47 protein-coding genes, 1 tRNA gene and 2 pseudogenes (2 of these 50 cut by a window edge) are annotated in these 57,671 nt (G+C 54.8%); 38 read left to right on the top strand and 12 right to left on the bottom strand.

Going from position 1 to position 57,671, the window contains the following annotated elements; translation table 11 throughout:
* Positions 1-1,013, top strand: partial view of a LiaF transmembrane domain-containing protein gene (locus NSS64_RS21800; RefSeq protein ID WP_341141498.1) — the 3' portion only. It extends 79 nt beyond the left edge of the window; only the last 1,013 of its 1,092 coding nucleotides appear in the window; its start codon lies beyond the left edge, outside the window; it ends in the stop codon at positions 1,011-1,013.
* A 117-nt stretch (positions 1,014-1,130) separates the two neighbouring features.
* Here the strand turns inward: NSS64_RS21800 and NSS64_RS21795 are convergent, their stop codons facing one another.
* The gene (locus tag NSS64_RS21795) at positions 1,131-2,111 is read right to left on the bottom strand and encodes an aldo/keto reductase (RefSeq protein ID WP_036696143.1); all 981 of its coding nucleotides are present in this window, start codon (positions 2,109-2,111) and stop codon (positions 1,131-1,133) included.
* A 227-nt stretch (positions 2,112-2,338) separates the two neighbouring features.
* Here NSS64_RS21795 and leuB point away from each other — a divergent pair, with 227 nt between their 5' ends.
* From leuB to NSS64_RS21770, 5 genes are all read left to right on the top strand, one after another.
* Entirely contained in the window at positions 2,339-3,421 is a 1,083-nt protein-coding gene (leuB, locus tag NSS64_RS21790) for a 3-isopropylmalate dehydrogenase (RefSeq protein WP_340943260.1), read from the top strand.
* 335 nt (positions 3,422-3,756) lie between these two features.
* On the top strand, positions 3,757-4,296 hold the full coding sequence (locus tag NSS64_RS21785) for a peroxiredoxin (RefSeq protein ID WP_036727686.1): 540 nt from the start codon (positions 3,757-3,759) through the stop codon (positions 4,294-4,296).
* Between the two features lie 285 nt (positions 4,297-4,581).
* Positions 4,582-4,989, top strand: a complete 408-nt coding sequence (locus NSS64_RS21780) for a hypothetical protein (protein WP_036727687.1) — start codon at positions 4,582-4,584, stop codon at positions 4,987-4,989.
* Between the two features lie 332 nt (positions 4,990-5,321).
* Complete coding sequence (locus NSS64_RS21775; protein WP_340943255.1) at positions 5,322-6,425, top strand: ATP-binding protein; 1,104 nt, start codon at positions 5,322-5,324, stop codon at positions 6,423-6,425.
* A 164-nt stretch (positions 6,426-6,589) separates the two neighbouring features.
* Entirely contained in the window at positions 6,590-8,122 is a 1,533-nt protein-coding gene (locus NSS64_RS21770; protein WP_341141497.1) for a leucyl aminopeptidase, read from the top strand.
* A 106-nt stretch (positions 8,123-8,228) separates the two neighbouring features.
* Here NSS64_RS21770 and NSS64_RS21765 read toward each other — a convergent pair whose 3' ends face one another.
* From NSS64_RS21765 to NSS64_RS21750, 4 genes are all read right to left on the bottom strand, one after another.
* Positions 8,229-8,360, bottom strand: a complete 132-nt coding sequence (locus NSS64_RS21765) for a hypothetical protein (protein WP_256707444.1) — start codon at positions 8,358-8,360, stop codon at positions 8,229-8,231.
* A 112-nt stretch (positions 8,361-8,472) separates the two neighbouring features.
* Positions 8,473-8,664 (bottom strand): FeoB-associated Cys-rich membrane protein, encoded by a 192-nt coding sequence (locus NSS64_RS21760; RefSeq protein ID WP_340991473.1) that lies wholly within the window; start codon positions 8,662-8,664, stop codon positions 8,473-8,475.
* 36 nt (positions 8,665-8,700) lie between these two features.
* The gene (feoB, locus tag NSS64_RS21755; protein WP_341141496.1) at positions 8,701-10,713 is read right to left on the bottom strand and encodes a ferrous iron transport protein B; all 2,013 of its coding nucleotides are present in this window, start codon (positions 10,711-10,713) and stop codon (positions 8,701-8,703) included.
* Complete coding sequence (locus NSS64_RS21750) at positions 10,710-10,952, bottom strand: FeoA family protein (protein ID WP_339222940.1); 243 nt, start codon at positions 10,950-10,952, stop codon at positions 10,710-10,712. The genes feoB and NSS64_RS21750 overlap by 4 nt, the downstream gene beginning before the upstream one ends.
* A gap of 218 nt (positions 10,953-11,170) precedes the next feature.
* Here NSS64_RS21750 and NSS64_RS21745 point away from each other — a divergent pair, with 218 nt between their 5' ends.
* The 3 genes from NSS64_RS21745 (at position 11,171) to NSS64_RS21735 (ending at position 14,598) form a co-directional block, all read left to right on the top strand.
* Entirely contained in the window at positions 11,171-12,130 is a 960-nt protein-coding gene (locus NSS64_RS21745) for an aldolase catalytic domain-containing protein (protein WP_179090501.1), read from the top strand.
* A 188-nt stretch (positions 12,131-12,318) separates the two neighbouring features.
* Positions 12,319-14,442: a putative bifunctional diguanylate cyclase/phosphodiesterase gene (locus NSS64_RS21740; protein ID WP_341141495.1), complete on the top strand. Its 2,124-nt coding sequence runs from the start codon at positions 12,319-12,321 to the stop codon at positions 14,440-14,442.
* 82 nt (positions 14,443-14,524) lie between these two features.
* A tRNA-Gly gene (locus tag NSS64_RS21735) sits at positions 14,525-14,598 on the top strand.
* Between the two features lie 940 nt (positions 14,599-15,538).
* Here the strand turns inward: NSS64_RS21735 and NSS64_RS21730 are convergent.
* Entirely contained in the window at positions 15,539-16,894 is a 1,356-nt protein-coding gene (locus NSS64_RS21730) for a dipeptidase (protein WP_341141494.1), read from the bottom strand.
* 311 nt (positions 16,895-17,205) lie between these two features.
* Between NSS64_RS21730 and NSS64_RS21725 the strand changes: the two genes are divergently transcribed.
* The 3 genes from NSS64_RS21725 (at position 17,206) to NSS64_RS21715 (ending at position 19,188) form a co-directional block, all read left to right on the top strand.
* On the top strand, positions 17,206-18,162 hold the full coding sequence (locus NSS64_RS21725; protein ID WP_341142874.1) for a TRM11 family SAM-dependent methyltransferase: 957 nt from the start codon (positions 17,206-17,208) through the stop codon (positions 18,160-18,162).
* A 50-nt stretch (positions 18,163-18,212) separates the two neighbouring features.
* Positions 18,213-18,830 (top strand): NUDIX hydrolase, encoded by a 618-nt coding sequence (locus NSS64_RS21720; RefSeq protein ID WP_341141493.1) that lies wholly within the window; start codon positions 18,213-18,215, stop codon positions 18,828-18,830.
* 202 nt (positions 18,831-19,032) lie between these two features.
* Entirely contained in the window at positions 19,033-19,188 is a 156-nt protein-coding gene (locus tag NSS64_RS21715) for a hypothetical protein (RefSeq protein ID WP_155991586.1), read from the top strand.
* Between the two features lie 95 nt (positions 19,189-19,283).
* Here the strand turns inward: NSS64_RS21715 and NSS64_RS21710 are convergent, their stop codons facing one another.
* Both NSS64_RS21710 and abc-f read right to left on the bottom strand, forming a co-directional pair.
* On the bottom strand, positions 19,284-19,757 hold the full coding sequence (locus NSS64_RS21710) for an ASCH domain-containing protein (RefSeq protein ID WP_341141492.1): 474 nt from the start codon (positions 19,755-19,757) through the stop codon (positions 19,284-19,286).
* A gap of 94 nt (positions 19,758-19,851) precedes the next feature.
* A complete protein-coding gene (gene abc-f / locus NSS64_RS21705) occupies positions 19,852-21,795 on the bottom strand; it encodes a ribosomal protection-like ABC-F family protein (RefSeq protein WP_341141491.1) in 1,944 nt (647 codons plus the stop codon).
* Positions 21,796-22,252: 457 nt separating this feature from the next.
* Here abc-f and NSS64_RS21700 point away from each other — a divergent pair, with 457 nt between their 5' ends.
* The 16 genes and pseudogenes from NSS64_RS21700 (at position 22,253) to NSS64_RS21625 (ending at position 40,032) form a co-directional block, all read left to right on the top strand.
* Positions 22,253-22,630, top strand: a complete 378-nt coding sequence (locus NSS64_RS21700) for a PH domain-containing protein (protein ID WP_340943235.1) — start codon at positions 22,253-22,255, stop codon at positions 22,628-22,630.
* Positions 22,631-22,863: 233 nt separating this feature from the next.
* Positions 22,864-24,441, top strand: a complete 1,578-nt coding sequence (ggt, locus tag NSS64_RS21695; RefSeq protein ID WP_341141490.1) for a gamma-glutamyltransferase — start codon at positions 22,864-22,866, stop codon at positions 24,439-24,441.
* A 499-nt stretch (positions 24,442-24,940) separates the two neighbouring features.
* Positions 24,941-25,525: pseudogene (locus NSS64_RS32800) on the top strand (amidase family protein); the annotation flags it as partial.
* A gap of 984 nt (positions 25,526-26,509) precedes the next feature.
* The gene (locus tag NSS64_RS21685) at positions 26,510-26,839 is read left to right on the top strand and encodes a hypothetical protein (protein WP_341141488.1); all 330 of its coding nucleotides are present in this window, start codon (positions 26,510-26,512) and stop codon (positions 26,837-26,839) included.
* Entirely contained in the window at positions 26,790-27,374 is a 585-nt protein-coding gene (locus tag NSS64_RS21680) for a hypothetical protein (RefSeq protein ID WP_341141487.1), read from the top strand. Before NSS64_RS21685 ends, NSS64_RS21680 begins: the two co-directional genes overlap by 50 nt.
* Positions 27,375-27,579: 205 nt before the next feature.
* On the top strand, positions 27,580-29,154 hold the full coding sequence (locus NSS64_RS21675) for a PucR family transcriptional regulator (protein WP_341141486.1): 1,575 nt from the start codon (positions 27,580-27,582) through the stop codon (positions 29,152-29,154).
* A gap of 44 nt (positions 29,155-29,198) precedes the next feature.
* Entirely contained in the window at positions 29,199-29,828 is a 630-nt protein-coding gene (locus NSS64_RS21670; protein WP_341141485.1) for an NTP transferase domain-containing protein, read from the top strand.
* Between the two features lie 211 nt (positions 29,829-30,039).
* Positions 30,040-31,215 (top strand): BMP family ABC transporter substrate-binding protein, encoded by a 1,176-nt coding sequence (locus NSS64_RS21665; RefSeq protein ID WP_341141484.1) that lies wholly within the window; start codon positions 30,040-30,042, stop codon positions 31,213-31,215.
* A 110-nt stretch (positions 31,216-31,325) separates the two neighbouring features.
* Positions 31,326-32,858, top strand: coding sequence for an ABC transporter ATP-binding protein (locus NSS64_RS21660; protein ID WP_341141483.1), 1,533 nt, complete (start codon positions 31,326-31,328; stop codon positions 32,856-32,858).
* 38 nt (positions 32,859-32,896) lie between these two features.
* Complete coding sequence (locus tag NSS64_RS21655; RefSeq protein WP_341142873.1) at positions 32,897-33,970, top strand: ABC transporter permease; 1,074 nt, start codon at positions 32,897-32,899, stop codon at positions 33,968-33,970.
* 30 nt (positions 33,971-34,000) lie between these two features.
* Positions 34,001-34,930, top strand: coding sequence for an ABC transporter permease (locus NSS64_RS21650; protein ID WP_341141482.1), 930 nt, complete (start codon positions 34,001-34,003; stop codon positions 34,928-34,930).
* Positions 34,931-34,982: 52 nt separating this feature from the next.
* On the top strand, positions 34,983-35,501 hold the full coding sequence (gene uraD / locus NSS64_RS21645) for a 2-oxo-4-hydroxy-4-carboxy-5-ureidoimidazoline decarboxylase (protein WP_341141481.1): 519 nt from the start codon (positions 34,983-34,985) through the stop codon (positions 35,499-35,501).
* A 48-nt stretch (positions 35,502-35,549) separates the two neighbouring features.
* Entirely contained in the window at positions 35,550-35,942 is a 393-nt protein-coding gene (gene uraH / locus NSS64_RS21640) for a hydroxyisourate hydrolase (RefSeq protein WP_341142872.1), read from the top strand.
* 69 nt (positions 35,943-36,011) lie between these two features.
* Positions 36,012-37,409 carry an allantoinase AllB gene (gene allB / locus NSS64_RS21635; protein ID WP_341141480.1) on the top strand — a complete coding sequence of 466 codons (1,398 nt, stop codon included), beginning with the start codon at positions 36,012-36,014 and terminating at the stop codon, positions 37,407-37,409.
* Complete coding sequence (locus tag NSS64_RS21630; protein WP_445667848.1) at positions 37,406-38,695, top strand: Zn-dependent hydrolase; 1,290 nt, start codon at positions 37,406-37,408, stop codon at positions 38,693-38,695. The genes allB and NSS64_RS21630 overlap by 4 nt, the downstream gene beginning before the upstream one ends.
* A gap of 104 nt (positions 38,696-38,799) precedes the next feature.
* Positions 38,800-40,032 carry a pyridoxal-phosphate-dependent aminotransferase family protein gene (locus NSS64_RS21625; protein ID WP_341141478.1) on the top strand — a complete coding sequence of 411 codons (1,233 nt, stop codon included), beginning with the start codon at positions 38,800-38,802 and terminating at the stop codon, positions 40,030-40,032.
* A gap of 546 nt (positions 40,033-40,578) precedes the next feature.
* On the opposite strand, the gene NSS64_RS21620 is transcribed toward NSS64_RS21625, so the two are convergent.
* Positions 40,579-41,841 (bottom strand): IS110 family transposase, encoded by a 1,263-nt coding sequence (locus tag NSS64_RS21620; protein WP_341139467.1) that lies wholly within the window; start codon positions 41,839-41,841, stop codon positions 40,579-40,581.
* A 265-nt stretch (positions 41,842-42,106) separates the two neighbouring features.
* Here NSS64_RS21620 and NSS64_RS21615 point away from each other — a divergent pair, with 265 nt between their 5' ends.
* On the top strand, positions 42,107-43,915 hold the full coding sequence (locus tag NSS64_RS21615) for an adenine deaminase (RefSeq protein WP_341142871.1): 1,809 nt from the start codon (positions 42,107-42,109) through the stop codon (positions 43,913-43,915).
* Positions 43,916-44,503: 588 nt separating this feature from the next.
* Positions 44,504-44,959, top strand: a complete 456-nt coding sequence (locus NSS64_RS21610; protein WP_076076971.1) for an IDEAL domain-containing protein — start codon at positions 44,504-44,506, stop codon at positions 44,957-44,959.
* Between the two features lie 72 nt (positions 44,960-45,031).
* Here NSS64_RS21610 and hemH read toward each other — a convergent pair whose 3' ends face one another.
* Positions 45,032-46,057 carry a ferrochelatase gene (gene hemH, locus NSS64_RS21605; protein WP_341141477.1) on the bottom strand — a complete coding sequence of 342 codons (1,026 nt, stop codon included), beginning with the start codon at positions 46,055-46,057 and terminating at the stop codon, positions 45,032-45,034.
* A 485-nt stretch (positions 46,058-46,542) separates the two neighbouring features.
* On the opposite strand from hemH, the gene NSS64_RS21600 reads away from it, so the two are divergent.
* Together NSS64_RS21600 and NSS64_RS21595 are read left to right on the top strand one after the other, a co-directional pair.
* Positions 46,543-48,846, top strand: a complete 2,304-nt coding sequence (locus tag NSS64_RS21600; protein ID WP_341141476.1) for an FMN-binding protein — start codon at positions 46,543-46,545, stop codon at positions 48,844-48,846.
* A gap of 192 nt (positions 48,847-49,038) precedes the next feature.
* Positions 49,039-49,995, top strand: a complete 957-nt coding sequence (locus tag NSS64_RS21595) for a 3'-5' exoribonuclease YhaM family protein (RefSeq protein ID WP_076076858.1) — start codon at positions 49,039-49,041, stop codon at positions 49,993-49,995.
* A 166-nt stretch (positions 49,996-50,161) separates the two neighbouring features.
* Here the strand turns inward: NSS64_RS21595 and NSS64_RS21590 are convergent, their stop codons facing one another.
* Positions 50,162-51,550: a TerD family protein gene (locus NSS64_RS21590; protein ID WP_341141475.1), complete on the bottom strand. Its 1,389-nt coding sequence runs from the start codon at positions 51,548-51,550 to the stop codon at positions 50,162-50,164.
* Between the two features lie 144 nt (positions 51,551-51,694).
* Here NSS64_RS21590 and NSS64_RS21585 point away from each other — a divergent pair.
* Together NSS64_RS21585 and NSS64_RS21580 are read left to right on the top strand one after the other, a co-directional pair.
* Positions 51,695-52,168: pseudogene (locus NSS64_RS21585) on the top strand (TerD family protein); the annotation flags it as partial.
* A gap of 234 nt (positions 52,169-52,402) precedes the next feature.
* Complete coding sequence (locus tag NSS64_RS21580; protein WP_341142870.1) at positions 52,403-53,068, top strand: vWA domain-containing protein; 666 nt, start codon at positions 52,403-52,405, stop codon at positions 53,066-53,068.
* A 582-nt stretch (positions 53,069-53,650) separates the two neighbouring features.
* Here NSS64_RS21580 and NSS64_RS21575 read toward each other — a convergent pair.
* Positions 53,651-54,217 (bottom strand): GNAT family N-acetyltransferase, encoded by a 567-nt coding sequence (locus tag NSS64_RS21575; protein ID WP_341141474.1) that lies wholly within the window; start codon positions 54,215-54,217, stop codon positions 53,651-53,653.
* Positions 54,218-54,492: 275 nt separating this feature from the next.
* Here NSS64_RS21575 and NSS64_RS21570 point away from each other — a divergent pair, with 275 nt between their 5' ends.
* From NSS64_RS21570 to NSS64_RS21555, 4 genes are all read left to right on the top strand, one after another.
* The gene (locus tag NSS64_RS21570) at positions 54,493-55,380 is read left to right on the top strand and encodes a LysR family transcriptional regulator (RefSeq protein WP_341141473.1); all 888 of its coding nucleotides are present in this window, start codon (positions 54,493-54,495) and stop codon (positions 55,378-55,380) included.
* Positions 55,381-55,502: 122 nt separating this feature from the next.
* Positions 55,503-56,375 carry a transporter substrate-binding domain-containing protein gene (locus tag NSS64_RS21565; protein WP_341141472.1) on the top strand — a complete coding sequence of 291 codons (873 nt, stop codon included), beginning with the start codon at positions 55,503-55,505 and terminating at the stop codon, positions 56,373-56,375.
* A gap of 34 nt (positions 56,376-56,409) precedes the next feature.
* A complete protein-coding gene (locus tag NSS64_RS21560; protein ID WP_340943202.1) occupies positions 56,410-57,195 on the top strand; it encodes an amino acid ABC transporter permease in 786 nt (261 codons plus the stop codon).
* Positions 57,192-57,671, top strand: the 5' portion of a protein-coding gene (locus NSS64_RS21555; RefSeq protein WP_340991497.1) for an amino acid ABC transporter permease. The gene runs 231 nt beyond the window's last position; only the first 480 of its 711 coding nucleotides appear in the window; its start codon is at positions 57,192-57,194; its stop codon lies off the right edge, out of view. The genes NSS64_RS21560 and NSS64_RS21555 overlap by 4 nt, the downstream gene beginning before the upstream one ends.

Here is a 57,671-nt window from a genome sequence, read left to right as displayed (position 1 = left end):
ATGGTGTAATCACGTACGATGTGCTGGGTTATATCTGGCCGGCCCTGCTTATCCTGTTCGGCCTGGAGATGCTGCTTAGGCTCTTCATTAAATCTGATGTCAAAAGCCGCGTAAGCGGCTGGGCCATTCTGCTGATCATTGTGCTTATCGCGGCAAGCGGGGCACAGACGGTGCTGGCCGGAGGATCGCTGAGCAGTATCTTCGGCAATACCAAGCTGGTGCCGGTGAATGGGAAGGTAGAAGTGCAACAGGATATTAAGAATGTGCGGATTGATCTGCCCCAAGGCAAGGTTAAGCTCCAGGGTGTGGATGGGAACACGCTGACGTATGAAGGAAAGCTGGAGCTGCCGGGCAATACAGACAATGAAGCGGCAAGTGCTCTGGAGCGTAAATGGAAGGTGACGACCGAGGGCGACACGCTTGTGATGGAGCTGGAGGGAGATTCAGGCTGGCTCTCCAATATCCAGATCGGCTTTAATAACAATGCGCCATATCTGAATGTCGGCATTCCGCAGAATCTGGCCGCTCAGGTAGAGACCAGTGACGGTTCCATCGAAGCCGGGGGACTGGCCGCAGGCATTAATGTGGATACGAGCAACGGAACGATGGATATCCATGATGTCTCCGGAGGTGTGAAGGCTCATAGCAGCAACGGCACGCTGACGGTAAAGAATGTACAGGGCGGAGCAGACCTGGTTAGCTCGAACGGTGCGATTACGCTGGGGAATATTGACGGCGCGGTGTCGGCCAGTAGCAGCAACGGCAAGATTACAGTCAATTCGGCAATCACAGGTGCATGGGAGCTGAAATCGAGCAACGGCAAGATTGTCTTGGGTCTTCCGGCGGTAACGGATGCCAAGATTACGGCAGATACCACTAACGGATCGCTTAAAGGCAACGTGGACTGGGGCGGCGGCGATGAGGACCATGGAACGGCTGTACTTGGAAAAGGCACCCATGAGGTCACCTTGTCCACGAGCAATGGTTCTATAACAGTGGATACGGCGCAATAAAGGACATAGAAGCATAAAGAGCTGTTCACCGGATACGTTATGCCGGTGAACAGCTCTTTATTGTAAGAGAAGAAATGATATCGGGAGGTTATGCGGGCTGCAGCCAGTTAGTCCTGATTACCATGCATAAGCCTTCGGAGCCGCACCGCCGGGTCCGGGGAAAATCTCGTCCAGACGCTTCAGCACGGATTCGTCCAGGACGACCTCCAGGCTGCGCAGCGCGCTCTCGAACTGCTCCAGCGTACGCGGTCCGATGATTGGCGCTGTTACGGCAGGGTTGGCCAGCAGCCAGGCCAGAGCGATATTATCCTGCGGCTCGCCCAGCTCCAGACTCAGCTCCGCAAAGGCTTCAAGCTGCTTCTTGTGCTGCTCCACACGCTCCGCGTTGCCGCCGCTGCGGCTGCCCTCGATCTTCTTCAGCGCATTGCGTCCCAGCAGCCCTCCGTCAAGCGGACTCCACGGAATAATGCCGAGGCCCAGATGCTGCGCGGCGGGCAGAACCTCAAGCTCCGGCAGACGGCAGGTCAGGCTGTATTTATGCTGCTCGGATACCAGTCCAAGGAACCCGCGGGCCTTCGCTTCCTGCTGGGCAACGGCAATATCCCAGCCGGCGAAGTTGCTGGAGCCGGTGTAGCCGATCTTGCCTTGGCTGACTGCAAGCTCAAAGGCGCCCCACAGCTCGTCCCAGGACACGTTACGGTCGATATGGTGCATCTGGTAGAGTTCGATGTGATCGGTCTGCAGACGCTGCAGGGAGCCCTCCAGATGGCGGCGGATAATGTAGGAGGAGAGGCCGCCTTCATCATTGGGTCCATCCAGCTTGTCACTCATCGCCCCGTAGACCTTGGTCGCCAGGACAACCTTCTCACGGCGTCCGCCGCCCTGCTTGAACCAGCGGCCGATAATAGTCTCGGTCAGACCCGAGTTCTCACCCCATCCGTACACATTGGCGGTATCAAAAAACTGGACTCCCGCATCCAGCGCCGCATCCATAATCCGGAAGGCTTCCTTCTCGTCGGTGATGGGACCGAAGTTCATCGTTCCCAGACAGAGGCGGCTTACCTTCATACCAGACTTGCCAAGCTTCGCGTATTGCATCTTAAGATCACTCCTCTTCCATATGATTAGAGATCCGATAATTTCACCTGCCCATTAATTGTAATCAATTGGCGGGACAAGGGCAAATTAGGGATATGTCTCACTTATAGGCTATATCTATGAACGTGATAGAATCTATATCTTTGTCCTTTGTCCTTCGTTATGATACAACAATATACAGAAGAACTATGTCTGCGACCAGCAGGACTACCTAAGGAGTGACAGGAATGAGCGAGGTCAAAAAAATCGCCGTAATTGCCGGGGACGGTATCGGACCTGAAGTTGTGGCGGAAGCGGAAAAGGTATTGAAAAGAACGGAAGAGCTGTTCGGGTATACATTTGAAACAGAGCATGCCCTGTTCGGCGGAATCGCCATTGATGAACGCGGAACTCCGCTGCCTGAGGATACGCTTGCAATCTGCCGCAGCGCCGATGCTGTATTGCTTGGAGCCGTAGGCGGACCGAAATGGGATAACAATCCGAAGGAGCTGCGTCCGGAGACCGGACTGCTCGGTATCCGCAAGGCGCTTGGCCTATTCTCCAATCTGCGTCCGGCGGTGGTCTTCGATTGTCTGAAGGATGCTTCGACGCTGAAGCCGGAGGTTCTGGAAGGCACAGACCTGATGGTCGTGCGTGAACTGACAGGCGGGATCTACTTCGGGGACAAGCTGCGCCGTCAAGGTGAGCATGGGGAAGAAGCGGTAGATACTTGTGTCTACAACGTCACTGAAGTGGAGCGGATCGTACGCCAGGCGTTCGAGATTGCCGGGAAGCGCCGGGGCAAGCTGGCGAGTGTCGACAAAGCCAACGTCCTGGAGACCTCCCGTCTGTGGCGTGAAGTGGTGAACAGACTGGCACCGGAATATCCGCAGGTTGAAGTTGAGCATGTGCTGGTGGATAACTGTGCGATGCAGCTGCTGCGCCGTCCTTCGAGCTTCGATGTCATCGTGACCGAGAATATGTTCGGTGATATCCTGAGCGATGAAGCAGCGATGCTGACAGGCTCCATTGGTATGCTGGCCTCCGCTTCACTGGGAGAAGGCAGCTACGGCCTCTATGAGCCGGTTCACGGCTCCGCGCCTGATATTGCCGGACAGGGGCTGGCGAACCCGATCGCTACGATCCTGTCGCTTGCACTGATGTTCCGCATGACCTTCGGCTACGAGAATGCAGCCGCTGCCATTGAAGCCGCAGTTGCGGAGGTACTGGATGCCGGTCACCGGACGAGCGATATCGCAGTGGATAAGAGCAAGGCGATCAGCACCACAGAGATGGGTGACCTGATTGTAGCCGCTATCCGCACAGCCTAGTTCTACCACATGTATCCCTTTTGACGCAGAACAAGTGGAAACGGCTTTGCCGTCCTTTTAAGGACGGTACCGTTTCAGCGAGAAATAGAAGGAGAACGTATAGCGTGAGACCTATACGTTCTTCTATTTTGAAGAAAAACTTCACAAAATGTTGCTTATTTATAATTATTATAAAAAAGTAATCAATGTAATATTGACTTTGATTTTGTACGATGATAACATTTGGTCTGTACCCGTAAGAATGTAACCATCCAATAAAATCAAGAAAAGCATATTGCATCCGGCAACGGTCCGGTAGCTGTTTTTCTTACATAATCAAAAGGAGGATTTAAGCAATGGCAGAACGTTTGGTAGGTAAACCCGCTCCTGATTTCTTCATGGAGACAGTAACAGGCGACGGTAAGGATTTCGGTAAGGTAAGCTTGTCCGACTATCGCGGCAAATGGCTTGTATTCTTCTTCTATCCGCTTGATTTCACCTTCGTATGTCCAACTGAAATTACAGCCCTGAGTGATGCTGCTGCTGATTTCGCAGAGCTTGATACAGAAATTCTAGGTGTGAGCATCGACTCCATCCATAGCCACAAGGCTTGGTTGTCTACACCTAAGGATATGAACGGTCTTGGCCAGATCAACTTCCCACTGGCTTCTGATATCACGAAGAAGGTTGCCAGCGATTATGGCGTCCTGATTGAAGAAGAAGGCATTGCGCTGCGCGGACTGTTCATCATCGATCCTGAAGGTGAACTGAAGTATCAGGTTGTTAACCATAACGATGTAGGCCGCAGCGTTGAAGAGACATTGCGTGTGCTGCAGGCTCTCCAATCCGGCGGGCTGTGCGCTATGAACTGGAAGCCAGGCGACAAGAACCTGTAAGCTTCAAGGCCTCATGAGCCGCGATCTTTGATATACTAAGAGGACCTCCTTGCGGGAAGATTTATTCCCTTCAAGGAGGTTTTTTGCAAAAAGATAAGAATGTATATGCTGAAACGGTACCGTCCTTTAAAAGGACGGCAAAGCCGTTTCCACTTGAGATATGGACAGACGTTTGAAAATGGGCATAAAGGTTAATATATAGCTTGTAAGGAGAGGAATCTCTCCCGCTGTTTTGTAATATACTAATAGGAAATCAACGACAACACTCAAGGAGGGTGAACAAAAATGAGCTTTTGCTGTGGAGCGAGTATGGTTGGAACGAAGGGAACCCTAAAGCATTATCGCACGCAAGTCCATAATGTTCCCCTGCTTTTTTGTCCGGTATGCCACCGGGTAGAGGTACATTACAAAGTCGAGAATGAATATGAAATTCTGGCGGAATATGCTCATGGCGACGGCGTCACGGATGTGGATTTCCAGGATTATGTGATGGAGGAAGAGGAAGCGATCTTCGAGAACGTCATCAATATGGAGAGCGAGGACCCGCTCGCGATCATACGCAGCCAGATCGATATGTCGCTGGACTTGCTGGCGGTTGCCAAACAGATCGGCGACTCCAAATGGGAACGTGAGCTGAAGAAGCGTCTGGCTGTCATGAGCCAGCGGCGTCACCGGCTCCAGCAGAAGGCTTGATATCTGTCTGGATCTGCCACCATCATGTTATAAATCAGTGAGCTCCCGCCGCCTGGCGGGGGCTCTTTTCAATGTATTTGCAGGAAATAAATCATTCCCCTCCTACTTAAATGTGTCTTTAGAATCATTTTAGGAATATTTTTGCCATTCGACAGATTCTCTGATTGCGTTGTCTTCTTCTCTTGGATATGATTGGAATATAGTTGAAACGGTTGGATAATACAATACGATTTTCGAATGTTCTGGCGGCTTCGTCATATACTCAGATACATAGTAATTTGATGTCGCTTAAGCGTCTTCGTCAATTGCAGTAAAAGGGGGAACTTCGTATCGTGATAAGCCAATATCAGGAAAGCTTGCTATTATCGGCAAGAACGTTTCAAACTGGTCCGATGGATACCACATTTGAGGATGTGCTGGAGCACATCGACAGCGGGATTCTGCTTTTTGATGATGAGGGTGTGCTGACTTTCGTCAACAAGCAGATGTACGGCATTCTGGAGCTTAACCGTCACTCTCTTCTGGGCTGCACCTTGCATCATCTGTTATCCCATATTCAGCTCAGCCGCTTCAAGAAGAAGCAGGTGCTCAGGAGTTACCGTGAAATGGTGCTCAAAGGTAAGCCAAGCTATGAATTCGTGGATGAATATGGACGGTACTGGCGCGCAACCCTGTCCAGCGGAGAGGAGATGAAGGGCAGCTACCTGTTCACATTCAAAGAGATCTCCGACTACAAGCTGATTGAACAGACGGCCTACCAGAACGACAGCCTGGCCATGCTGGGCCGGTTATCGGCCTCCATTGCCCACGAGATCCGCAATCCCCTGACAGCTATCCGGGGGTTCATACAATTGCTTCATCCCCATCTGCATCTGCTCGGCAAAGAAGAATATGCGAAGATTATATTAGCGGAGATTGACCGTGCCAATGACATTATTCATGAATTTCTGACTTCCTCCAAGCCTTCTGTGCCGCAGATCAGCATGATTCGTGTCTCTGCCTTGCTGAAGGAAGTGGTCCTGCTGACAGAGAGCGAGGCGCTGATGAAGGGCTGCCAGATCAACTTGCAGGTGCTCCAGGAGGACCTGGTCATCTCAGGGGATATTAAGCAAATGAAGCAGGTTGTGCTGAATATGATCAGAAATGCGATGGAAGCGATCTCGGAGCGGGTGGATGATTCTGTAGGCCGGATTGAGGTAGGCGCACGTAAAGAAGGAACAGAGGTGCGCATCTTCATCTCTGACAACGGCAAAGGAATGGATATCTGCACACTTGACAGACTATTCAATCCGTTCTTCACCACGAAGGAGAATGGGACGGGACTCGGACTTTCCGTCAGTGACCGGATCATCAAGAATCATGGCGGCTGCATCTCGGTCAGCAGCCGGCTGAATGAAGGAACCCGGTTCGTCATTTCGCTTCCGCTTACTCATTAATGCTATCTTAAGCCCGTTGTTCTCGGTGGAGGGCCTACGGGTTATAATCAATATGCAAGGGCTGATTCCTGCAATGCACGAACAAGTGCGGGAGATCAGCCTTATCTGCGTTAGTGGTGTATTTGTTAATAGTGTAGGGCAACCAGGATGCGGAGGGATGGAGCTTGATCTTTGAATGGAGCAGTGATGCCGGTGAAGCTTCGCCGCAAGGAGATGCTGTATGTCTAATCATCTCAGAGGCACAGGCACAGGGAGAGGGACTTCCGGCGGATTGGGCCACGAGAGTCCGCCTATTGTCCACAGCGGGCCTGTTCAGCGGCAAGCAGGGGCAAGTGTATATCCTGCCCGTAATGGAGCGGCCTGAGCAGCCTGTGGTCATTCTGGCCGGAGGCGGAAAGGGCCAGATGGGGATGCACGAGCTGCGGCAGCTGATGGCGCAGACTGCCAAGGCGGCTTACAGGCTGAAGGCCGCTGCGCTGGTTGTGCAGATACCGGCGGTACCGGGCGGGCTGAGCGGGGCGCTGAAGGCGGAGCAGGCCGGCCAGGCCATCGCGGAAGGGCTGGTTCTGGGATCGTACCGCAGAAGACAATATAAGCTGGACCAGGCAGCCTATGCGGGTATAGATACGGTACATCTGCGTACGGAAGGCAAGAGCGAGGCAGCAGAAAAGGAAGCCTGGAGACAGGGCATCAAGCGGGGGAAGGCTTTCGGGGAGGCTGCCAACCTTGCCCGTGAGCTGACCAACCGTCCGGGGAATCTGCTGACTCCTTCGGGGCTTGCAGTGGCTGCTATAGAAATCGCTGAACGGCACGGGCTTCCGGCTGAAGTGCTGGATGAACGGGAGCTTGCGCTTAAGGGAATGGGCGGCTTGCTTGCAGTCGGCAGCGGCAGTGTGAATCCTCCCCGCATGATTGTTATCCGCTATCAGGGGACGAATCAATGGAAGAACGCAGTGGGCTTGGTCGGCAAAGGAATCACTTTCGATACCGGGGGCATCTCCCTGAAACGGGCACAAGGCATGGAGAGCATGTTCAGTGACATGGCCGGGGCCGCAGCCGTTCTGGCGGTTATGGATGCGCTGGGGCATTTGCGTCCCAAGGTCAATGTGGTCATGCTGATTCCGGCGGCAGAGAATATGCCGGCCGCGAATGCTTTTAAACCGGGCGATATCATTACTACCCTCAGTGGAAGAACGGTCGAAATCATCAATACGGATGCGGAGGGGCGGATCATTCTGGGAGATGCGCTTACCTATGCCCGGGAATGGGGCGCACAGCGGATCATTGACGTAGCCACGCTGACAGGAGCTGTGGTGTCGATTCTGGGAGATGTGGCTACAGGGGCAGTAACGAATGATCAAGCATTCCTGGAAGAGCTTCTGGCAGCCTCAAGGCTGTCAGGGGAGCACATCTGGCCGTTGCCTGTCTATCCTGAATTCCGGGAGATGCTGACAAGCGAGGTTGCGGATCTCCGCAATGCTGCCGGACGATATGGAGCTGCCAGCACGGCGGGACTGTTCATTGGGGAATTTGCCGGGGGATTGCCGTGGGTGCATCTGGATATTGCAGGGACTGCCTTTCTGTCTGCGGAACGGGGAGTGAATCCTAAGGGCGCCACGGGTGTGATGGTCCGCACGTTGCTGGAATATCTGCTTAACTCGGCGGCTGAACCGGATTACCGCTCCCCTGAAGCCTAACCCGAATCGTCCTAATAGACAAAGAGCCACAGATTCTCAGTTTCCTGAGACCTGCGGCTCTTTGTTCATTTGGAATCCTGCTTCTCATAACTGCGGGGATAGCAGCCTATTTACGGGCCTTCATCTGGGCAGTCAGGGATTGGACGCCATTCATAATCTTATCCCGTGTATTCTTATTCTTCAGCAAGTAGGCGGCTCCCAAGGCTACCGTTGTAAACAAAGTCTTCTTGGTGTTCATGGTGATTCCTCCTTGGCAATAGTCTGGTTGTTAAAAGCTTATAACTAACATACCCGCATGCCAAGGTTTCTAAACGAAAGAATATGAAGTCTGTATCCGCTAGAACTGCATCCTAGCGCTTGCTGCCCAGTGAAGCACTGCCGCAGGACAGAGGTGAATCCATCGCTGCTGCGGGACAGGTCTTGCCCTTGTCACAGCCCGCACAGGCCCCCTGCTTGCCCTTCTGCACATGGCGGTAGATCATCCAGCCGGAATACCCGAATATTAGCGCCACAATCACAATATTAACGATCATTGCTGTCATCGCTTCCTCTCTTAATAACTTGGACTTGCTGCGGGGCTACGACCATCCGAGCAAACGTCCTCCTTGATAGATCACCAGTGATACCGTATAGGCCAATACTAGAGAGTAACCCATGGAAAAGAATGTCCATTTCCAGGACGCAGTCTCTTTCTTGATAACGCCGACAGTGGCCAGGCAAGGAATGTAGAGCAGGATAAAGGCCATGAAGCTGATCGAGCTAAGCGGTGTAAAGACTGAAGCAATCTGGCCTTCCAGCCCTGCTGCATCCGGGGCATGGTAGATGATGTTCATGGTGGAGACCACAACCTCTTTGGCGAGGAAGCCGGGCACCAGAGTAGATCCCGCCTGCCATGTTCCGAAGCCGAGCGGCTGCAGCAGCGGGGCAATGAAGCCGCCGAATTTGGCCAGGAAGGAGTGGTCCATGTCCACATTGAGGCCGCCAGGACCAGCGTAGGACATCAGCCAGATCAGGACCGAGCCGGCCAGGATGATGGTCCCTGCTTTGCGCAGGAAGCCCTTGCCCTTCTCCCAGGTGCTGCGGCTCAGTGTCTTGAGCTGCGGCATCCGGTAGGGAGGCAGCTCGATAATGAAGATAGACGTCTCATTCTTGAACAGATGCTTGGAGAAGAACTTACACAGAATCAGGGCGAATACAACACCCATCACATACATAGAGAGCACAGCTGTGGCCTGCTGGGCAGGGAAGAAGACCGCTGCGAACAGCAGATAGACCGGAAGCCGGGCAGAACAGGACATCAGCGGCATGAGCAGTGTCGTCAGCAGCCGGTCCTTGGGCTGTTCAATGCTCCTTGCAGCCATAATCGCAGGTACGTTGCAGCCGAAGCCGATAATGAACGGAATGAAGGCTTTGCCATTCAGTCCCATCCGTTCCATCGTGCTGTCCATCAGCAGGCAGACACGGGCCATATACCCGGAATCCTCCAGGAAGGAGATCATCAGGAACAGGATGAATATCTGTGGAACAAATACGAGCACGCCGCCCACACCGCCGATGAGACCATCAACGATCAGTGCGTGCGTGAATTCCGAAGCCCCGATGGCCCCCAGCAGCGAATTCGTCCAATCGCTGAGCTGACCGCCGATGAAGCCATCCAGGAGATCTGACAACGGTCCGCCAATCCAGTCAAAGGTAGTTTTGAACATCGCATACATAAACAGGACGAACAGGGGCAGTCCGAGAAAACGGTGGGTAAGGATGGAATCCAGACGTTCGGTCAGATTATGCGGTTTTTGCAGGGTGGAGTCTATAGCTTCAGCGCACACCTTGCGGATGTAGTCCATGCGGACCGAGCGAATCCACTGGGGAAGAGTGAGTGCAAGCTTCTCCTGCTGCAGCCGGGTCTGAGCGGTGTCTGCAATCAGCAGCAAGCCGGAAATATCCGTCCGCTTCTTAAGCAGCTCCAGGATTACGGGGTTCTGCTCCAGCAGCTGGAGAGCAACCCAGCGGAGATTAGGCAGACCAGAGATCTTGTGCAAATGTGTAACAATGGAGGCTATGGCTTCTTCAGCGAGTTCGCCATAATTCAACTGGAAGGTAACAGGCGGGATATGGGAAGGCTGCTCCAGCACGCTAAGCACCTGACCGGTTCCTTTGCCTGTCCGGGCAATCAGCGGCAGCACGGGAATACCGAGCTGTTCCGTAAGAATGTCGGGGTTCACCTGAATGCCGCGCGCCTTGGCGACATCGGTCATATTCAGTCCGAGGATCGTCGGCTTGCCATACTCCAGCAACTGCAGGGTAAGCAGCAGGTTCCGTTCCAGCTGCGAGGCATCGACAATATTGATAAGTGCTTCAGGGCTTTCTTCGATCAGATATTGTGCGGCTACGCCCTCATCACGCGAGAGGGGGTGAAGGGAGTAGATTCCCGGCAGATCGATGAGCTTCCCGGCTCCGTTCTTCAGACTGCCGATTTTTTTCTCAACCGTAACGCCTGCCCAGTTCCCCACATATTCATAGGAGGAAGTCAGGGTATTGAACAGCGAGGTTTTCCCGGTGTTGGGGTTCCCCACAAGTGCGATAGAGCTCATGAGACCTTCACCTCTATCATAGATGCTTCCTTCCGCCGGATAGCAAATAGCTGACCGTTGCATTCAAGCGTAATCGGACCCATGAACGGCCCTTTGCCCTTGAGACGGATCATTACACCCTCAGATACTCCCAGATCTGCTAGCCGGCGGCGCAAGATAGGGTTCATGCCTTCGATTCTTTGAATGGAGCCGGTAGAGCCTGGTTGCAAACGCAGCAAGGAGCAGGATGTTAGAGCCATTGTTATCCCTCCGAAAGAGACTGATAATCAATCTCAATGATTTCTTGTAATGTAGCATTTTACTGCCATTTATTCTGTGATTAATGTCATTGTTTCTGTTCGCGAAAATCGATATGAAGATTACTGAAATTTTCTTTACAATATCTTCTTCATTAAAGTATGATTGAACGATAATATAAGCATAGTACTAAAGAGATACCCCGAAGGGAGAACAGATTGTGAAGACTAATCATAGTAAAATTGTCGATTGTACCATCCGTGATGGGGGATTGGTAAATAACTGGGATTTCAGTATTGAATTTGTTCAGAAATTATATGCCGGACTGAATGAAGCCGGTGTTGATTATATGGAAATCGGATATAAGAACTCGCCGAAGCTGCTCAAAGGGGCAGAGGGTGCAGGCCCTTGGCGCTTTTTGAATGATGACTTCCTGCGCAAGGTCATTCCGCAAAAGGGGCATACGAAGCTGTCGGCTCTGGTCGATATCGGCCGTGTGGACGAGAACGATATTCTGCCACGCAGCGAGAGCATGCTCGATCTGATCCGTGTGGCTTGTTACAGCAAGGATGTAGACAAGGCCCTTCAGCTGGTGCAGACATTCCATGACCTGGGCTATGAGACGACCATTAATATTATGGCCCTGTCCAATGTGATGGAGAATGAGCTGCTGGAAGCCTTCGAGCAGATCCGTGAGAGCGTAGTTGATGTAGTCTATATCGTGGATTCCTACGGCAGCCTGGATCATAATGACTTTCATTACCTGGTAGAGAAGTTCAAGACGCATCTGCCGGAGAAGCGGCTCGGTGTGCATACCCACAACAATCTTCAATTGGCCTTCTCCAATACGCTAATTGCAGCCGAGAAGGGGGTAGAGCTGCTGGATGCTTCCTGTTATGGAATGGGCCGCGCCGCAGGCAACTGTCCTACAGAGCTGCTGGTTACCCATCTGAAGAATACGAATTATACGCTCCGGCCTGTTCTGGATATCGTTGAGAACCTGATGATCCCTCTGCGGGAGAAGGAAGAGTGGGGCTATATCATTCCGTATATGATTACAGGAACGCTGGACGAGCATCCCCGCTCGGCAATGGCGCTGCGATCTTCGGCCGATAAAGATAAGGCGGTTGACTTCTACGACACACTGACAACACCCGAGGTTAATTTCGGGGACAAATAACCGTCTGGAAGGAGAAAGCACTGGCCTCTGTTTGTAGGCAGGTGCTTTTTTTCTGCCGAAGCGGCTTCCTTGCAATATTAGTAGGTGAACAATGTAACTTTACGGAGCTGTCTGGCCGATATTTATACATAGGACATCATACACATCCATCTGACTTTATAGATATTATTTTTAGACGCGAGGGACTTATGAGACAAGAAGAGAGAAAGACGATTCATGCGGCTATTCTGGGGGCTGTGCTATTCCTTCTGATCCAGATTTTTCGTACACCGCTGGGCCGAATCGAGGACAAGGATTTACTGATGGCCTTTTACCTTATTTTGGGCTGCTGTACTGTCGCGTTCGGTTTTGCGATTTTTGCCCAGGGCTGGCTGCTGTTCGCCAATAGTTTATCTAAGGCCAGGCTGTACACCTCTGCATTGTTCCTGGGGGTGAGCATTTTTGATTTCCTGCATGTACTCGGGTTTGTAGGTATTCCCGGAATCACCTCGTATATCAGCCCGGAGCAGGCCTTATGGCTCCTGACGTTCTCCCGGCTGGCCAGTGCACTGGGGATTATGCTTATTTTCAGCAGAGAAGACCAGCTTGTAGGAAACGGCGTCAAGGGGAAGGTGTTCAGGAATGCTTTTGTGGTGATTCTGCTGTCTTTGGCTGTGTTTGGTCTCGGCAACCTGATTGTCTCCGGGCTGGCGGACGAACCATGGGCAGAAACGGCAAGAGACCTGATGAATATGGCGATACTGTTCGTCTATTTGCTTGGAGCTGCGATTATTATCTATCCTGGCAAAAGTGAGAAGTCGGCTTCTCTGCTGATTATTATCCGTTCCCTTGTGTTCTTCTCGTTGGCCCAGGTCTTCTTCATGAATCTGTTCAGTGTCGGAGAATTGGATTATCTCTTCGGGATGCTCAGCAGCGCAGCGGCCTATTATCTTCTGCTGACCGGGGTCTACAGATTGACGATTGAGGAGCCATTTCAGGAGAACCAGCAGGCGGAAGCGCGGATTAATTATCTGGCGTACCACGATGAGCTGACAGGTCTTCCGAACAGACGCCGCCTGATGCAGCGCATGGAAGAGGTGGTGCTCCAGAGTGAGCAGGACAAAAGCCGCGGCTTCGCCGGGCTGGTCATTATGAACATCAACCATTTCAAGAATATCAATGACTCTCTTGGCCATTATGCAGGAGATCTGCTGCTGCAGCTGGTCGCCCGGCGGATCGGGGATGAGGTTAGAGTCAATGAAGAGCTCTTTAGTATGGGAGCGGACGAGTTTGCTTTTCTGATGACGGAGCGGACGGGTCTGGAGAATTGTCTGGTCCGGGCGGGTGAGCTGCTGCGCCTGTTCGAGACACCGGTAGGCCTGGAGTCGGGCGAATACCATATCTCGCTGAGTCTGGGGGTAAGCATCTATCCCGGGGATGGAGATACGGCAGAGCAGTTGATACAGAATGCAGACACAGCGGTGCACAATGCCAAGGAGCAGGGGGTGGAGATCCGCCGCTATATTCCGGCTATGCAGATGAAGGCGAAGGAACGTCTCAAGCTGGAGAACGATCTGCGCCGGGCGCTGGAGCGGGGGGAGTTCTATCTGGTCTATCAGCCCCAGGTACTGCTTGAGACAGAAGAGATTGTCGGCATGGAGGCGCTGCTGCGCTGGAACCATCCCAAACGCGGCTTGGTCTCTCCGGTGGATTTCATTCCTATCGCTGAAGAGAGCGGGCTAATTGTCCCCATTGGGGAATGGGTGCTTAAGACGGCCTGTATGCAGAATAAAATGTGGCAGGATGCCGGCTATCATCCGATTTGCGTGTCCATTAACCTCTCGATGCGCCAGTTCCTGCAGCCCAATCTGGCCGGCAAAATTGATGCCATCCTGAAGGATATCGGTCTAGATCCCTGCTATGTGGATTTGGAGATTACCGAAAGTATGACCCTGGACAAGGAGACCGCCTTCGACCAGCTGAACCGCCTCAAAAGACTTGGCGTATGCATCAGCATCGATGATTTCGGCACAGGCTACAGCTCGCTGCATTATCTGAAGAATATGCCGATTGACCGCTTGAAGATCGACCGTTCCTTCGTATCCGATGTCATGGAGGACAGCAACAATGCCGCGATTGTCTCTACGATTACCTCGATGGCCCACCATTTGAAGCTCAAGGTCACCGCCGAAGGCGTAGAGAACAAGGAGCAGCTGCACTTTCTGCGCCAGCAGCATTGCCATGAGGCCCAGGGGTATCTGTTCAGCAAGCCGGTGAAGGCGGCCGAATTCGAACAGTCCTTCCTGAAGCCTCTGCTGGAAATGCCATCGTGACCTAACCTCCGTTATCTGAATGTAATAGGGTTGCAATTTATTCGCAGTGATGCTACAATGTTTCTTGTACTCAATTCGAGTTGCGGGTGTAGTTCAATGGTAGAACTTCAGCCTTCCAAGCTGATAGCGTGGGTTCGATTCCCATCACCCGCTCCATATTTAACTTCCGAAATCCTTGTCCGCAAGGGTTTTTTTGTTATTTCGGAGTTGTTGCAGGGAACTAGAATGTGTGGATAATGCTGATCAGGGAGGATAGGGTACAGGGAAGAAGACGTAGTGGCAGGACGTGAGGGAGTACCTAGTGATAGAAGATACGTGAGTACATAGGGACGGAACAGAACTTAGGGACAGAACATAAGGGATAGTACATATTGGCAGAACAATTACTAAATCTGTTGAAAGTAGGGTGCGGCTTCATTCAAAGGTAAAAGTCCCTCTAATTCGGCTTGAATTGGGCGATAGGTGAAAATGAGAGGGATAAATCCCTCTGATACGGCTGAAAGTTGGCTAAACGGGAAAATGAGAGGGATAAATCCCACTGATGCATCTGAAAGTCAGTTACACGTGAAAATCAAGGGGATAAATCCCACTGATTCCGCCAGCTGTGGCCATACGAGAAATTAGATGGCTGGATTGCAAAGGTGAGTAGTAGCACAAAGACTGCATACGCTCCAGCATATAAAACTTAGACGAAAGTTGAGGGTAAGCAGAAATGAGGAGCATTAGTGCACCCGAATTCGCCGAAAGTTGAGGGTAAGCAGAAATGAGGAGCATTAGTGCACCTGAATTCGCCGAAAGTTGAGGGTAAGCAGAAATGAGGAGCATTAGTGCACCTGAATTCGCCGAAAGTTGACGGTAAGCAGAAATGAGGAGCACAAGTGCACCCGAATTCCCCGGATAATACGTAAGAAAAGTCAAAATGAACCCAGCGAGGTTACCTTAAAAGCTGAATAAGTAGCACAGGTGTCACAAGTCACACCGGCTACACCAGCCACAGCTAATTCATCTGTTGAAAAAGGCAGGCCCCCGATCCTTCAGGGGCCTGCCTTTGCTGATAAATGTGTCCCGATGACAGGTAAGCCGTCTGCCTTGGATGTTAGACGGTCTTCAGGAACTCGACCAGGGTCAGCAGGCCTTTGTCGAAGTTCTCCAGGTTGAAGTGCTCGTCCGGAGCGTGCAGGTTCTCGTCATCGAGTCCGAAGCCCATCAGGACGACCGGTGCCTTCAGTATGCGGGCGAAGCTCTCCATGATCGGGATGGAGCCGCCGTCTTTGGTGAAGAGGGCGCGGGTGCCGTAGACCTTGCCGTAAGCATCGGCAGCGGTCTGGAGGATCGGGTGCGACGGATCGATGTTGAAGGCACGCGCCTTCTCCATCTGCTTCACCTGAACCTTGGCGCCGCTCTGGATATGGGCCTTCAGATGGGCTTCAACGGCATCCAGGATATGCTGCGGGTCCTGGTCGCCGACCAGGCGGCAGGTAATTTTGGCATGGGCTTCCTTCGGGATGACTGTCTTGCTGCCTTCGCCTTGGAAGCCTCCGTATACGCCGTTTAGCTCCAGCGTTGGACGCGCGCCGACCCGTTCCACGAAGGTGTAGCCTTCTTCGCCATACAATTGATCCAGGCCGAGGGCGGTCCGGATTTTGTCTTCATCCACGCCTTGCTTGGCGAATTCTTCGCGCAGCAGTGGGGACAGGGCAGGTACGCCTTCGTAGAAGCCTTCTACAGATACGCGGCCCTTGTCATCGTGAAGGGTGCTCAGCAGCGAGACCAGCGCATGCAGCGCATTGGGAACGCCGCCGCCGTACGAGCCGGAGTGCAGGTCAGTCAAGGCGGTGTTCACTGTGACCTCCATAGAGCAGAGACCACGGAGTCCGGTGCAGATGGCCGGGCGTCCGCGTTCCAGCAGAGAGGTATCCGAGACGAGAACGGCATCTGCCGCAAGCTTGTCCTGATTGGCTTCTAGGAATGGCGGCAGGTTGACACTGCCAATCTCTTCTTCCCCTTCGATGCAGAGCTTGATGTTGACCGGCAGAGTGCCCTCTTGCTTCAGGATCGCCTCGATGGCTTTGATATGCATGAATACCTGGCCCTTGTCGTCTGTAGCGCCCCGCGCATACAGCTTGCCGTCACGGATCTCCGGTTCAAACGGAGGCGTAGTCCACAGGTTCAGCGGGTCAACCGGCTGTACATCATAATGGCCGTAGACCAGAATGGTCGGCTTGCCGGGAGCGTGAAGGTAGTCTGCATAGATCACCGGATGACCGGCAGTAGGGTGCAGCTCGATATTCTCAAGGCCTGCACGCTTCAAGGTCTCTACCAGCCAGCCGGCTGCGGTATTGATATCTTCCTTGTGGCTGGACAGGGCTGAAATGCTGGGGATCGCCAGCCATTGCTTGAGTTCGGTGAGCTGGGCTTCGCGCTCAGCCTGAAAGTAAGTTTCATATGACATTGTGGTTATGTACCTCCTTGGAATTCGCTGCTTAATACCACAGCTACCCGTATTATGCGGCAACATGCATAACGGAGGGTCTCTGCGGCTCAGGTTCGGCAGTGTAATGCATTCATTATACTGGAGATATCCCGATGGATCAAAAAAGGATTGTCCCAGCCCTTCATCAGAGGTTGACCAGAGCTGCGTAGCCGGGGATACAGTTCCTTGCAGGCTGTTGATTACTGGCAGTAACCGTGATAGACTTACTTAGTTTAAGCAAAGGAACCGCCGGGAGCGGCGGAAGCGACAGGAGCGAAATTGTAGTGTCAATGAATATACCTGCAAGTGTTGAACCGATATATATTTATACGTATGCCCATTCACCGGATGAGACCTCGCTGTGCGGGATGGAGCTGCGCTGCCTGTTCGGCCGGGAGATCCCTCCGGCTATATTTGCAAGCGGGGTAGAGGTGGATGTCAGCCGCAGTCCTTTTATCAAAGAGCGGATTGATGTGATGTACGAAGGGGATACGCTCCCGGAGATCTACAAGCAGACGGAGCAGGTAGAGGTTACGGGGCGGAGCTTCAAGGTTATTTTTGTGAAGACTAATGATCTGGCTCCTGAACATAAAATCGAATACAGTGAGCGCAGAGTGATTGAGCGGGAAATCGGCCTGCGGATTGAGGGAGAGGCGGATGTGAACCATCCGGAGCTGGTGTACGGGATTGTAACGCTCGGCGGACGCTGGTACTTCGGCCCTTATCATAAGAACAATGCCACCTGGTTCCAGCAGATGCACAAGCCCCGCAGCTACTCCATAGCGCTCAGTACACGGGTAGCCCGGGCGGCGGTCAATATGGCGGTTCCGCGCATACCCGGTGTGAAGCTGATCGATCCCTGCTGCGGAATTGGCACAGTTATGGTGGAAGCTCTGTCGATGGGAATTGATGTCGTCGGCCGTGATATTAACCCGCTCATTGCTGCTGGTGCACGGACGAATATCGCCCATTTCGGCTTCGAGAGTGAGGTCACGCTTGGAGATATTGCAGACATTGAGGAGCATTATGATGTAGCTATCGTGGATATGCCCTATAACCTGTATTCCCGGATTACCCCCGAAGAGCAGTTTGCGATTCTGAGCCATACGCGGCGGATTGCGGATAGAGTGGTCATTGTAGCGATTGAGGCGGTGGATGAGATGATTGCTGCGGCCGGTTTTACGATTGTAGACCGTTGTGTGGCGCGAAAAGGTGCGTTCTCCCGTCATCTGATGCTGTGCGAGTAGAGCGCCTTGAATTAAGGGCGTAACTAAATCCGAGTGAAGGCGGTGTGCTTATGGAACCGAAATGGTTAACCTGGGCCAAAGAAATTCAAGGGATTGCCCAGACAGGACTGACGTATGCCAAGGATGTATATGATATTGAGCGTTATCAGGCGCTGCGGGAGCTGAGCGTGGATATCCTGGCGAACTATACGTATGAGAGCAAGGAGCGTATCCGGCTCTCCTTCGCGGGCGAAGGCGGGTATAGCACACCTAAGGTGGATATCCGGGGAGTGATTTTTCAGGAGGATAAAATTCTGCTCGTACACGAGAAGCTCGACGGAAAATGGGCACTGCCCGGAGGGTGGGCGGATATCGGCCTGTCACCAAGCGAGGTAGCGGTGAAGGAGATCGCTGAGGAATCCGGCTACCAGGCGGAAGCGGTCCGTCTGCTTGCCGTGCTGGATAAGAAGTTCCATCAGCATCCCCCGGAGCCGTACCATGTCTACAAAATGTTCATCCTCTGCAGAATTACCGGCGGGGAAGCGGCGGGTGGTGTGGAGACGAGCGGTGCGGGTTTTTTTGCCGAGGATGCATTGCCCGAATTGTCTGAAGAGCGCAATACGGCGGAGCAGCTGCACACCCTTTTCCAATATTTACACCATCCCGAAAAAGAAGTAATATTGGACTAAAGGACTGCATATAATAGATAACCAAGAGTGTATATAAGTTTTATGAATACATTTTTTGGTTAATATTATTTATGTAAGCCTTTACAGTGATCATCCGCTGAGCCTTTATATCTAAAAAATTTATCGAAAACATCTCTTTTTGGGCCTGGCGGTCTACATTTTTTCCTCTGCTTTGACGATAAGAATTTTAGGAGGGGATCGCATGGAACAAGAAGAGCTAAGACTTCCGCTTGCGCAGGAGGGGATGACCCGGCCTACAGAGGGCAATATTGCCACGGGCCTGGTGTGGGGTGTCCTGATCAGTATTCCCTTATGGATCTCGTTGATCGGCTGGATGATGGGCATCTGGAATTTCTAAGACCCGTCTGCAGAAGCTATATTCCACTACTAACTTACACATATACAATGAAGGCTGCCTCTTCGAAGTGAAGAAGCAGCCTTTTTATGCTGAAATTACAAGTCGTTGTTGATATGCACCAGCTGGAAGGTCTCGCAGACCACCCGCATATCCGGGTTGAAGGGCTTGCCCTCACGCTCCAGCTCCCTGGTGAAGTACACCTCATGCTCGTAGCGCCAGGATTCGAGGCTGCGGTCATCTTCTCCTTCGGAGTAGGCAAATTCAGCGGTTACCTCAGCGAACGGAACGACCTCCACCTTCGTTGTTTCGATGATCGCACGCTGCTGCCCCTGACTGTCCAGCAGGACGGATAACCCGCCTGTAAAAGGCATGGCCAGCCCCTGTGCTTCAATCAGCTCGTAATTCTGCGCGGTTCCTGTCTTGATTCCGCTCAGAACCAGATCCAGCAGCTCATCTGCCAGCCGGGGATTGTCGCCGAATGCCCAGGCGCTGTCGAATTTGTCTGCCGCTTCCGGATGCTTCACCAGATAACTATCCCAATATTTTGCAATTTCCGGGGTTAATGTCATTACGGTCACCTCTACCTTAGATTTGTAAGTGTATATTCATTTATCGTGAAGCCAAGCCGATTCCAGTTGGGCGAGGACAGGAGAGCAGTGCAGATCAGTCCGCTTCGCTTAACCAGCCGCTATACAGGTCATCAAGCTTCTGCTGTGCAGCATCTCTCATTCCTTGCAGCCCGGCCAGCTTCTCTGCATTGCTCGACAGCTGCGGGTCCAGCATCTCGGCATCGATAAGAGCAAGCTGCGCTTCCGCTGCGGCAATGTCCTGCTCCCACGAAGCCGCCGGACGCGGCTTGCGGTTCGGACTGGCAGGGCCGGAGGGGGATGCTTCTGCCCGCCCGCTTGCCGTGCGGGTCTTGCTAATGCCGCCCCCGGAAGATTCCGGCTGCTTGACCTCCTGCCGCTGGGCGGCTTCGGTCTGCTTTTCCTTATAGTATTCGTAGTTGCCCGGGAAGGAGGAGAAGCGTCCGCCGTCAATATGCCAGAGCTTGCCGAAGCAGCGGTTGATGAAATAACGGTCATGGGATACCGCCAGCACGGTGCCGGGGAATTCCTCCAACGCTTCCTCCAGCGCCTCGCGGGAATCGATATCCAGATGGTTGGTCGGCTCATCCAGAATGAGCAGATTCGGCCTCTTGTGCATCAGGATCGCGAAGCGCAGCCGGGTCCATTCTCCTCCTGAGAGATTGGTGATGCTTTTGAAGACATCGCTGCCGTAGAAGAGGAAGCGGGCCAGCTGGCCGCGGGCTTCGCCTTCTTCAAGTCCGGCCTCCTCGCGGAAATACCGCAGCACGGAGTGGCCGCCCTCCTCCGGCACAGCTTCCTGGGCAAGATAACCAACGACAGCTCTGGAAGCGAGCGTACAGCTCCCGCTGTCCGGTGTCTCCTGGCCAAGGATAATCTTCAGCAGGGTGCTTTTGCCGGCTCCGTTGCCGCCGATCAGTGCCGTGGTCTCGCCGTATCTCAGAATATCGCTGGCGGCCGAGAAAAGCCTGCGCTCCCCGTAAGACTTGCTGATCCGGTCCAGGATGACGACCTGGTTGCCGGTCCGGTCCTCCTGCTGGAGCTGCAGATCCATGGACTTGCGCTCCAGGATCGGGCGTTTGACCTTGACCATCCGGTCCAGCGCCTTCTGCATGGACGCCGCACGGCGGTGGAAGGAAGGGTTCGGCGGATTGGAGCGGTTGCCCCATTCAATCAGCCGTTTGATACTCTCCTGCATCTGCTTGATCTTCTTCTGCTGCTCCTGATAGTCAGCGAATTGCTGAAGCAGCCTGGCTTCCTTCTCTACCTGATAGCCGCTGTAGTTCGTATGGAAGGTGAAAGCCTCCCCGTCTTCAATCTCGATGACCTTCTTCACCACGGCATCCAGGAAGTAACGGTCATGGGAGATCGCCAGTACCGTGCCGTCATAGCTCTGCAGGAATTGCTCCAGCCACTCAATAGCCTCCATGTCCAGATGGTTGGTCGGCTCATCGAGCAGCAGGATGTCGGGACGGCGCAGCAGCAGCTCGGCCAGCCCCACCTTGGTCTTCTCCCCGCCGGAGAGGGAGGAGAAGCGGCGGTCGTATTGCTCCGTTCCAATCCCCAGCCCTGAGGCTACACGCTGGATCGAGGCTTCCAGCTCATAGCCGCCTGCGGCCTCGAACTTCTCCTGAAGGGTACCGTATTCCTTAAGCAGCCGGTTCCAGGCCTGCTCGTCTTCGCCCGCACCGGAGGAAGACATCTCCTGCTCCAGCTCCCGCAGGCGGCGCTGCCAGCCGAGCTGCTCCGCGAAGCTGCGCTGAAGTACGGCATAGACCGTGTCGCTCTCGTTCACCTCCTGAATCTGGGCAAGCAGGCCGATGACGCTGCCCCGGCGGATGGAGAGCTGCCCTTGGTCCGGGCGTTCCTCCCCGCTCAGCAGGTGGAAGAGGGTGGTTTTGCCGCAGCCGTTGCGGCCGATCAGACCGATTTTTTCGCCTTGGCGGATATCGAAGGTGACATCGCCCAGGACGAGCTGGGCACCGTGGTATTTTTGGATATTTTGGCATGAGATAATCATCGTTAGGCTCCTTTTATTAGAATGCCCTCTGCTCCGCCGCTTCTGTTAATCCGAATCCTCCGGTCAAAAGCACATAAAAAGGCCGCAGGGAAATTTCCCTGCGGCCTGAGAATTCTTCGGGTTAAGACATCCGTTGAAGTGTAGGCGAGAAAGGCATTTCACAATGTTGTAGTGTTATTAAGTTCGTGTAAATGGACAGACTTCTCCCGTTGTCCGATTTCACATGAACGATGCCAGACATGATATTAATCAGCCGGCTGCTAACACTGTTGGTCACATTGCGATCCATTCTCCTACACCTCCTTTGTGATAAATGTAAAGCTAGTGTAACCAAAAATCCCGGAATAAGCAAGGGAGAATTGTTCCCGCAGAGACATAAATGCATGGTTCTGCAAGTAGTATGGAGTGTGGCAAAGGGGCGTTGCCCTTATAACGGCTGCGGGAAAAGAGGAGAGCTATGGCGATTTTTAACGGATTGCTGGGCAATGCGACCCAGGTCGAGCTGGGAGAGGTGCAGCGGGAATACGGACGGATTCTGGCTCCGGATGAAAAGATTGAGCGCGCTTATAAGCTGGTCCGGGACATGTTTATTTTCACAGACAAGCGGCTGATTCTTGTAGACAAGCAGGGGATGACCGGCAAGAAAACCGAATACCACTCTGTTCCTTACAAAAGCATCACCCATTACTCTGTCGAGACGGCGGGGCATTTCGACCTGGATGCGGAGCTGTGCCTGTATATCTCTGGCGCGGGGCTGCCGCTGAAGAAAACCTTCAACAAATCCGTCGATATCTATGAGGTGCAGGCTGTGCTGTCGCAATATATTCTGAAGTGAGGGGGGAGCACAGACAGGGCGTACTATGGCTGTAGCCTGCTGCAGCTCCATCTAACAGACGGATAGAAGAGATGCCAGGTCTTGGCAGATTCCATCCGGAAATTTGTGCATGGCTCACAAAATAAGCGGCAGCAAATGTACGGTCCTGCGCAAACCGTTGACAGAGGTTCCTGGCCTGCTGTTAAATGACACTAACTTAATTAAGCGGCAGGGAAGGGAGGCGGAGGTGGAACATGAGCAGAGGACCAGTGACCGGAACGAAAACGATGGTGGTCAGCCCGCACTATCTGGCCTCGGCAGCGGGCGCGCAAGTTCTGGCTAAAGGCGGCAACGCCTATGATGCGGCCGTTGCAGTCAGCGCGGCGCTGGCTGTGGTCTACCCGCATATGACCGGGCTCGGCGGCGACGCCTTCTGGCTGTGCTACAGCGTCGGTGAAGGGCGCGTGCGGGCCTACAACGGCAGCGGACGCTCGGGCTACGCCGTCCGCCGGGACTGCTATGCCGGGGAGGAGGCCATTCCCCGGCGGGGTGTGCGCAGCGCCATTACGGTGCCCGGAATGGCGGATAGCTGGGAGGCCGTCCAGCGGGAGTATGGACGGCTGACCCTGGCCGAGGTGCTGGAGCCGGCTATCGGCTACAGCGCCGGGGGCTTTCCGCTGTCGCCGGATCAGCATGGCGGCAGCGTTCTGGCTGGAGCTGCGCTCTCGCCTGAAGCGGCGGCTGTGTATCTTCCCGGCGGCCGGATACCGGCGGCGGGAGAGCGGTTTGTGCAGCGGCAGCTGGCCGGGACGCTGCGGGCGCTTACGGCGGGAGGCCGGGATGCTTTTTATAAAGGGAGCATTGCGGAAGAGATCAGTGATTACATGCAGGCTTCCGGCGGGTACCTGACCCGCGATGATTTCGCGGACCACCAGGGGAGCTGGGAGGAGCCGCTCCAGACTGAATACCATGGGCATACCGTCTATCAGGTTCCGCCGAACTCGCAGGGCTTCACAGCGCTGATGGCGCTTAATATCCTGGAGCATTATAACTTTGCGGAGATCAGGCACGGCTCCTATGAGTATTATCATCTGCTGGTGGAGGCGCTGAAGCTGAGCTTCCGTGACCGCGACCAGGTGCTCACCGATCCGTCCTTCAGCAGCATTCCGCTGGACCGCCTGCTGAGTAAGCCTTATGCGGCACAACTCGCGGCGGCGATTTCTCCCCGTAAGTCGCTTGCTCTCAGCAGCGAACCTGTTGGAAGGGATACAGCTTACGCGGCGGTGGTGGATGAAGAGGGGAATGCAGTCTCGTTCATCCAGAGTCTGTATTTCGAATTCGGGTCGGGGGTGGCGGCCGGGAATACGGGAATTCTGCTCCAGAACCGCGGGTCCTTCTTCTCGCTCGATCCTGCCCATGTCAATACGCTGGAGCCGCACAAGCGCACCTTCCACACGCTGATGCCGGCGATGGCCTGCCGGGACGGGAAGCCGGCTTATCTCTATGGCACACAGGGCGGTGAAGGACAGCCGCAGACGCAGACCCTGCTGCTCACGCGCATGCTTCACTATGGGATGGACCCGCAGACTGCGGTGAGTGAACCGCGCTTCGTCTGGGGCAGAACCTGGGGGGAGCCGACTCAGGAGCTGCGGATCGAGAACCGGGTGGCGGAAGCGGTGCGGACGGAGCTGGCGGAGGCGGGGCATCTGGTCCGTGAGGCACAGAGCTATGACGGGGTGATGGGGCACGCCCATGCGATCTCGATTGACGGTAACGGCTACCGCAGCGGGGGGGCGGACCCTCGCTCTGATGGAGCGGCTATCGGGTGGTAGAGGGATTGAATGGGTGACGGGAGTAAGGAAATAAGGAAACTGGAAGACAGGAAGACAGGAAGACTAATAGAGCATCAGATTTCAGCTTGTGAAAATTACTTTAACTATTCGCTTTAACTAATCGCTTGCTAACTAAACATTTGCTGAATTTTTGCCGCGCCCCGATCAGGGTGCAAGGGGGAGGCTTAATTGCAGTCTGTACAACTAATTCCTCGAATGTGCCGCCGAATCTCCGTTTAGCTGTATTTCGTACAATTAAAATGCCGCTGTACTTGGAGTTTCGCCCATTAGGGCAGATTTAGTTGCACAGAGTACATTTAGAAGAGCAAAACCTTTCATTTCACTGTATTTAGATGTACAGAATACAACTATCGCCGAATGCTCGGCTTAAACGAAGCTTCATCCCTTGCCTGCTCTGCTAGAAGAGAAGAAGGCAGAGTGATTAGGGAGGCAGGGTGTGATTAACCGGGGTTGTCCGGGAGGGAAAGGGTGGAGCAGCATGATTCTTGATAATCGGCACGGCGCATTCCGGGTCCCGGAGCTGGAGATTCCCGGCAGCGGGCACGGGGCATTGCACGGTCTGACCTTCACGGTAAAAGATGTCTTCGCAGTGGCCGGGCACCGCTCTTCCGCCGGTAACCCGGACTGGCTCCGCAGCCATGGACCTGCGGACTCTCATTCAGCTGCGGTACGCAGGCTGCTGGAAGCTGGAGCTACGCTGCGGGGGGCGGCCCATACGGATGAGCTGATGTACAGCCTGGGCGGAGAGAACTATCATTACGGTACGCCGGTGAATCCGCACGGGGAGAACCGGATTCCCGGCGGCTCGTCCAGCGGGTCGGCGGTGGCTGTGGCCTCGGGGAGTGTGGATTTTGCCCTCGGGACGGATACAGGCGGCTCTGTCCGGGTTCCATCCGCTTATTGCGGCGTCTTCGGCTTTCGTCCGACACACGGCGCGGTGTCACTGGAGGGTGTCATTCCGCTGGCCCCGGCTTTTGATACGGTGGGCTGGATTGCTGGAAGCACGGAGCTGCTGCTGAAGGCGGGGCGCGTTCTGCTCGGGTCTGCGGACAGCGGTGGTGGTGCTCAGGGCAGAGAGAGTGGGAAGAAGGCGGGCGTTCAGCTTAGGTCTGCGAACTGCGGTGGTGATGCCCAAGGAGGAGAGAGGAGGAAGAAGGAAGAGGGCGTTCTACTCGGGTCTGTGGGCAGCAGCGGCGATGCCTGTGACGGCGAGAATAGGAAGAGGACGGGCGTTCAGCTCAGGTCTGCGAACAGCGGTGGTGATGCCCAGAGCGGAGAGAGTAGGAAGAAGGAGGAGGGCGTTCTACTCGGGTCTGTGGACAGGGGAGATATTGCCCAGGGCATGGAGAATAGTATGGAGCAGAGCGAGAGAGGGGTGGTTGATGAGTCTGCTGGTGATCTTCGAATGTCCCGGATGTTCATCCCGCCAGAAGGCTGGGCGCTTGTGGAGCAGGACAGTGCAGACTACCTGAGGCGGGGGCTGGACAAGCTTCAAGCAGGCGCTTCGCTACAAGCTGCTGAAGCCGTGGTTGCCCCTGAAGGCTTGAAGACCTGGATGGACGCCTTCCGTGAGCTGCAGGGTGCCGAGATCTGGGCAACCCATGGGGAGTGGATCGGGCGGGAGCAGCCGGTCTTCGGGCCGGACATTGCCGCCCGGTTCGCTTGGGCGGCGGGGCTGGCCGGGGCGGATCACAGCCCGGCCGCTATGCTGCGCAGCCGGATCACTCAGCGGCTGCGGGTGCTGCTCGGGAAGGACGGCTGTCTCGTCCTTCCGACCGTGCCGGGTCCGGCCCCGCTGCGCGGCGCCGGACCCGGGCAGCTGGAGCGGAGCCGCAGCAGCGCCATGATGCTCAGCTGCCTGGCTGGACTGGCCGGGCTGCCGCAGGTTACGCTGCCGGTGCCCGGCCCCGGCGGACTGCCGCTGGGACTGTCCGTCATCGGCGGGCACGGACAGGATCTCCGACTCCTGTCATGGATACAGGAGGTATGGAAGTAGGAAGTCATAGCCCTGGTTCTCAGAACGAAGAGAACCAGGGCTATTTGCTGATTGCTCAGTGTATGCGGAAAACAGCATCCAATTGTAATCGGAAAACCGATTACATCGGGCGGCGCGATGGCTGACGGAGCGAATGTAATCGGAAAACCGATTACATCGGGCGGCACGATGGCTGACGGAGCGAATGTAATCGGAAAACCGATTACATTGGGTGGCGCGAGGGCTGACGGAGCGAATGTAATCGGAAAACCGATTACATCGGGCGGTGCGAGGACTGACGGGGCGAATGTAATCGGAAAACCGATTACATTGGGCGGTGCGAGGGCTGACGGTGCGAAATGTAATCGGAAAACCGATTACATCGGGCGGCGCGAGGGCTGACGGTGCGAATGTAATCGGAAAACCGATTACATTGGGCGGTGCGAGGGCTGACGGAGCGAATGTAATCGGAAAACCGATTACATCGGGCGGCGCGAGGACTGACGGGGCGAATGTAATCGGAAAACCGATTACATCGGGCGGCGCGATGGCTGACGGTGCGAATGTAATCGGAAAACCGATTACATCGGGCGGCGTGATGGCTGACGGGGCGAATGTAATCGGAAAACCGATTACATTGGACGGTGCGATGGCTGACGGTGCGAATGTAATCGGAAAACCGATTACATCGGGCGGCGCGATGGCTGACGGTGCGAATGTAATCGGAAAACCGATTACATCGGGCGGCGCGATGGCTGACGGGGCGAATGTAATCAGAAAACCGATTACATCGGGCGGTGCGAGGGCTGACGGGGCGATTGCAATGGGCCGGTGCGGGGGTGAGTTGACCGAATGTGTGCGAAAAACAGCATACAATGGGCAGGTGGCGGGTGAGCGCACCGAATGTGTGCGAAAAACAGCATACATTGGCCGGTGAGGAGATGAGTAGGCCGTATGCAGCTCCAAGGGACCGAATGAGGTTCGATGCTGCTGAATGTTACTTATTAGTAATATTACATAACACAAAAAAGCCCAATTCTAACTTTTCTCTTTCCAACAGCGGTCATTTTATCTATAATGTTACATAAAGTAACATATGACTCGAATAAACCTATTATGAAGGTAGAGAAGGAGGGGTGGCTATGCATCTTACGGTGGAAGAAGCGTTGTCCATTTATCCTTTATCCGAAGCGAAGCTGATTGCCGGGTCCAAGGGGAAGCACAGGATTGTGAAATCGATCAATGTCATGGATGCTCCCGATATCTCGGACTGGATCAAGGAAGGGGAAATGCTGCTGACCACAGCCTATCTGATCAAGGACAGCCCGGAGGATGCCTCGGCACTGCTGCAGATGCTGAACCGGCGCGGGTCAGCGGGGCTGGGCATAAAGCTGGGCCGGTTCTGGGAGGCTGTGCCGCCGCCCTTGATTGCGGAGGCGGAGCAGCTGAATTTTCCGCTGATCGAGCTGCCGTTCCAGTTCACCTTCTCCGACCAGATGAACGGCTTGTTCCGCGCGGAGCTGTCGCGCAGCGTGGGCACTCTGCAGAGCATGATGGAGAAGCAGCGGCTGCTGATGCGTCTTGCCTTGCGTTCCGGGCGCAGCCGTCCGCTGCTGGACACCGTCTCTGAGATCATCGGTTATCCGCTGGCTGTAATCAGTAGCCGCGGAACGGTAGTATTCAATAACTCGGGGTACACCGAAAGTGAGCTGCTGGAAGGCTGGCCCTGGCAGCCCCGCAATCAGCGCTTCCGGCTCAGCACGGGCACAGGCTACCGGATTCCGCTGCTGCAAGCGGGAAAATGCCTGGGTTACCTACATTATTGCGATATTGATCCTTTGTTGCTGCCCGTGGAGGAAAGTCTGTTCGTCCAGGGGGCAGAGCTGATTTCTTATCATATGCATACCGGACTGGAGGATTATTTCGAGCAGGCCGGACACCGGGAATTCAGCGGGCTGCTGCGGCGGTTCCTGAAGGACGGGCTGAAATACGCTGAGCTGGCACAGGCATCGCTCCGGCTGGAGATTACGCTGCTCCAGTCCCCGTTTCAACTGCTGCTTACCGATGTCGCTGCTGCGGGAGAAGCCCGGCAGGCAGAGCTGCTGCGGCTGAAGGAGGAGTATTCGGAGCATCCGGTGCTGAGTGGCCTGCAGGCGGTCCACTTCCTGGTGGAGGAGGGACTGGTGTCGCTGTATCCGGCCGGGCCGCATCAGCCGGAGGAGTTCCGGGCGCTGATTCAGGAATGCTTCGACAGCCTGAAGTTCGATAAAGGGTATTATCCGCAGGCGGCTGTCAGCAGCGTGAAGCTGAAGCCGGAGGGGCTGAAGGAAGCTTTTGCCGAGATTAAGGAATGCATGGGCATGGCCCGGCAATGGGACGCACACGGAAATGTGGTGCATTACCGCCAGCTGGAGCTTGATCTGCTGCTGAGCAAGATTCCGGCGGAGACCATGGAGCGTTACTATAACGGCAGCCTGCGGGGGCTGCTTAGCCGGGAGCCTGAATATGTTAAGGAGATGCTCCACACGCTGGAGGTCTACCTGGAGAATGACGGCCATGTGAGCGAGACGGCCAAGAAGCTGTTCATTCACCGCAATACGGCCACTTACCGGATTGAGAAGCTCAGTGAGCTGCTGGATGTCGATTTCAAAAAAATCAATGATCTCATGAAGCTGAAGCTGGTATTCCTGTTCCGCAGAATGCTGGAGCGCGAATAACAGCCGTCCATCAGCAGATTGCCCAAAAAAAGGAGTGGAGAACAATGAAGGTGGCCGGAATTTTTTTGGCGGCAGGCCGCAATAATGGAGCAGGGGCCTCTGAAGATTCTCTGAACAGGGCGGGCGCAGGTTCAGCTGGTGCGGTGATGCTCAGCGAGCTGGAGACCTGCGGGCTTGTGCCGCTGGTTGTGGTGGTTCGCGCGGATGATCCTTTGGGCTGGCTGCCGCCGGCCGGGAAGGCGGAGAATATGCGGCGGATTGAGACTTGCCTGACGGCCCATCTGGGCCTGTCCTTCTCCCTGCGCTGCGGCTTGAATGCTGTAGCTTCGCTTCAGCCGGATGCGGTGGTCATTGCGGCGGCAGATCAGCCGTTTGTGGCAGCGGCTCAGATCCGCCGGTTCATCCAAGCGTATGAGCAGCACCCGGAGCTTGATTATGTCACCAGTGCGCAAGAAGGATTGCTGATGCCGCCTACTCTGTTCTCAAGCACGCTGTTCGGCGGACTTCAAGAGCTGGACGAGGAGGAGGGCATAGCTGCCATTATGCGGACCAAGGAATATAAGGGGCTCATCCTGCCGCAAGAGCCTGTTCAGGCGTTCGCAGAGACCGGGCTGCCGGAGAGCTTCGGACAGTACCACAGAGAATGGAGCGTGCGGAGCGGGAATAGGCAGTGAATTAGCTATTTTAAAAGAAATGTAAGGTAATATCACATAATTTAAGTTTAATTTGAGATGACTTCGTGCATGAAGCACAAAAGCGGCCCCTCTTCTTATCCGCACACACAAAGCTATGTCATATAAATTTACGTATGTGCTGCGCCTCAGTATAGTAGAGATACATTAATGGCTGTAGCCATTAGGAGAGATATCCTGGAGGAGGAGAAATATGAAACAAAGGGGTCAGGTATTCAAATTCAGCATCATTATGATGTTCCTGCTGGCGGTGGTTCTGACGGGGTGCGCGAAGAATAATACGGCGTCTAATACGGGTGCGGCAGCAACGGCAGAGGCTTCGGCGGCAAGCACACCGGCAGGGGGCGAGGCCGCGGCAACCACAGAGCCGGCAGCGAAAAAGCCGACGGTTGCTTTTGTCTATATCGGGCCTCCGGGTGACGGCGGGTATACGTATCAGCATGATCAGGGCCGCCTGTATATGGAGAAGGAGCTTGGGATCAAGGCCGATTTCGTTGAGAATGTACCGGAAAGCGCCGATGCCGAGCGGATCATCACAGAGCTTGCACAGAACCATGACATCGTGTTCACCACGAGCTTCGGCTATATGGATTTCACTTTGAATGTGGCTGGCAAATTCCCTAACGTGAAGTTCCTGCACGCCTCCGGCTACAAGACCGCCGATAACATGGGGACTTACTTCGGCAAAAACTACCAGGCAAGCTATCTGTCGGGGATCGCGGCAGGCAAAATGACAAAGAAAAACCATCTCGGCTATGTGGGAGCCTTCCCGATCAGCGAGGTGATCTATAATCTGAACGCCTTCACGCTGGGCGCGCAGAGCGTCAACCCGGCGGTTAAGGTGGATGTGGTCTGGACGAATACCTGGTATGACCCTGCCACGGAACGTCAGGCGGCCATCAGCCTGCTCGACAAAGGTGCGGATGTCCTGCTGGCGTATCAGGATTCACCGGCTACCCTTCAGGCTGCGGCGGAACGGGGAGCTTTTGCCGGAGGAAATGACTCGGATATGAGCAAGTATGCACCGGACAACTATTTAACCAACCCTGTATGGAACTGGGGTCCTTATTATGTAAAAGCTGTACAGTCTGTGATGGACGGAACCTGGAAAAGCGAGCAGTATTCCGGCGATATGGCCGACGGCATGGTGGAGCTGGCGCCATTCGGTAACAAGGTTCCCGAGGATGTGAAGAAGCTGGTGGAGGACGCCAAGGCCAAGATTATCAGCGGCGAGCTGGAGGTCTTCACCGGACCGATCTCGGACAACAAGGGCAATGTAACTGTTAAGGACGGCCAGAAGCTGACCCTTGAAGAGGTGCTTGGCATGAACTGGCTGGTCAAGGGTGTCGAGGGCACGATTCCGCAGTAACAGCTGCTATAACACATCTTCATACAGCACAGCCTTACGGGTGGGGCGGGTTCCGGATACCGGAGCCTTCCCCACCTGTACTATAACTACCCTGAAAGGAGCGTAGTACTATGCAGGACCCTTCGGTTGAAATGCGCGGGATAGTGAAGACATTCGGTGCTGTAACGGCCAGCGATCAAGTTGATTTTTCGGCAAATGCGGGGGAGATTCACGCGCTGCTCGGGGAGAACGGGGCAGGGAAAAGCACAGTCATGAGTATGCTGTCGGGAGTGTACCGGGCGGACGCCGGGGAGATTCTCATTCATGGCAAACCGGCCAGAATCCGTTCCCCGAAGGATGCGGCACTGCTCGGTGTAGGCATGGTCTTTCAGAACTTCAGACTGGTGCAGAGCCTTACAGCAGCGGAGAATATCGTGCTTGGCGAAAAGTCGTCTTTCTGGCGCGGCAGCAGATGGATGAAGCGTAAGCATGAAGAGATAGAGGCGCTTGGAGAACGCTTTGGCTTGAAATTTCCCGTCGACCGGCCGATCTGGCAGCTGTCTGTCGGCGAGCAGCAGCGCGTTGAGATTGTCAAGACGCTGTACCGGGGGGCAGACATCATCATTCTGGATGAGCCAACCTCGGTGCTGACGCCGGGGGAGGCGAAGCAGCTGTTCGAGACGCTTCAGGTGATGAAGCAGGCGGGTAAGACGGTGATCATGACTACGCATAAAATGAAGGAGGTCATGGCCTCCTCGGACCGGATCTCCGTGATGCGCAAGGGTAAAATGATTGCTTCGCTGATGACGGGCGAGACGGATGAGCTGGAGCTGGCCCGGCTGATGGTGGGCCGGGAGGTTACGATCAGCCGTCAGGAGCGCGAGGCGACGGCCGGAGAGCCGCTGCTGATCGTCCGCGATCTGGAGGTGGCTGCGGATCATGGCCGCAAGGCGCTGGATGCCCTGTCGCTTACGGTTCATGAAGGCGAAATTGTGGGTGTGGCCGGCGTTGCGGGCAACGGGCAGAAGGAGCTGGCTGAGGTATTGACGGGGCTTAGAACATGGAGGACGGGCGAGATCCGGTTCGACGGCAGTCCTGTAAGAACAGCTTCGGTAAGAGGAGCGATCGATTCGGGCATCTCGCATGTGCCGGAGAACCGGATGAAGAGCGGTCTGGCCGGACGGCTGGGGTCCGTTGACAACCTGCTGTTCAAGTCTTACCGCAGCGGAGAGCATTCCCGGTTCGGCTTCCTGAAGGCGGCGAGGAACCGCTCCTGGTCGCAGGAGCTGGTCCGCCGCTTCAATGTGAAGACGCCGGAGCTGGATACTCCCGTGCAGCAATTGTCCGGCGGGAACCAGCAGAAGCTGCTGTTCGCCCGTGAGGTCAGCCACCGTCCGAAGCTGATGGTGGCCGTGCATCCGACGCAAGGGCTGGATGTCGGTGCGGCGGCAGGGGTGCATGAGCTGCTGATGGAGCTGCGCAGCTCGGGCAGCGGGGTGCTGCTGATCTCCGAGGATCTGGATGAGCTGCTGCAGTTATCCGACCGTATTCTGGTGATCTATGACGGTTCGATTATAGGCGAGAGCGATCATGAGCAGGCGGACCGGGAACAAATCGGTCTGATGATGGCCGGTATCCGGAGCAGGGAGGGAAGCGCCGTATGAGTCCGAAGCCTGGAAATGAATCTGCAACGCTTACGCCGATGGCGGGGCGTAGCGGGAGGTGGTACTCCCTCAGGCTGGAATATGATTCAAGCCGTACCCGTTCACCGTGGTGGACGCCTATCCTGTCCGTTGTTCTGGCGCTCTTGCTCTGTGCCGTATTCATTGCTGCTAATGGAATGAGCCCGCTGGTCGTCTATGAGAAAATGTTTCGGGGAGCCTTCGGCACCTCCTACGGCTTCACAGAAACCATGGTCAAGGCTATTCCGCTGCTGCTCTGCGGGCTAGGCATTGCAGTAGCTTACCGGATCTCCGTGTGGAATATCGGGGCGGAGGGCCAACTGACGGTAGGCGCTATGGCGGCTACTGCGGTAACGATCTATTTCCCCGGCCTGTCTTCCTTCTGGTCTATTACGCTGATGCTGGTCTTCGGTACAGCGGCCGGAGCCTTGTGGGGCCTGATGACGGCGGTGCCGCGAACCCATTTCGGTGTCAATGAGCTGATTACCTCGCTGATGCTGAACTACGTGGCCCTGCTGGCTCTGGATTATGTAGTGTTCGGCCCCTGGAAGGACCCGAAGGGCTTCAACTTCCCGGGTTCGCCGATGTTCACGGCCGCCCAGTCCCTGCCGGTGCTTGGCAGCACCCGGCTGCATATCGGGCTGATCTTCGGCCTTGTGGCCGTGCTGATCTATTATCTGATGATCCGGTTCACCCGCTGGGGCTATGAGCTGCGTCTGATTGGTGCCAATCCCACGGCGGCCCGTTATGCGGGCATTCATATCAAAAAGCATATTATCATCGTCATGCTGATCAGCGGCGGTCTTGCCGGGATTGCCGGCATGGCTGAAGTGTCGGGGGTTACGCATAAGCTGATGCAGGGGATCTCTCCGGGCTATGGCTATACAGCGATCATCGTAGCCTGGCTTGCCAAGCTGAACCCGCTGGGTCTGATTGTGACTTCGGTTCTGTTCGGCGGCCTGATTGTAGGCGGCTATAGTGTTCAGACGATCGGACTGCCTTCGTCCATATCGGAAATGCTGCAGGGCGCGATCCTGTTCTTCCTGATTGCCGGCGATATGATTCACCGGTTCCGCATCCGCCGGAGCGCGTAACAGCATTCTCGTACAGGAGGGAGTTCACTCATGGATTTCACTACACAGTTATTAATCGCCGCCATCTCCGCCGGAACACCGCTGCTGCTGGCTACGCTGGGAGGCATTCTGACCGAACGGGCCGGTATTATCCAGCTTGGCGCGGAGGGGCTGATGCTGATGGGGGCAGTGACAACTTGCATCGTCTACATCCGCAGCGGGAATCTGATTCTTGCGCTGCTCGCGGCGGTAGCCATTACCGCTCTTCTGGGTATGGTTCATTCGTTCTTATGTGTCACCCTGAGGGCGAATCAGACGATGTCGGGCCTGGCGATGACGCTGTTCGGCAGCGGACTTAGCGCCTATCTCGGCAAGTCCATCAGCGGGATTCCGCTTCCGGGCACTTCACCGAAGCTGGATATCGAAGCGCTGAAGGCGGTTCCGGTGCTCGGGGATATTTTCGGCCGGATGGATTACCTGACCTGGTTCAGTCTGTTGCTCGTCCTTGTGTTGCATCTGCTGATTCACCATACCTCGTGGGGGCTGCATTTGCGGGCAGTCGGTGACAATCCGGCTACTGCGGACGTCATGGGCATTCGTGTGCAGCTGATCCGTTACTGCTATGTTACTGCCGGAGCGGCGCTGATTGGTCTGGCCGGTGCGGATATGGTGCTGGCCTATGCACCGACCTGGAATGAGGGGCTGACCGCCGGGCGGGGCTGGATCGCCGTGGGTCTGGTGATTTTCGCCAGATGGAATCCGCTGCGCGCTCTCTTCTGCGCCTACTTCTTCGGAGCGCTTGATTCGCTGGGCTTCCGTATTCAGCTGCTGGGGAGTGCGGTGCCGTCCTATTTTCTGAAAATGATTCCTTACGTCGTAACCATTCTCGTATTAATGTATCTGGGATACCGTAACCGCAACAAGCCCTCCGGTACGCCGGAATCGCTGGGAACGCCTTATATCCGGGAACAGCGGTTCTAGGCCGGAAGGGCGCAGGCAGCAATATGCAAATTAGAGGGATGGAGGCTGGCCTATGACTATACCGGCGGACCGGTTGACTCTGGAGCAGATGAACTCGATGGCAAAAACAGACTTTGTGGAGCAGCTCGGCGGCATCTTCGAGCATTCCCCTTGGGTAGCAGAGGAGGTGTACAGCAGGCGTCCGTTCGATTCAGTGCAGGAGCTGCATGCTACCATGCTGGAGATAGCGCGGCATTCGGAGCCGGACCGGGTGCTGGCACTGCTGAGGGCTCACCCGGATCTGGCGACAAGACTTGCAGTCAGTCCGCTCTCGGCGGCTGAGCAGCAGGGGGCCGGACTGGACCGGCTGACACCGGAGGAATTCGCGCAGCTTACCGGGTTGAACGCCGCCTATACAGCGAAATTCCGCTTTCCCTTCATCTTCGCTGTGCGGGGCAAAACTAAAGAAGAGATTCTTAGCGCTATCCGTGAGCGGGTCGGCCGTTCGCTTGAGGAGGAGCAGGAACAGGCGCTGCTGGAGATTGGTGCGATTACTCGTTTTCGGCTGGAGGATCTGCTGGGGGCGGAATAGAGGCAGGGCACTGCATATTATAGGAGGAAGGTGACGCAAATGTCTGGAATGAACGGACGGCTGACAACTCATGTGCTGGATTTGTCACAGGGCAGGCCTGCTGCGGGCCTGTCGCTTCAGCTCTGGTGGCTGAGTACCGGAGGGCCTGTGCTGCTGCGTGAGGCGGTCACGAATGAGGATGGCAGGCTGGACGCTCCGCTGCTGGCGGGAGAAGAAATGCAGGCCGGAAGCTATGAGCTGCTGTTTATGGCCGGTGATTATTTCCGGGGCGTTCAGGCTGGTGCCGGAGAACCGGAGGCTGAGGAGGAGGAGGGAGCAGGCGCTGTAATCCCGTTCCTGGACCAGATTCCGATCCGCTTCAATATGCCGGACCCGTCCGCCCATTACCATGTACCGCTGCTGGTTGCACCTGGAGGATACAGCACTTATCGCGGAAGTTAACGCGGCAGTTAAGTGTACCGCTGCACGCTGCATCTAATCTTAAGCCAATAGACCGGAGGTGGGCCTATCATGAAGGAAGAAGGTTATGAGCTTATCATCAGGAACGGACAGGTGGTCCTGCCCGGAGAAGTCCGCAGGCTTGAGATCGGGGTGAAGGATGGCAAAATCGCTGCACTGGGCGAAGTCTTACCGGCATCCTCCGGGACCAGAATTCTGGATGCGGCAGGACAATATGTGCTGCCCGGCATGATCGACATGCATGTTCACTTCAATGAGCCTGCGTTCGGTCACTGGGAGGGCTTCCGCAGCGGGTCGGCTGCTCTTGCGGCCGGCGGCTGCACCTGTTATGCGGATATGCCGCTGAACGGGAATCCGCCGACAGTGAATCTGGAGGCGCTCCGGCTGAAGGCGGAGGCCGCAGCGGGGAACTCGGCGGTGGATTATGTGCTATGGGGCGGACTGGTGCCCGGGAATCTGGAAGAGCTGGAGGGACTGGCGGCAGCGGGCGTTACCGGGTTCAAGGCGTTCATCTCGAATCCCGGCGGTGAAGGCGAGGGCCGGTTCCGTGAGGTGGACGATGATACCCTGTATCAGGGGATGCTCCGGATCGCCGCAACCGGCGGGATTCTCGCCCTGCATGCGGAGAGTGAAGCGATGACCTCGGCGCTGGGTGCGGCTGCCCTCCGTGCGGGCCGCAGCGGTGCGCGTGATTTTGCCGCTTCGCGTCCGCCGGAAGCGGAGCTGGAGGCTGTAGCCAGGGCGCTGCTGTACAGTGAGCGGACCGGCTGCAAGCTGCATTTGGTCCATATCAGCACAGCGGCAGCCCTGGAGCTGATTCATGAGGCCAAGCTGCGCGGTCTGGATGTTACCGCAGAGACCTGTCCTCATTATCTCATCCTGGATGAAGACAGCATGGAGACTCTCGGGGCGCTGGCGAAATGCGCTCCGCCCCTGCGCAGCAGCAGTGAACGGGACCGGCTGTGGACGGCGCTGGCTGCGGGCCGGGTGGATCTGGTCGCCTCCGATCACTCCCCCTGTCCGCCTGAATTGAAGCTGGCGCCCGGGCTGTCCTTCATGGAAGCCTGGGGCGGAATATCGGGAGCGCAGAGCAGTCTGGAATTGATGTTCCATGAAGGTGTTCATGTACGAGGCCTGCCGGTTACGCAGATCTCGGCGCTGCTCTCCGGGCTTCCTGCCCGGCGGTTCGGGCTGGACGGGCGCAAGGGCTCCATCACGCCGGGGCTGGATGCCGATCTGGTGCTGCTTGATCCAGATGCAGCTTATACCCTGCGTGCAGAGGATCTGTTGTACCGCCACCGGCATAGCCCTTATGTCGGAATGACCTTATCCTGCAAGGTAACGGCAACGATCTGCCGGGGCAATATGGTCTATACTGCCGCGGAAGGCGTTATTGCCGGCAGCGGAGGAGAATGGCTGCGGATCAGGCACAGCCAGCCGGGGCTATGAAGCCGCCGGTCCCGCAGGTCCCGGCCGGAGAGATGCTGAAGCTGCTGGACGAACTCGCAGCCTACAGCGCTCCGGGTCCTGGAGTTACCCGGCTGCTGTATACGCCGGAGTGGCAAGGGGTTCAGCAGTTTTTGCAGGAGAGAATGGCCGGACTCGGGCTTGAGGTCAGGATGGATCAGGTGGGGAATGTCTATGGCACACTGGCCGGTTCTCAGGTCAGCGACAAGGTCATCCTGACCGGCTCGCATATTGACACGGTGGTGAACGGCGGGCGGTATGACGGTGCTTATGGTGTAGCGGCAGCTGTAACTGCGCTGCACTATCTTCTGGAGACCTTCGGTCCGCCGCTGCGGACGCTTGCGGTGGTATCCTTCTGCGAGGAAGAGGGCAGCCGCTTTCCGCTGACGTTCTGGGGCTCGGGGAATGTGACCGGGCTGTATAGCGGGAAGGAATGTACAGACTGCGCAGATGCGGATGGGATCACGCTGGGGGCAGCGATGGCGGCCTGCGGCCTGGCAGGGGATGAAGGGTTGGCCGCTGAAGCTGCGGCGGGTCTGGAGCGAAGCTTCTGGCGCAATAATAGTCCTGTGCGCAGTGATATTGCCGCTTATGTCGAGCTGCATATTGAACAGGGGATTATTCTGGAACGGATGTCCCGGAGAATCGGGGTCGTGCAGGCTATCGCCGGACAGCGGCGGTATCTTGTCAAGGTCGGCGGGACGGCCAATCATGCAGGGACTACGCCGATGGGGTTAAGACAGGATGCACTCGCCGGGAGTGCGGAGATGCTGCTGGCGCTGGAGCGCTCCGCTCTGGCGGAGGGTGATCCGCTGGTAGCCACAACGGGGCGGCTAGAGGTCTATCCGGGTACATCCAATGTGATTCCCGGCGAAGTGCAGTTCACGCTGGATATCCGGCATAGCGAAGCCGGGGTGCTGGAGCGCTTCTGCGGAGCGGTCCTGGCGGAGTTCAATGAGCTTGGACGCAGGCGCGGCCTGACGCTTGAGGTACAGCCGCTGCTGGAGACAGCCCCGGCACACATGGACCAAGAACTGCGCGCGGCTCTTGAAGAGATCTGTCTCCGGCAGGAGAAGCCTTACCTGAGCATGGTCAGCGGTGCGGGGCATGACGCCCAGCTGTTCGCCCCGCGCTGCCCGGCTGCGATGATCTTCGTGCCGAGCCGGGGCGGGATCAGCCATTCGCCCGGGGAATATACCTCCCCGGAGGATCTCACTGCTGGACTGGAAGTACTGACGGCCATATTATATAGATTAGCTTATGAATAAGAGGCGCTGTTCACCACAGCGACGACCAAGCTTCGGGTTGTAATTCTAATTGTGTTATAAATAGCGGGATCTGATCACTTGAAAGCCTGGAGGGGGAGAGAATCATGAAGCGGTACGAAGATTTGTCGCCGTCCTTGCGGTGCATTATGACCCCCGGCCCCGTGGAGGTTGATCCGCGTGTGCTGCGGGCGATGTCTTATCCGGTGCTGGGACAATTCGATCCTGAATTCACAGAGATCATGAATGAGACGATGGAGATGCTGCGTGAGCTGTTCGCCACCAGGAATCAGTGGGCGTATCCGGTAGACGGGACTTCGCGTTCCGGGATTGAGGCGGTGATGGTCAGCCTGATTGCGCCGGGGGACCGGGTGCTGGTTCCGGTCTTTGGCCGTTTCGGTCATTTGCTCCATGAGATTGCTGAACGCTGCGGGGCTGAGGTACTCACGATAGAACAGACTTGGGGCCGTGTCTTTCCGCCGGAGGAGATAATTGAGGCTATACGGCGCTTCAAGCCGGATGTGGTGGCGATGGTTCACGGTGAGACCTCTACAGGCCGTGTGCAGCCGCTGGACGGGATCGGGCGGGCCTGCCGGGAGCAGGATGCGCTGCTGATTGTGGACGCGGTGGCGACGATCGGCGGGGTGCCGGTAGAGACAGATGCCTGGATGCTGGATGCCGTGGTCGGCGGAACGCAGAAATGCCTGTCCATCCCCTCTGGTATGGCCCCGGTGACGTACAATGACCGGGCCGAGGCCAAGCTGCTGAAGCGCAAGCAGGTAGAGCGTGGACTTAGAACTGACGCCGCTGCTGTCAGCGAGCTGCCCGTAGTGCGCAGTAATTACCTCGACCTTAGTATGCTTCAGGATTACTGGAGTCCCCGGCGGCTCAATCACCATACGGAGATGACCTCCATGCTATACGCTCTGCGTGAAGGTCTGCGGCTGGTCCTGGAGGAAGGGCTGGAAGCGCGGCATGCCCGGCACAGGTTCCATGAGCAAGCCCTTACTGCCGGACTGTCAGCTATGGGGCTGGAGCTGTACGGGGAGGCGGAGAGCAAGCTGACAGTAGTCACCTGTGTGCTCATTCCGGCGGGCATAGACGGGGAATCCGTCCGTGCTATGCTGCTGCAGCATTTTGGCATTGAGATTGCCAGCTCCTTCGGGCCGTTACAAGGCCAGATCTGGCGGATCGGTACCATGGGCTTCAGCTGCCGGGAGAATAATGTGCTGCGTCTGCTTGGCGCGCTGGAGGCCGTGCTTATCCGCCACGGGTACGCGGTACCTGCCGGACAGGGCGTTCAGGCGGCACTTGACGTATATGATTCAAAAGTAAGATAATCATACAATGCGATTTGTTTAAGTGACGGCTTGCGCCCCGGAAGGGGTGTCAGGGCCGTTTTTTCTAAAAAGATAAGAGTAAATAACAAAATTATATAAATTGAACTTAAGTATTTAAGTTAAGGGGAAAGTGGCGGAGGGGAATTTTGGAACTGGAGGAGCGGTAGCGACCGCCTCCCTCCTTATGATTCAGTTTTCTTACGCTAGCTCGCTAATTCGCAGGATTTCATTCGTTATGAATATGAATGCAGTAACGAAGCAGAGCAGGTGGGGGTTGAGGTGGCGGTACGGGCATAACCAAATAAGGGGACATAAGACAATTCCCATTAAATCCCTTTATCTGCATGCTCCATCTTTAACCTTGTGGTTTACCCTCCCATGTCTCAACGGGTCGATGCCCTTACATTCCTTCGTTACACCTATCAAGGAGATGGAGTCCGTCAGTGCTTTGTCCACGGGTCTGAGCCCTTTAGGCGGTCGTAACGGTACTCATGCTTCATGATGAATCCTGCGAATGAGCCAATTGGCAAGTGGATACTTTCGGTCTTAGGCTGCGGAGTTTACCTTGCACACATCATAGTCAGAACCATTCTTGGACATCGCTACAAGCATGCGTGCGAGCTTCCCGCACAGCTTCATGATGGACTTCATGCCAGTCATGTGTTTCACTCGTTTGTTATGCTGATGCAGCGCTCGAAATTCCGGATTGACGGAGACCATCTGAAACACGGCGATAAAGAGGATTTTTCGCAGTCCAGGTCGCCCTCGCTTCGTAATTTTCACTTGACCTTTGTAGATGCCTGAGCTGTTCTCCGACAGATGTAAACCGGCTAATCGAAGTAATTGGTTGCCGTGGGCAAAGCGGCTGAAGTCACCTGCTTCACTGTATAACGCCGCCAAGGTAATGTCATGGATCCCTTTAATCGACCGCAAGCTCTTCGTGGCGGGAATGGTTTGAAGGATGTGATGAATCTTCTCCTTCAGTAGCTCCATTTGGTCGTGAAATAACTGTAGTTGCTGTAAAAGCATCGATAGACTCAGTTTAGCTTCTTTGACCGACTCTGGGCTGCCTACCGTTCGTTGTGCCGCGTGGAGGAGAGCGACGGCGACCTTGTGGCTACCGGCACGTTTTAAACGCTTCTTCCACCCTACAATGACCTCTTGAACCGTCAAGGTGCAAAGATCGGAAGGGTGAGCAAATTCGGCTAACGTTGCCAGAGCGGTCTTCGAAGTGATGTCTTTAAAGACCTGCTGGAACTCAGGGAAGTAGATGTCCGTCCAGCGGTAGATTTGGTTGACTATACTGGAAGCTTGTTTGGAAATGTAGTCTCTGGTGGTGACCAGTTGCCGAAGCGCCTGAAACGGTCCCGTGTGCAGGTATAGGTCGCTGTAGTAGCCATTCTTGACCATGTCGGCAATCACTAAGGCATCCTTAACGTCATTTTTCGTTGGGGAGTTGTCCCGGTTTTCTTTATTGCGTTTCACCTGAAAAGGGTTGACGAGAACGAGTTCGAGTTGCTTCTCTTGAAGCCAGAGCGCCAAATTGAACCAGTAGTGACCGGTGGGCTCCACACCGAGAATGACATCGGTTTTGTGAAATTGGATCTTTAGAGCCTGCATCCACTGAAACAGCTTTTCAAACCCTTCCTGATCATTGGAAAAGGAAAGATAGGCTCCACGTTCGATGCCACGGTAGTCGGTGGCACGAGCGACATGAGTGAATTTGGCGATGTCGATCCCAACAATAAGATGATGAGGGGTAATACGTTCAATTCGTTGATTTTGTTGGGCTGATTGTTTAAACTTCATAGTAAGAGCACCTTCCTTATAGATGATTGGTTGTCGTCGTGGACACCATTTATCATAAGGAGGTGCTCGTTAAATTTCAAAGCCCAAATTTAAGGGGATACAGGAATGCTTTGTCTGCGGATTTCAACCGTTAAAAACGGGATAAATCAAGAAATCTGCAGACAACAGCGGCCGGAAGTCCAAAACTTCTCTGGAGTCACGACTCATCCCAAAACATCAAAGTCATTAGTTCAATTTATATAACAACCGGAAGGGAGTGCACATGATGACTTATACACGAAAACCATTGGCCGACTGCGTGCCTGAGCTGGTAGCTACAGCCCGGGGAGATGAGAAGGCTACACTGGTAATTACAGGCGGCAAGCTGGTCAATGTCTGCTCCGGTGAGATTCTGGACGGCATGTCCGTCGCTGTACAGGGCGGGCGCATTGCTTACGTCGGCAAGGACGTCTCCCATACGATTGGGGAGAGAACGCAGGTTATTGATGCGGCGGGCAGATACATTGCTCCCGGCTTGATTGACGGACACTGCCATATCGAGAGCACTCAATTGACGGTGACTGAATTCGCTCGCGCAGTGCTGCCGCTGGGGACGACCGGAGGCTTCTTCGACGCCCATGAGATAGCCAATGTATTCGGGCTTAAGGGAATTAAGCTGATGCTGGACGAGATGCGGGGAACACCGCTGGCTGCCTATATGCAGGTGGCTTCCTGTGTCCCTTCTGCGGGCGCAGAATTTGAGACAACCGGCGCGTCCATCGGACCGGAGGAAGTAGCGGAAGCCTACACCTGGGGTGAGGATGTGATCGCACTCGGCGAAGTCATGAACTTCCCGGGTGTAGTCTACGGCGATGAGAAGATGATCGGAGAGATCCAGGCCACGCTGCGTGCAGGACGGTATGTTGACGGGCATTTCACCTGGCCGGCGAGTGACTGGAGACTTCCGGTCTATGCCGCAGCAGGGGTGACTGGGGATCATGAGTGTGTGACAGTGGAAGATGTGATCGAACGCGTGCGTCTGGGGATGTATGCCAAAATGCGCCGCGGCTCTGCCTGGCATGATGTCGCCAAAACCATCACGGCGCATACCGAGCACGGGCTGGACCCGCGCCGGATGATGCTGGTGACGGATGACCGCAGCTCCGAATCGCTGCGCGATGAGGGGCATATGGATTTTGTCGTACGCCATGCGATCTCCCAGGGGGTGAAGCCGGTCACGGCTTTTCAGATGGCAACGATCAACACCGCCGAGCGCTTCGGCGTATCCCGCGATATCGGCTCCATCACGCCTGGCTCCTGCGCGGATATCATTCTGCTGGACGGTAATCTGGCCGATGTTCATGTGGTCATGACGATTGCTGCTGGCGTTGTTGTGGCTGAGAACGGAAGCATGACGGCTGAGCTGAGTCCTTACACCTACCCGGATGAAGTACTGGCCTCTGTGCATCTGCAGCAGCCTCCGGTTCCCGCAGACTTCGTGATTCACGCGCCCATTGCGGAAGGTGTTCTGGCCACGCGGGTTATCCAGGTCATTGAGAATCATGTGGAGACCGGCGAGCTGATCATGAGTCTGCCAGTGGCTGGATCGGAGCTGGTTGTGCAAGACGGCCTGTGCAAAATCGCTGTTCTGGAGCGGCACAAGGGAACGGGCAACAAATCCGTCGGGGTTGTGCAGGGCATCGGCTTCCGCGAGCCTGCGGCTATAGCGATGACTGTAGCTCATGACAGCCATAATGTGCTGGTCATCGGCAATGATGATGGACTGATGGCGCAGGCGGCTGCTGCCGTGGCGGATGCTCAAGGCGGTGTTGCGGTGATTACCGCTGCCGGGACCACGTTGTTCCCATTGGCGATTGCCGGACTGATGTCCGCAGAGCCGTTTGAGATTGCCGCCGCACAGTCCGCTGCCATCAGCAAAGCACTATATGATGCAGGCTGTACGCTGAACTATGCTTTTATGACCCTGTCTCTGCTGGCTCTGGCGGTTATCCCCGCACTGCGGATCTCTGATAAAGGCCTGGTGCGGATTTCTCCTGAAGAGGGAATTCAGCTGGTACCGTTGTTCGTCAGCTAAGGCAGCGGGATATCCTGCCGGAGAAGATATACTAGTAATCTAATCTTGAGCCATTCAGTCTTTCACAGACTGGGTGGCTTTTTGTTTGTTGTTTAGGAAATTAGAGTTCCTGTCTATTGTGGATGAGCTGTGCAACAATGCTATCCATACAATCGGTCGGTGAGAGAAAACGCTTAGAATTGGCAAGAGATAGGCGGAGCACCGCCAGGAAAGGAAGAGACAACATTGGATTCCACGTATAGTTCACCTAAACTCGCCGGAGGTGGGCGAACGTAGATGGAGAGCAGCAGTGCACTTGTATTAGGGTTTGATACTCCCACTTTTAAACAGCGGAGCGTGCTCCTAAGCGTCGCCGTAATTCATACTCCATATCCTGCACCACTTTGTCCTTCGTCTGTGGCCATAAAATAGACAATAATTAACCGATTTTTAGTAGCGTGAAACAGAAAATTTTAAGTTTTTATTGAAAAGCATTAACAATAGGGGCGGAAAAGACGATAATACTTTTAAATTAGTTAAAATTATTGTCGAATCAGCAAAATTCAGCATATACAGATAGTCCAAACATGAGGAACGGGGTGCATGAGAATGATGAGATTAGAAACACAGGACATCTTGAATATCACCAGGAAGCAAATTGCCGGTATTTTTAAAATGGAGCCGGTTGAACTGAAATTTGTCAATGATTATCAGGGTGAGCAATACCTGCTGACCAACGATAAGCTGCATCTCAGCAACCAGCATTATTGGGCAAAGGTCATGGATTGTGTGTTCGAGAACCATGTCAGACCTGTTCTGATGTGTGAGGTGCTCTACTTCCTGCGCAATGAGTTTCTGGAAAGTGACATTAAGCTGATGTTCTCCTATGATTTTGCGGAGGGCTCGGAGGGGGAAGCAGCGGCTTCGGCAGAGATCAGCTTCAAGGATTCGCCGGATCTGCAGCCTGATGAGATTGCCGAATTGATTGATTTTGCGCTGACTTTGCAGGATAAGCAGTGGTTCGAGGAACTGACTGCCAAATATAAACAGCTCACGGTTCAGTAATCGTACTATTTAAAATAAAACGCCCGGCTCACAGGATGATGGCATCCCTGAGACCGGGCGTTTGTGTTGTCTTCATTCGGCGGAAGACAGCCAGCCCTGGGCGGAGCAGTCTACCCGTTCTGCGAGGAAGCTGATCCATTCTTTCGTGTCGTTCAGACAAGGGGCCACCTCCAGCATCTCAGCGTTCCCGCCGCCCATGGCGAAGAGCTCCCGGCCTTCTACGGCCAACTCATGCAGCGTTTCGAGGCAGTCCGTGACAAGTCCGGGTGAGAAAATCAGCGGCCGCCGGATTCCGCGTCCGTGAAGCTCCTTCAGCGTATCCGCAGTCGACGGACCGACCCAGGTCTCCGGCCCGAAACGGGACTGGAAGGAGAGCTGCCACCGTTCCGGGGTCCAGCCCATCGCTTCTGCGAGCAGACGGCCTGTCTCCTGGCACTGCTGCGGATAGGGATCTCCGGTCTCGGCATATCGGCGGGGAATGCCATGGAAGGACAGGACATAATAATCCGGCTCTTCACTCATTGCGCGGATCTGCCGCCGCAATAAGGATTGCATCGCTGCAATGTAGCCGGGGGCATCATGGTAGGCTTCTACGAACCGCAGCGCCGGAACGAAGCGTTTGGATACCTGCCCGTAGCGGCTATGCCGTCCCAGAGCGGCGAAGCTTGCAGCTTCATAGACGGAAGCTGTTGTTGTTGAGGAATACTGGGGAAATAACGGAAGAACGATGATACGGGTCACTCCCGAAGCTTCCAGCCTGTGAAAGGCTTCGGCCATACCGGGTGTGCTGTAAGCAAGCCCCAGCTCGACTTGATAGCTGCTGCCCAGCAGGGTCTGGAGCGCAGCCTGCTGTGCTCTGGAGTGGACGAGCAGAGGCGAGCCTTCTTCCATCCAGATCTCCTGATAGAGCTTCGCGGACCGGCGCGGACGGGTGCGCAGAATAATGCCGCGCAGCAGCGGCTGCCAGAGCAGCGGATGATAATCAATAATTCTGCGGTCAGACAAAAATCGCTTGAGATAGGGGCGGACCGCCTTGGCGCTCGGGGCGTCAGGGGTTCCGATCTGAGCAAGAATAACGCCTATACACGACTGATTCATCAGCAGCTGTTACTCCCTTCCATGAACATGACATCGTTTTAAAATATCATATTCAAGCCCAATCGCACAATATAATATATCTCACGGTTATCATATGGAGGAGGATATGGGAGATTATGAGAGGTGGAAGAAGTATATATTTTGTGTTCTTGCAAAAAAGTGATGTTTCTTATAGGGTATGTGATTTTCTACACAGAGAAAAGAGTTTCAATTTTGTTACCATCAAGCCAGAAATATTCACCAGCAGCTTGAAGTCCACTTATGTGAATTAATTCACTGCAATATGTGAATTGTTTCACCTTTTGAAAGATTGTATATATAGATGAATCTTTTCTTACACGGGCTGGGCCGAGCAGGAATGAAGGAAGGAGTTGGAGACGTTCAGGAAGAGTTGGCTGCTCTTCGTAATCAGAAGGAAATGATACGGAACACAACGGTTTGAAAACGCTACATACTACTGGGGAATAATAAAGGAGAATACGCATTTGAAAAAATTAATTTCTTTGACTGTAAGCGCAGCCTTGCTGCTCGCGCCATTAGCCTACACGATTAACGCACCTGCCTTGAACCTGAAGGTGGATGCGGTTTCAGCAGCCTCGGAAGAAGCGCCGGCAGCGACTGCTAAACCAGCTCCGAAGGCCACAGCCAAACCGGCAGCCACTCCGAAGGCAACAGCCAAACCGGCGGCAACTCCGAAGGCCACAGCCAAACCGGCAGCCACTCCGAAGGCCACAGCCAAACCGGCGGCCACCCCGAAAGCCACAGCTAAACCGGCAGCCACTCCTAAGGCGACAGCTGCACCGGCAGCGACGGCTAAAGCAACTGCTAAGCCGGCAGCGACCAATGCACCGGCAGCAACCGCCAAGGCAACTGCTAAGCCGGCAGCAACAGCAGCACCAGTTACTGTGCACAAGGATGTATATCAGGATGGAGTATATGTAGCCTATGGCGATGCGTATTCCAAAGGTACAGAGGGTGCAAAGGTAACGATTAAGGACGGCAAGATCGCCGATATCGAGCTGCTCAGAACCAGCCCGAAGATCATCGACCGCAATGCCCGTGAGAATTACAGCGGTGTGTGGGCAGCCTACGGTCTGATGAAAGACAGATTGATGGGCAAAACCAGAGACGGCGCGGCTGCGGTTGACGCTGTATCCGGTGCAACCCGTACCAGCAACGGCTGGAAGCTGTCTGTAGACAGAGCTTTTGAGCGATCGCTTGCGCACCAAGCGGCTGATGCCACTTATTTTGACGGAGTCCACATGGGCGTAGATCCTGAGGCCAAATACGCAGTGTTTGCTACCTATGAAGCAAACAAGCTGACTGCGGTGAAATTGTATCCGCTGAGCGCTACCGGAGATTTCGTGGATGAGAAGACATATACGGCTGAACAGACCGCAGCGATTGCAGCAATCACTCCTGCACTGCTTGCCAAAGGTGCTGGAGCGCAGCCGGTAGCCGGCTTCGAGGCCGAGACCAAAGCCGCAGTGAACGCCTTCTGGGATGCCGAACAGAATGCCAGCATCAACAACAAGGCTGCTTATGTTGACGGATTCTACTCTTCCTACGGTACAGCAAGAAGTGTAGGCGTAGAGAGAGCGGATGTTGTGATCCGTAACGGCAAGCTGGTGGATGTGAAGCTGTTCAGACTTGGCAGCAACCTGATCGACAGAGGGGCAACCGCCTATGCCGAGGTTGTGAAGGCTAATGCTCCGATGACAGCCAAATTGCTGGCTAACGGCTCTTATATCGCTAACTATAATGAGAAGGTAGACGGGATCTCCGGAGCTACCGAGAGCAGCCACGGCTGGAATCAGGCGGTAGAGCGGGCCTTCGAGAAAGCCTTGAAGACTCCGGGTGAAGGTCAAAGCTTCGATGGTAAATTTGCCGGTGTGGATAATCAGTCCAAGGTTATGCTGCTGGTTGATATCGATGCGGATCAGGTAACGGGCATCAAGCTGAGCCTGTTCGGCGCAGATGGCAAGCTGATTGCAGATGACAAGCGTACTGAAGAACAGAAATCACTGGTCGACAAGCTGACCGCAGGACTGCTCGCAAGCGGCGTGCAGGCTCCTGATATCGCCGGACAGGAAGCCCTGTCGGCTGCTGCGAAGGCAGCGCTGGCTGATGCTTTGACCAATGCTTCCAAAGTACAAGGCACTTATAAAGACGGCACCTTCACCGCTTATGGTGATGCTTATGACAAAGGCACTAACAAAGCAGACGTTACACTGCGTAACGGCAAGATCGTTAATGTGGCTCTGTCCCGTGTAGGCATGAACATGGTGGATCTGGGCAAAGCCGCTTATGCCGAGGTGCAAAAAGCAATTCCGGTGCTGACCGCAAGCTTCCTGGCCGCAGGCACAAGAGAAGGCGCTCAGGATGTGGATGCGGTATCCGGCGCTACGAGCAGCAGCAATGCGCTGAAGGCAGCCGTTGACAGAGCTTATGGTAAAGCGGAAATTACGGAAACGGATAAGGCCGCGTATTTCGACGGGATTTTCATCGGTGCAAGTGTGGATAAGACTGTAAATGTTATGGTTACTACTAAGTATAATGTTCCAGTAACTATGGCTGTGTACTACCTGGATGATAAAGGTAAAGTAAGATATAATCTGACGGATGATGAGCTGCTGGTGAAATATGAGATCGAGAATACCTCGAACGGCAAAGGACTGCATAAGTACGGGTACCGTGCAGCAGCCTTCGGAGCGAATGATGCCCAAAAAGCCATCTCCGCCAAAGCGGTAGAAGCGATCAAAGCTGCGCTTGAATCCGCCGGCAAATAACTGAATCCATTCACTAAGGGTTGTCTTTGGCCATACAAATGGCCGGGACAGCCCTTTTTTCAGGTGCGGACATAAATAGAAATGCCGATCGTATAGTAATTTAAAGGGATTTGGGAAGGGAGTGTCAAACCTCTAATATACACAATAATATACCCAGCAGGCCCAGGCCTGTAAGTCATAGGAGGCTTCACAATGACATTAATCAAACAGCTAGCCCCGCAGGATGAATTCACCGGCTTCTATCTGCTTAGAGAACTGGTGCTGAAACAGACGAACGGGACTCCTCCCAAGGATTACTTCGATATTGTACTAGGTGATGCCAGCGGCCAGATTTCGGCCAAATACTGGGACGTCAGCGTGACGGATAAGGAGACTTTTTTCCCGATGGCGCTGGTGAAGGTCCGGGGGATGGCTCATACGTACCGCGAGAAGCTCCAGGTCAAAATCACCAAGCTCAGACTGGTCAATGAATCCGACGGGGTATCGCTGACCGACTTCATCCGCTCGGCCCCGGTGCGTCCTGTGGACCTGGTCCATACGATTAAGAACGAGATGGCGAGTATTGCCGATCCGGAGATTGCAGCGATTGTGAACTTCTGTGTAGGGAAGGTTGAGGAGAAGCTGATGCATTATCCGGCGGCCAAGACCCATCATCATGCCTATTTCGCCGGGCTTGCTTATCACATGGTCCGTATGCTGGAGATTGGGGATTTCCTGTGTAAGCAGCGTCCGTTCCTGAATCCTGATCTGATGAGAGCGGGCATTATCCTCCATGATATCGCCAAGCCGGAAGAGATGATCTCGCAGTACGGCATTGTGTCGGATTACAGTGTGCACGGAAAGCTGATTGGACATATCTCGATGGCTTCAAGCTGGATTACAGAAGCGGCCATCCGCACCGGCATTGATCTGGAATCCGAGAAGGTCATGGCACTTCAGCATCTGGTATTATCCCATCATAATCTGGGAGAGTGGGGAAGCCCGGTCCAGCCCCAGACGGCTGAAGCGGTTGCCCTGCATCATATCGATGCGATGGATGCCAAGCTGCAAATGGTGGAGGACGCCCTTGATACCACTCCGGAGACGGAGGAATGGACGCCGTTCATTAGAGGACTGGAGAATAAGGCCGTCTACCGGCTGAAGATATAACGATTGAGACCCTTGTTTCTCTGAAAATAGAGCAATCCCCCCATCCCGTAGTTGCGGTTTGGGGGGATTGCTTTGTTTAGGATCAGGACGCAGAACGTATGCGAAAAACCGAACACATTTGGCGCTGCGATGGGAAATAAACCAGATGTTCAGGTAGACACCAGCATCATTCACCCGTTAGGTGGTTATGCTCAGGACCTTCAGCCTCCGCTGCTGCGGCGGACTCCGCCTGTGCCTTCGCGGCGCTGTTCGCCTCAAGACCATAATGGCTGCCTAGGGCGGAAAGGCCGCCCGGCAGCGACTCTCCCACAGCAGCAAATCTCCATTTGTCCTTATAACGGTAGAACTCGCCGATAACAACGGACATGCCTGGCATAATGTTCCGGCCAAAGGGGAATACGGCTAGTCTGACTCCCGTCTTGGAATCGATCAGTGATACGGAAGCGTTCCAGACCGGGCCCGGATTCCGGTCACCACTGAACTCTGCAACCGTGAAGGTCAGCGCAATCCGCGTGATGGCTGCAGGCAGGCTGGTCAGCTGAAGATACAGATGTCCCATGTGCGCAGCGGGCTTAGAGCAGAAGACGGAGCCGCTAGGGTCTTCCATATTCCCAGAGAAGATAAGCTCCCGCTCTTGCTCACAGCGTCCGCTCTCCCGGAGCAGGAAGGCAGCGGTCTCCGGCTGGCTTGCTTCCGGGTGCGAAGCCGGTGCATCCCACTCTACAGCAGCAAGGAGTCTGGAGGCGCTGAGCTTATCCCCGATATCGACTCGCTGCCCCTGCACCAATATGGGGGCAGCCGCAGCTCCAGTGGCAGGCGATGCTTCCTCCGGAAGCTTACCGGGCGATTCCGCTGGCGCTTCACCTGGCAACTGCCCGGCTATCCTTCCGCCCACCGGCAATCCTCGGTTAACATCGACCGCAGGACTGGCCGCTGCTTTCTTCCCGGCGGCTGGCTTCTTGGCAGCCTTCTTGGGCGCTGCCTTGAACGGCGTATACCCGCCGTCATACATCGTCCCGGGCTTGTAGCCCTGGCTGCCGGCCAACAGCAGCGGATCGAACTGCTGCCACTGTTCCATCAATTTTAGGAGAATCAGTGCCGAAGCTCTGGCGTCCTCCAAGGCATCATGGTGCTTTAGCCGGATGCCGAAATGCGCCGAGATGACATTCAGCTTATGGGAGGGGAGGTCTTGGAGCATTTTTTTGCCGAGCAGGTAGGTACATAAATATTGAAAGCCGGGATAGTCAAGGGATGCGTCATCCAGGCAATAACGCAGCACACTCATATCGAAGGCGGCATTATGCGCGATCACAATCTCACCCTGCAGCAGCGGCTCCACCGTGGGCCATAGCTCGGCGAAGGTAGGCTGGCCTCTGACCATCGAGGGCGTAATGCCATGAATGGCAATATTCATCCCGTCGAACCGCTGCCGCGGATCAATCAGCCAGTTATGTTCCGCTGTAACGATGCCATCCCGGACTTGAACAAGCCCCAGGGCACAGGCGCTGGAGCGGCCGGAGTTGGCAGTCTCAAAGTCTATCGCAGTAAAGTCCATCAGGTAAAGCCCCTATCTATCATCTAATACCTTTCATATTATAGGAGCAATGCTGGAAATACAATCTGTTCAGGTTGTGCAAGACTGCCTCGATGGGGTATACCTTATCTATGAACTTCTGGAATAGACTGCTATGAAGAGGAGATGAAGGACTTGCAGCTGTCAAAAGGTCAAAAGGTCGAACTCACCAAAGGAAGAGAGGCTCACGAGATATCCATCCAGCTCCGCTGGAACACGCAGCATAGCGGAGTGGGCGTCGATGCGGCAGCCTTTCTGTTGTCGGATCAGAACCGGTGTGAACGGGATGAGGATTTTATATTTTACGGGAATCCGGTGTCGAGGGAGGGGGGAGTAGCGCATTCTGCGGAGGGGGAGAACGGGGCGGACCTGTCCATTTCGTTATCGAGAATACCTCAGCATTATGCCCGCATTGCGGTAACCTTGACGATCTATGAGGGCGAGCAGCGCAACCACCGGATGAAGGATCTGTCCGGCTTGCAGCTAACGCTGACAGACCGCAGGACTGGGGAAGAACTGTACCGCTTCGAGTATGGGGCGGATCTGTCAGAGGAGACAGCCGTCGTAGCCGGGGAGCTGTACCGCCATCAGGGAGAGTGGAAGTTCAGCGCCATTGGCAGCGGGTATAATGGAGGACTTGCAGCCTTGTGCCGAAGCTACGGGCTTGAGGTGGAACAGGAGTCCGGGAACGAAGCCGCAGCGGCGGCTGAGGTATTGGAGCGAACACCTGAAGTGGTGGAGCAGACATCTGAGCTAGTGGAGCAAACACCTGAGGTGGTGAATAAGACCCCGGAGGTAATCCGTCAGCCCGAGGCGGGGCCTCCGGTGAATGTGTTGTCTTCGATTAATCTGCGCAAAAAGATTGTGGAGCTCACCCTGGTCAAAAAACAGCTCACCGGTGTAACCGCAAGAGTGGGTATCGTGCTGGACATCACCGGCTCCATGCGCAGCCTCTATGCCAGAGGGGTGGTGCAAGAGGTGGTAGAACGTATCCTCGCGGTTGCCAGCAAGTTCGATGATAACGGCTCCCTGGATGTGTGGGTCTATGATACGGAATTCAGCAGACTTCCGCCGGTTACCGAGCAGGAGCTTGGCAGCTATGTCTTCACTCATATTATGAACAACGATTCAATTCATAAGTTCGGGCGCAATAACGAACCGCCGGTGATGAATGATGTTATTGAAAAATACACCAAGGAGGAGCCGGACACGACTCCTGTGTTCATTATCTTCATCAATGACGGCGGTGTGGTCAAACTGACCCGCAAAGTTATTATGGCTGCCTCCTCGCTTCCGGTCTTCTGGCAGTTTGTCGGCATCGGCGACTCCGACTTCGAGGTGCTGAAGCAGCTCGACACGATGAGCGGCAGACTGGTGGATAACGCCAGCTTCATCCATCTGGACCGGATTGAAGACGTATCCGATGAGGAGCTGTATGACCAGCTGCTGAATGAATTCCCGCAGTGGCTGAAGGCCGCGAAGGCGAAGAGTATTCTGTAGCATTCGCAGGGAAGCGTGGAACAACCGCTCAGTAGCAGCAATCACATGGAGCCGTGGTGCCCCGCTCAGTAGCAGCATTCATATTGAGTCGTGGTGCCCCGCTCTGAAGCGGCAATCACAATAAGCTGTAGTGCCACCGTACAGTAGCAGTAGCAGCATTCACATTGGGCCGTGCTGTTCCGGTCTGTGAGGGCATCCATATCGGGCTATGTTTGCTCCCTTACTGGGGCCGGATAGCACTGCAACGCGAGGAATGTTGCATGTTTTGCAGCTTTGATTCCCGGATACTTAGGCGTCCAAGGGGATTGTTGCAACAAATGCAGGAATTGCCCCGTTATGCCGCCCGGAGGAGGAGAAATGCTGACGTTTAGACAACAATTTCGAATTTTGGTGCGGATGGGGAGAGGATTGTTGTCTTTTGGGCAGGATTTTTGCAATTTCCCGGCTCAAGTTGCCCCCGCCCCAAACGTAGCCCTACACTGCTGCGCTGAATCACCGTTATAAGCCGTAATAAGCTCTACTAAGCCGTAACAAATCGATAAGCCCTAATAAGCCCCTAATGTGCCGTAACAAAAGCACAGCTTAGCCCGTTATCCTGGCCGTAGAAGCTGGTTCCGCGTGTGGACCGGCGGAGACCGGCAGCTCCAGGCGGTAGCCTTTGACCAGAGTATCCCCGTTCTTCAAATCCGTTTCATAAGCCCTCTTGAAGCCAAGTCCCTCGTACAATCTAATCGCAGAGGCCATCATATCCGAAGTATGAAGATTTAAGCTGGCTTCCCCTAGCGCAACAGCCCTTTCTGCGGCTTCACGGATCAGAAGTCTGGCCACCCCGCGTCCCCGGACCGCCGGAGATACAGCCAGCAGACGGATGATGGGTGTATGGATGCCAAGCTCCGGCCTGCCGTAAGCAGCCTCTGAGGAGGTGAACAGCAGCACGCTCCCTACAATTTGTCCGTCCAGCTCCGCTACAATCCGGGAGACGGGTGCATCGCCATGAACGGAGCCGAGAATAGAATCCCGGTACTCCGCCCAGAACGGTTCGGGCAGCACGGCTGCATATTCGCTGTAAGCTTCGAGCAAGACCCCGGCAATGGCTTCACGGTCGGAAGCTGCGGCTTCACGGATTACAAGTTCTGCTGAGTGATTCATCTGGTGCCTCCTGTCCGGTAATGGTGTTTTGTTATTATAATCTATAAATCCGATAAGTATAAGAGGGATTTAATGATTTTGATTAATGGATAGAAAAGTTCTATCTGTAATTGTGATCAATGTAATGGTTAAGGCCGTATGTTACACAATAAGTCTGTTGACAAAAAAAGGGCCGGTGACTAAGATATAAACAAATTCTATAGGAAAGTGCAGCCCTAATTCATTGTTAGTCGATTGGAATAGTAAAAATTATAAAATGCGGAGGGGGACTACGCTTGAATATCGAGAACATTGAGGCTTTTGTCTACATTAACCACTACGGAAGCTTCAACAAAGCGGCAGATGTGCTCTATATCTCGCAGCCGACAGTGACGGCCCGTATCCAGTCACTGGAACGGGAGCTGGACTGCAAAGTATTCGACCGGCTGGGCAAGCAGATTAACCTGACGGATAAAGGCCGCCAGTTCCTCCCCTATGCGCAGCAAATTCTGCAGGTCTATCAGAACGGCAGGCATCAGCTTCAATCCAAAGGCCAAATCCCCGGCGAACTGAGGATCGGCAGCACCGTATCGGTCTCCAATTATCTGATGCCCCGTCTGCTGCTGCATTTGAAGCGGCGGTATCCCCACATCCGTATGAAGCTGACGACTGCTCCTACGGAAGTATTGATTGAGAAGCTGAAGGCGAAGGAGATCGATCTCGCTTTTATCCGCAAGGTAGTGAATCCGGCCATCCAGTCGTTCCCCTTCTGTGAAGACCCGATCTCGCTGTATGTGTATGCCGGTCATCCGCTGGCCCGCAAGGGCCGCGCTTCGATCCGGGAGATCTCTGAGCAGACCCTCGTATTCTTCGAATGCGGCTCGCTGGACTGGATGCGTCTGCACCGGGTATTCGAGAGCATGGAGCGTCCGCCGGGCATTGTCTATCAGGTGGATAACCTGGAGACCGCCAAGAAGCTGGTGCTGAAGCAAGCGGGAATCTGCTTCCTTCCAGCCTTGAGTGTGCAGGATGAGGTAGAGGCGGGAACGCTGGTAAGGGTGGATATCACGGAGACCGAAGGCATCTCCCTGCGGACCAGCCTGATCTCACTGAACGGGGAGAACGCGGAGTTCCTGGACACCCTGCTGGAGCTGGGGACGGGGACGTTGAGTAAGCTGAATTGACTTCTTGAATAACCATATTAAGAAACTCTATTAGCGCATGGCAGCGTGCAGTGATAAAGTTAATTGCATATAATCACCACTAAACAGATAGGGATTATCTAAATTGAAAAGGGGTTTGAGAGATGAACAAGACCATTTCGTTCGCATCCACACTTGTACTAACACTGCTGATCGCTGGCTGCGGCACCAATAACAGCGCAAATAACGGCAAGGTAGCGGAGGCAGCATCTCCGAATAGTCCGGAGTCCACGGCTGCTGCCGCCGATCCGGCTAAGGTGACCAAGATCGTGGTCGGCACAGGCACCGCTTTTCCCAATGTCTGCTTCATCGATGAGAACGGCAAGCTGACCGGCTTCGATGTAGAGCTGCTGAAGGAGATTGACAAGCGCCTGCCGGAGTATGAGTTTGAATTCCAGACGATGGACTTCAGCAATCTGCTGCTGAGCCTTGAGACGAAGAAGATTGACCTGGTGGCCCATGTCATGGAGAAGAACCCGGAGCGGGAGCAAAAGTACGCTTTTAACAAGGAAGCTTATGCCCACTGGAGAAACCGCATTGTTGTAGCCAAAGGCAATGATTCCATCCAGACACTGGATGACTTGAAAGGTAAGAAGGTGCTGACCGGCGCGACCAGCGCACAAGCGCAAATTCTTGAGAACTATAACAAGGAGCACGGTGCGGATTCAATCCAAATTGTCTATCAGAACGGTGCCGCCAATGATACGGTCAGCCAGATTGATTCAGGAAGGGTGGATGCTACACTTGCTGCGGATTTCGTATTGCCGATCATCGACCCGCAGAGCAAGCTGCAGGCGGTGGGTCCCGAGCTGTCCTCCGCTGATATTCTGTATGTGCTGCGCAAGGATGATGCCCCTTCGCAGAAGCTGTCGGATGCCATTGACAGTGTGGTCAAGGAGCTTAAGACAGACGGCACCCTTGGCAAAATAAGCACACAGTGGCTGGGGGCGGACGTCACCACCTCATCGGTTCAATAATGCGCAGGCCCATACAGCGGAAAGGAGGTGCAGGATGGGTGCACCGTTTGATCTAGGTTTTGTCTTCTCGTTCCTGCCCAAGCTGCTGACTACGCTGAGCACCACGCTCCTTATCGTAGCCTGTTCGCTGCTCGCAGGAATGGTTGTCGGATTTATCATTGCGCTTCCCCGCCTGTATAAGGTGCCGGTCCTGAAGACCTGCGCTGAGGTGTACATCTCTTTTTTCCGGGGGACGCCCATTCTGATTCAATTATTCCTATTCTATTACGGTCTGCCTGAAGTGCTGAAGCTGGTGAATCTGGATATGACGCGGACTCCGGTGCTGGTGTTCGTGATTCTGACTTACGGTCTGCATACCGGGGCCTTCATGTCGGAGATGATTCGCGCCTCGGTAACGGCTGTTGATAAAGGCCAGGTGGAAGCGGCTTACGCTACGGGGATGACCTCTTACCAGGCTTTTACCCGTATTGTGCTGCCTCAGGCGCTGGGAATTGCGATTCCCGTCTTCTCGAACCTGGTCATCGCGCTGCTGAAGGATACTTCGCTGGCGTTCACGCTGGGAGTGATGGAGATGACGGGCAAGGCTCAGACCCTGGGCAGCGCGACCCAGCATTTCATTGAGACGTATATTGCACTTGCTCTTATCTATCTTGTGATCAGCTTGTGCATTGAGAAGCTGCTGCTGGTGGCGGAGCGCCGGTTACTCCGGCATGAAGCTCAGGACAGCCCGGCGAAGAAGCGGTTCACTCTGCAGCGAAAAGCATCCTACCGCACAATCGTTGCGGATATGGGAGCGGGTAAAGGAGGCGGCACGTTATGAAGCTGGACCCATCGTTTATCTGGACGGCCTTCCTGCAGATTCTGGGAGCCATTCCTACGACGCTGTATATCACGGTTGTGTCGGTGCTGGCAGGCTTCGTGATCGGTACGGTTGTGGCCCTGATCCGGATTTATAGAGTCCCCGGGCTGTATCCGCTGGCCGCAGGGTATGTCACATTCATCCGCGGCACCCCGATGCTGACGCATCTGCTGCTGATCTATTTCGGGCTGCCGATGATCATCGACGGGCTTGCTGCACAGTTCGGCTGGAGCTTCCGCTCGGTATCGATACCGATGATCGGCTTCGCCTATATTTCTTTCTCCATTACAGCGGGGGCCTATATGTCTGAGGTGGTGCGCTCCGGTCTGCTGGCGGTGGATCGCGGTCAGCTCGAAGCGGCCCATTCCATCGGGATGAGCACTCCGCAGGCGTTGCGGCGGATTGTGTTCCCTCAGGCGCTGGCGGCGAGCCTGCCG

It is taken from the genome of Paenibacillus sp. FSL H8-0122, assembly GCF_038005345.1.
Taxonomy (GTDB): domain Bacteria; phylum Bacillota; class Bacilli; order Paenibacillales; family Paenibacillaceae; genus Paenibacillus_AQ.
Note: the sequence above shows the minus strand (reverse complement) of the source record. Positions and strands in the feature narration are given on the sequence as shown.

Bases quoted from the DNA above. Each gene is read 5' to 3' on its own strand.
- NSS64_RS21795 (WP_036696143.1), bottom strand. From the start codon at position 2,111: ATGCAATACGCGAAGCTTGGCAAGTCTGGTATGAAGGTAAGCCGCCTC.
- leuB (WP_340943260.1), top strand. From the start codon at position 2,339: ATGAGCGAGGTCAAAAAAATCGCCGTAATTGCCGGGGACGGTATCGGA.
- NSS64_RS21785 (WP_036727686.1), top strand. From the start codon at position 3,757: ATGGCAGAACGTTTGGTAGGTAAACCCGCTCCTGATTTCTTCATGGAG.
- NSS64_RS21780 (WP_036727687.1), top strand. From the start codon at position 4,582: ATGAGCTTTTGCTGTGGAGCGAGTATGGTTGGAACGAAGGGAACCCTA.
- NSS64_RS21765 (WP_256707444.1), bottom strand. From the start codon at position 8,360: ATGAACACCAAGAAGACTTTGTTTACAACGGTAGCCTTGGGAGCCGCC.
- NSS64_RS21760 (WP_340991473.1), bottom strand. From the start codon at position 8,664: ATGACAGCAATGATCGTTAATATTGTGATTGTGGCGCTAATATTCGGG.
- feoB (WP_341141496.1), bottom strand. From the start codon at position 10,713: ATGAGCTCTATCGCACTTGTGGGGAACCCCAACACCGGGAAAACCTCG.
- NSS64_RS21750 (WP_339222940.1), bottom strand. From the start codon at position 10,952: ATGGCTCTAACATCCTGCTCCTTGCTGCGTTTGCAACCAGGCTCTACC.
- NSS64_RS21740 (WP_341141495.1), top strand. From the start codon at position 12,319: ATGAGACAAGAAGAGAGAAAGACGATTCATGCGGCTATTCTGGGGGCT.
- NSS64_RS21730 (WP_341141494.1), bottom strand. From the start codon at position 16,894: ATGTCATATGAAACTTACTTTCAGGCTGAGCGCGAAGCCCAGCTCACC.
- NSS64_RS21725 (WP_341142874.1), top strand. From the start codon at position 17,206: ATGAATATACCTGCAAGTGTTGAACCGATATATATTTATACGTATGCC.
- NSS64_RS21720 (WP_341141493.1), top strand. From the start codon at position 18,213: ATGGAACCGAAATGGTTAACCTGGGCCAAAGAAATTCAAGGGATTGCC.
- NSS64_RS21715 (WP_155991586.1), top strand. From the start codon at position 19,033: ATGGAACAAGAAGAGCTAAGACTTCCGCTTGCGCAGGAGGGGATGACC.
- NSS64_RS21710 (WP_341141492.1), bottom strand. From the start codon at position 19,757: ATGACATTAACCCCGGAAATTGCAAAATATTGGGATAGTTATCTGGTG.
- abc-f (WP_341141491.1), bottom strand. From the start codon at position 21,795: ATGATTATCTCATGCCAAAATATCCAAAAATACCACGGTGCCCAGCTC.
- NSS64_RS21700 (WP_340943235.1), top strand. From the start codon at position 22,253: ATGGCGATTTTTAACGGATTGCTGGGCAATGCGACCCAGGTCGAGCTG.
- ggt (WP_341141490.1), top strand. From the start codon at position 22,864: ATGAGCAGAGGACCAGTGACCGGAACGAAAACGATGGTGGTCAGCCCG.
- NSS64_RS21675 (WP_341141486.1), top strand. From the start codon at position 27,580: ATGCATCTTACGGTGGAAGAAGCGTTGTCCATTTATCCTTTATCCGAA.
- NSS64_RS21670 (WP_341141485.1), top strand. From the start codon at position 29,199: ATGAAGGTGGCCGGAATTTTTTTGGCGGCAGGCCGCAATAATGGAGCA.
- NSS64_RS21665 (WP_341141484.1), top strand. From the start codon at position 30,040: ATGAAACAAAGGGGTCAGGTATTCAAATTCAGCATCATTATGATGTTC.
- NSS64_RS21660 (WP_341141483.1), top strand. From the start codon at position 31,326: ATGCAGGACCCTTCGGTTGAAATGCGCGGGATAGTGAAGACATTCGGT.
- NSS64_RS21655 (WP_341142873.1), top strand. From the start codon at position 32,897: ATGGCGGGGCGTAGCGGGAGGTGGTACTCCCTCAGGCTGGAATATGAT.
- NSS64_RS21650 (WP_341141482.1), top strand. From the start codon at position 34,001: ATGGATTTCACTACACAGTTATTAATCGCCGCCATCTCCGCCGGAACA.
- uraD (WP_341141481.1), top strand. From the start codon at position 34,983: ATGACTATACCGGCGGACCGGTTGACTCTGGAGCAGATGAACTCGATG.
- uraH (WP_341142872.1), top strand. From the start codon at position 35,550: ATGAACGGACGGCTGACAACTCATGTGCTGGATTTGTCACAGGGCAGG.
- allB (WP_341141480.1), top strand. From the start codon at position 36,012: ATGAAGGAAGAAGGTTATGAGCTTATCATCAGGAACGGACAGGTGGTC.
- NSS64_RS21630 (WP_445667848.1), top strand. From the start codon at position 37,406: ATGAAGCCGCCGGTCCCGCAGGTCCCGGCCGGAGAGATGCTGAAGCTG.
- NSS64_RS21625 (WP_341141478.1), top strand. From the start codon at position 38,800: ATGAAGCGGTACGAAGATTTGTCGCCGTCCTTGCGGTGCATTATGACC.
- NSS64_RS21620 (WP_341139467.1), bottom strand. From the start codon at position 41,841: ATGAAGTTTAAACAATCAGCCCAACAAAATCAACGAATTGAACGTATT.
- NSS64_RS21615 (WP_341142871.1), top strand. From the start codon at position 42,107: ATGACTTATACACGAAAACCATTGGCCGACTGCGTGCCTGAGCTGGTA.
- NSS64_RS21610 (WP_076076971.1), top strand. From the start codon at position 44,504: ATGATGAGATTAGAAACACAGGACATCTTGAATATCACCAGGAAGCAA.
- hemH (WP_341141477.1), bottom strand. From the start codon at position 46,057: ATGAATCAGTCGTGTATAGGCGTTATTCTTGCTCAGATCGGAACCCCT.
- NSS64_RS21595 (WP_076076858.1), top strand. From the start codon at position 49,039: ATGACATTAATCAAACAGCTAGCCCCGCAGGATGAATTCACCGGCTTC.
- NSS64_RS21590 (WP_341141475.1), bottom strand. From the start codon at position 51,550: ATGGACTTTACTGCGATAGACTTTGAGACTGCCAACTCCGGCCGCTCC.
- NSS64_RS21575 (WP_341141474.1), bottom strand. From the start codon at position 54,217: ATGAATCACTCAGCAGAACTTGTAATCCGTGAAGCCGCAGCTTCCGAC.
- NSS64_RS21565 (WP_341141472.1), top strand. From the start codon at position 55,503: ATGAACAAGACCATTTCGTTCGCATCCACACTTGTACTAACACTGCTG.
- NSS64_RS21560 (WP_340943202.1), top strand. From the start codon at position 56,410: ATGGGTGCACCGTTTGATCTAGGTTTTGTCTTCTCGTTCCTGCCCAAG.